We start from the raw sequence: 56,834 nt of genomic DNA, 5'->3' as shown, positions 1-56,834 counted from the left end.
TGCACTGGAGGGCCTGCGGAGGCGTGACCACGCAGGGGGACGGCTCGGTGCCGCCGTCGGACGACTCCGGCGTGACCGTCCACGTGTCCACGACGACGCCGGGCGGCTGCGTCCAGCTCACGACGACCGTGCCGGGCGTCGTGGTGACGCCCGCCTGCACGTCGGTGGGTGCGAGCGGTGCGCCGGGAACGATCGGGTCGGTCGCCGCCGAGGCGGTCTCGCCGGCCAGGTTCCCCGCCGCGACGGTGAACGCGTACTGCTTGTCCTCCTCGAGACCCGCCACGAGGCACTCGGTCTCGCCCGCGAGGGCGGTGCAGTCGCTCGGGGTGACGCCGCCGTCCGGCGAGGTCGCCGTCACGGTGTAGCCGTCGATCTCGGCGTCGCCGGTCGGCTCCACCCAGGTGACCAGCGCGTTCCCGGCGCCGGCGATGGCGTCCAGGTCCGCGGCGACCGAGGTGGGCTCGCCCGGGGCGTCCGCCACGATGGCGGCGGTGGGCGCCGCTGCCGTGTCGCCGACCGCGTTCGCGGCGGCCACCGTGAAGGTGTAGTGCTTGGCCGTGTCGAGGCCGGTGATCCGGCAGGTGAGGTCGTTCGCCGTGAGGTCCGGGCAGCCGAACGTCTCGGGTCCGGACTCGGTCGACGCGGAGGTGACCACGTAGCTCGTCGGCGCCCCGCCGGTGATGGGTGCCGACCAGGTCACGTCGACCGCCGCCGGGGTGTTCTCGACCAGGCCCGCCGCCACCGTCTGCGGCGCGCCCGGCTCGTCGGGCATCAGCGCCGCGGTCGCCACCGAGGCGCTGCCCGGGCCGAGCAGGTTCTCGGCCTCGACCGTGAACTGGTACTCGCCGGCCAGGTCCAGGTCCTCGAGGGTGCAGGCGAGCGTGACGGCGTCGCCGGCGACCTCGCACGGTGCGTTGCTCGGCGCCGTGGCGCCGTCGAGCGGGAGGGCCCGGACCGTGTAGGTGTCGACGGTGCCGCCGGAGGTGGGCGCGGCCCAGGTCACCCGGATCTGGCCGGGTGTGGCGGCGACCAGTTTCGCCGTCACGTCCGCCGGCACGCCGACCACGTCGGGCACGATGGCCGCGCTCGGGTCGGAGGTCACCGTGTCGAGGTCGCCCTCCGCGCTCACCGTGAAGGTGTACGAGACGGCGGGGTCCAGGTCGGTGATCAGGCAGGCCGGGTTGTCGAGGTCGGTGGCGCAGGACGCGTCCAGCACGCCCACGTCGGCGCCGGTCGCGGGGATGACGTTCACGGTGTAGCCGTTCACCGCGCCGCCGCTCACCGGAGCGTCCCAGGTCAGGTTGACCTTGCCCGGCGCGTCGCCGAGCGTCACCTCCGGGGTGGTGGGCTTGCCCGGCGCGCTCGGCACGAGCGGCTCGGCGGCCACACCGGCCGAGGTGCCGGCGGTGTTGGTCGCGGTGACCGTGAAGGTGTACGCGGTGGCCGGGTCCAGCCCGGTGACGGCACACTCGGTCACGCCGGCGTCAACGTCGGCGCATCCGAAGCTCTCGGCGCCCTGGTCCGACGCGGCCGTCACGTCGTAGGTGACGACCTCGCCGCCGGTGTTCGGGGCCAGCCAGGTCACCGTGGCGGTGCCCTCGGCGTCGCCGATCGCCGCGGCCACGGTGCGGGGCACGCCCGGCTCGTCCGGGATGATCGGGTCGCTCGGGTCGGAGGCGGTGGCGCCGAGGTCACCGGCCGCGGCCACCTGGAAGGTGTACGAGACGGTGGGGTCCAGGCCGGTGATCTCACAGGCCGGCGCGCTCAGGTTCGCGGCGCAGTCGCCGGACTTGACGCCCGCGACGAAGCCGGTGGCCGGGATGGCCGTCACGCCGTAGCTGGTGATCGTGCCGCCCGAGGCCGGCGGCTGCCAGGTGAGGCTCACCTCGCCCGGCGCGTCGCCCAGCGTCACGACCGGCGTGGAGGGCTTGCCCGGCAGCTCGGAGACGATCGGCGGGGAGCTCAGACCGGAGGTCTGCTCGCCGGCCGCGTTCTTCGCCGTGACGTCGAACTGGTAGGACTTCGCGTTCTCCAGCGTGCTGATCACGCACTCGGTGGTGGGCGCGCTGACCGTGCAGCCCTCGCCCCACGTCTGGTCGTCCGGCGAGTAGGACCGCACGATGTACTGCGTGACGGTGCCGCCGTCGGCCGGCGGCTCCCAGTAGACCAGCGCCTCGCCGGCCTGGTCGCCCAGCTCGACGGCGGGCGGCTCGGGCTTGCCGGGGAAGGCGGGGATGACCGCGTCCGAGGGGTCGCTCGGCCCGGAGGTGCCCCCGGCGTCGCCGGTGGCCGCCACCGTGAAGGTGTACGAGGTGGAGCCGGTGAGCCCGGTGACGTCACAGGTCGTCACGTCCGGGTCCACCGACGAGCAGCTGCCGGAGGGGCTGCCCACCACCGAGTAACCGGTGATCGGCTGGCCGCCGGCCGGCTTGTCCCACGAGACCGTCACCGAGGTGTCGTCGAGGTAGGCCGTGGTGGGCTTGGCCGGCTTGTGCGGCGGCCCGGCGACCTTCGCGGGCGAGGCGGCGCTGACCAGCGAGGTGCCGGTGCTGCCGGCCTCGTTCGTCACGCCGTTGGCCTGCACGCGGAACGTGTACGACGTGTCCGAGACCAGGTTCTCGAAGTCACAGGTGGTGGTCGGGTGGGTCACCAGGGTGGTGCAGGTCCCGGTGAGGCCGTCGGTCAGCGGGTACGGCGTGACCTTGTACGACGCGATGCCGGGGCCCGCGGTGCCCGGCGTCCACGACACCCGCATCTTGTTCGGGTTGTCCTGGTAGACGGCGCCGACCGAGGTCGGTGCGCCCGGCGGGCCGGGCACGGCCGAGTTCGACGTCGCCGGGGCCGAGCAGTCGCCGACGTTCGGCGGCGTGGTCGTGCAGGCGATGACGTTGACGGTGTACGAGGTGAGCGCCGTGAGGCCGCCGATGGTGCACGAGGTCTGCGACGGTGACGTCACGTCGCAGGTGAAGTTGCCCGGGCTGGTGGTCGCCCGGTAGCCGGCCACGGTGCCCGGGTTGGCCGGCATGACCCAGCTGACCAGGATGCTGCGGCGTCCCGCCACGGCCGTGGCCGAGTCCGGCGCGGACGGTGCCGCCGACGCCGGGGCGGGATTGGTCACGATCCCGGCCACCGACAGCAGCGCGGTCACGACCGCGAGCGCCCATCTGGAGTTTCGCCGCCGTCGCCGCGGCACCTCTGCTTGCACTGCTCTCACACCCCCGCGTTCGATTCCTTCTTCCACCACAAGGTAGCCATTTCAGGGGTAAATAAGGCTGAAACGGGTTTATGGGGTAGATGCATCGCCGCGCGGACTGGTATGGGCGGCTGGCAGACTCCTCCCATGCGCACTGAAGTGATCACGGTCCGGACCGGCGACCGCCCCGTCGTCCGGGACATCACGGCCGAGGCCGCCGAGTTCGTGCGATCCGAAGGGGACGGCCTGCTGCACGTCTTCGTCCCGCACGCCACCGCCGGCATCGCGATCATCGAGACCGGCGCCGGCTCGGACGACGACCTGCTCACCGCGATCGACGAGCTCCTGCCCGCCCAGGACAAGTGGCGGCACCGGCACGGCTCCAAGGGGCACGGCCGCGATCACGTCCTTCCGGCGTGGATCCCGCCGTACGCGTCATTGCCCGTGATCGATGGCCGGATCGCGCTCGGCACGTGGCAGTCCGTCTGCCTGGTGGACACCAACGGAGACAATCCCACGCGCCAGGTACGGTTCAGCTTCCTGCCCGGTTAGTGAAAGGTAGATGTTACTGATCAGTACGTGTGTCGCGTATCGCGTAGCCGGACGGTAGGCGTGACGCCGCACACTGCGAAGGGGCAGGATGGAGTTATTACCGCGCGACTCACACAATGGGCCGCTCGGTCCGACACCCGACCAAGAGGAATGCCTGTGGCCACGGAGCGCAAGCGCCCGGTGATCAGCGACGGCCTGCCGAGCCAGCTTCCGGACATCGACCCCGAGGAAACGAACGAGTGGGTCGAGTCGCTCGACGGAGTCATCGACGAACGGGGCGCCAAGAGAGCCCGTTACGTTATGTTGCGCCTGCTGGAGCGGGCCCGGGAGCGACAGGTGGGCATCCCGCCGCTGACCTCCACCGACTACGTCAACACGATCACTCCCGAGCGCGAGCCGTGGTTCCCCGGTGACGAGTTCGTCGAGCGGCGCATCCGGGCGTACATCCGGTGGAACGCGGCCATGCTGGTGCACCGCGCGCAGCGGCCCGAGATCGGCGTCGGCGGCCACATCTCGACGTACGCGTCGAGCGCCAGCCTCTACGAGGTCGGCATGAACCACTTCTTCCGCGGCAAGGACCACCCCGGCGGCGGCGACCACATCTTCTTCCAGGGCCACGCCTCCCCCGGCATGTACGCGCGGGCGTTCATGGAGGGCCGGCTCACCGAGAACGACCTGGACGGCTTCCGGCAGGAGCTGTCGCACCCGGGCGGCGGCCTCCCGTCGTACCCGCACCCGCGCCTGATGCCCAACTTCTGGGAGTTCCCGACGGTCAGCATGGGCCTCGGCCCGCTGAACGCGATCTACCAGGCGCGCTACAACCGCTACCTGCACAACCGCGGCATCAAGGACACCAGCCAGCAGCACGTCTGGGCGTTCCTCGGCGACGGCGAGATGGACGAGGTCGAGTCGCTCGGCGCGATCGGCCTGGCCGCCCGCGAGGAGCTCGACAACCTCACCTTCGTGATCAACTGCAACCTCCAGCGGCTCGACGGGCCGGTGCGCGGCAACGGCAAGGTGATCCAGGAGCTCGAGGCGTTCTTCCGTGGCGCCGGCTGGAACGTCATCAAGGTCATCTGGGGCCGGGAGTGGGACCCGCTGCTCGCCGCCGACAGCGACGGCGCGCTGGTCAACCTCATGAACGTGACGCCGGACGGCGACTACCAGACCTACAAGGGCGAGTCCGGGGCGTACGTTCGCGAGCACTTCTTCGGCCGCGACCCGCGCACCCGCAAGCTCGTCGAGGGCATGTCCGACGACGAGATCTGGAACCTCAAGCGCGGCGGCCACGACTACCGCAAGCTGTACGCGGCGTACAAGGCGGCCATGGAGCACACCGGCCAGCCGACCGTGATCCTCGCCAAGACGATCAAGGGCTGGACGCTCGGCTCGCACTTCGAGGCGCGCAACGCGACCCACCAGATGAAGAAGCTGACCCTGGACGACCTCAAGGGCTTCCGGGACACGCTTTACCTCGACATCAGCGACAAGCAGCTCGAGGAGAACCCGTACCTCCCGCCGTACTACCACCCCGGCGAGAAGTCCGACGAGATGCAGTACATGCTCGAGCGCCGGCGCGAGCTCGGCGGTTCCATCCCGAGCCGCCGCACCAAGGGCAAGATCCTCCAGATCCCCGACTCGAAGGCGTTCGGCGACGTCAAGCGGGGCAGCGGCAAGCAGAAGGTCGCCACCACGATGGCCTTCGTGCGCCTGCTCAAGGACCTCATGAAGGACAAGGAGTTCGGCGCCCGGTGGGTGCCGATCATCCCGGACGAGGCCCGCACGTTCGGCATGGACTCGCTCTTCCCGACCAAGAAGATCTACAACCCGCACGGCCAGACCTACACGTCGGTCGACCGGGAGCTCTTCCTGTCGTACAAGGAGGCGACCAACGGCCAGATCCTGCACGAGGGGATCAACGAGGCCGGGTCGACCGCGAGCTTCATCGCCGCCGGTACGTCGTACGCGACGCACGACGAGCCGATGATCCCGCTGTACATCTTCTACTCGATGTTCGGCTTCCAGCGCACGGCGGACGAGCTGTGGGCGGCCGCCGACCAGATGACCCGCGGCTTCCTGCTCGGCGCCACCGCGGGCCGCACCACGCTCAACGGTGAGGGCCTCCAGCACGAGGACGGTCACTCGCTGCTGATCGCGGCGACCAACCCGGCCGTCGTGGCCTACGACCCGGCGTTCGCGTTCGAGATCGCGCACATCGTCGAGGACGGCCTGCACCGCATGTACGGCGAGAAGCAGGAGAACGTCTTCTACTACCTCACCGTCTACAACGAGCCGGCGGTCCAGCCGGCCGAGCCCGCCGACGTCGACCGGGAGGGCCTGCTCAAGGGCATCTACCGGTATGCTGCGGCGCCGCAGGAGAACGGCCCGAAGGCGCAGCTGCTCGCCTCCGGCACCGGCATGGCGTGGGCGCTCAAGGCCCAGCAGCTGCTCGCCCAGGACTGGGGCGTGTCCGCCGACGTCTGGTCGGTCACCTCGTGGACCGAGCTGCGCCGCGACGCGGTCGAGGCCGAGGAGCACAACCTGCTCAACCCCGGTGACACCCAGCGCAAGCCGTACATCCAGCAGAAGCTGGAGGGCACCGAGGGCCCGGTCGTCGCGGTCAGCGACTTCATGCGCGCGGTCCCCGACCTGATCGCCCGCTGGGTGCCGAACGACTACACGTCGCTGGGCACCGACGGCTTCGGCATGAGCGACACCCGGCACGCGCTGCGCCGCCACTTCCACGTGGACGGCGAGTCGGTGGCCGTGGCCACGCTGCGCCAGCTGGCGCTGCGCGGCAAGGTGCCGGCGCACGTGCCGGCCGAGGCCGCCAAGAAGTACGCGATCGACGACGTCAACGCGGCCCCCGTCGGCGAGACCGGCGGCGACAGCTGATTCCTCTCGAGCCGGGCCGGTCCTCGCACGAGGGCCGGCCCGGCTCAGTCGTCTCCGAAGCGTGCCGATAGGTACGGAGTGGGACGCGGCATGCAGATCAGTCACAAGCTCCTCGCGCTGGGCCTGGGCGGGGTGATCGGCACCGCCGCCGTCCTGGTGCTGGTCGGCGCGTGGGAGAGCGCCGACTTCGCCGAGAGCACCGAGCGTGAGGTGGTCGCCCAGAACGAGGCGACTCTTCAGCAGATCACGAGCGACGTGACCACGCTGGTGTCGTCGGTCGGCGACGAGGTGCAGAACAGCGTCGACGTGTCGATGAACGCGGCCGACAAGCTGCTGGCGCTCAGCGGCGGCGTGTCGTTCTCGGACCGCACGGCGACGTGGACGGCCACCAATCAGGTGACGAACGCGAAGACGACGGTCACGCTGCCGCGCATGATGATCGGCGGCTCCTGGCTCGGCCAGAACAAGAACCTGAAGGTCACCACGCCCTTCGTGGACGACGCCGCGTCCGTCTCCGGCGCCGTGGTCACCGTCTTCCAGCGCATGAACACCGCCGGCGACCTGCTGCGGGTCGGCACGACCGTGGAGGCGGCGAACGGCAGCCGGGCGATCGGCACGTACATCCCGGCGACCTCGAACGGCACGGCCAACGCGGTGGCCGCCGCGATCAAGGCGGGCAAGTCCTACCGCGGCGTGGCCAAGGTGGTCGACACCTGGTACATCACGGCGTACGACCCGATCAAGGACGCCTCCGGCGCGGTGGTCGGCTCGCTCTTCGCCGGCATCCCCCAGTCGGACGCCCTGGAGAACCTGACCGCCGCGGTCACCGCCGGCGAGGTCGGCGAGAACGGCTGGGTCAGCGTCTTCAGCACGTCGTCGGCGGACGCCGGCCGGGTCGTCGCGTCGAGCGTGGACGGCGCCACGGACAGCGTGGACGCCGAGTCGACCGACGCGAACGGCACCAAGTACGTCGCCGAGATCGTGGCCAAGGCGCCGACCCTGGAGGACGACGCGACCTGGAGCACGACCTACCAGTTGCCCGGCGCGGCGGGCGCGGCGGCCGGGCCGACCACCACGACGGTCGCCTACTACGCGCCGTACTCGTGGGCCATCGCGATCGGCGGCTACGACGCCGACTTCGCCGGGCCGATCACCGCGGTCCGCGACGGCCGCAAGGCGATGCTGGTGGCCTTCGTGATCGCGGCGGTGGTGCTCGCGGTGGTCGGCGGCCTGGTGGCGGCGACGCTGGCGCGGCGCATCGCGCGCCGCCTGGCCGGGCTCACCGGCGGCCTGTCCCGGCTCGCCAAGCGGGACCTGACCGTGGTGGTGCCGGTCGACGGCAAGGACGAGATCGCGGTGGCCTCCGCCGAGCTCAACACCGCCGTGGGCGAGCTGCGCACGGTGATGGTCGAGGTCACCGACGCCGCGCACGAGGTGGCCGGCACGGCCCAGCAGGTGGCCGCGACCGGCGGCGAGCTGGCCGGCTCCGCCGACGAGGCGGCCACCCGGGCCGGTCACGTCAACGTGGCCGCCGAGGGCGTCTCGCACGTCGTGCAGACGGTGGCCGCGGGCGCCGAGGAGATGGGCGCGTCGATCTCGGAGATCTCGACCAACGCCCAGGACGCGGCCCAGGCCGGCCGGGACGGCGTCGGGCTGACCGCGGCCGCCGCCGGCGTGATCACCGAGCTGCGCGCCTCGACCACGGCGATCGCCGACGTGGTGCGGCTGATCGCGAGCATCGCCGAGCAGACCAACCTGCTGGCGCTGAACGCGACGATCGAGGCGGCCCGGGCCGGCGAGACCGGCAAGGGCTTCGCGGTGGTCGCCGGCGAGGTCAAGGAGCTCGCCCAGGAGACCGCGCGGGCCACCGAGGACGTGACCTCGCGGGTGCAGGCGATCGAGAGCGACACCAGCCGGGCGGTCGACGCGATCGAGGCCATCACGGCCCGGATCGCCCAGGTGAACGACTACCAGACGGCGATCGCGGCGGCGGTCGAGGAGCAGGCCGCCACGACCGCCGAGATGGCCCGCAACATCTCCGAGGTGGCCTCCGGCAGCCGCGAGATCGCCGAGGGCATCGGCGTGGTGAGCGGCGCGGTCGACGGCACCCGGGCGTCGGTGGCGGTGTCGCACCGCGCGGCGGGCGAGCTCGACGCGACGGCCCGCAAGCTCACCGGCCTGGTGGACCGCTTCACCGTCTGAGCCTCATTGGCCTCAATTGCCGATTGCAACCGCACGACCACCTTCCGTAAGCTCCCTTCCCGAGGGGATCGTCATCCTCTAACCTCCGAGGAACTTTCACCTTTCGAGGAGGCCGGATGGCCGTCGTGCAGGGATCAACGGCCCTCGCCGAGCCCACCGAGCCCGTCAACCGGTCGTGGATCGGCCTTCTCTTCGCCGCCAACCTGGGCCTCTGGATGGCGTGCTACACGCCCATCCAGATCCTGCTGCCCGAGCAGGTCGCCGAGCTCACCCAGGAGCACAAGGAGGCGTGGCTCGGCCTGGTCACCGGCATCGGCGCGTTCGTCGCCGTCGTGGTGGCCCCGCTCGCCGGCTCGCTCTCCGACCGCACCCGGCTCAGGCTCTTCGGCCGCCCGTACGGCCGGCGGCACGTCTGGACGCTGAGCGGCGCGGCCCTGACCGTGCTCGCGCTGAGCGTCCTCGCCGAGGCGCCCAACCTGCTCACCGTGACCCTGGCCTGGGCGGCCGCCCAGGTCGGCATCAACATCATGCTGGCCTCGCTCACCGCCGCCGTGCCCGACCGGGTGCCGGTCATCCAGCGCGGCCTGGTCTCCGGCTGGATCGGCATGCCGCAGGCGCTCGGCCTGGTGATGGGCGCCATCCTGGTGACCGCCATCGTCACCGACATCAGCCTCGGCTACATCGCGCTCGCCCTCGGCCTGGTCGTGCTCGCCGCCCCGTTCGCCCTGCTCACCCAGGACGAGCCGCTCCCGGCCGGCCACCGGGTGCGCACCACGTGGCGGCTCGACCTGCGCGGCAACCCCGACTTCGCCTGGGCCTTCGGCACCCGCTTCCTGGTGCAGCTCGGCAACGCGCTCGGCACGCTCTACCTGCTCTACTTCCTGACCGACGCGGTGAAGCTGGACGATCCGGACACCGGCCTGCTCATCATGATCCTGCTCTACACGGTCGGCATGATCGGCACGGCGATGACCGGCGGCCACCTCTCCGACAAGCTCGGCCGCCGCAAGATCTTCGTGATCTGGTCCGGTGTGCTGATCACGATCGCCGCGACGATGCTCGCCATCTGGCCCACCTGGCCGGTCTCCATGGCCGCCGCCCTGATCTTCGGCGCCGGCTACGGCGTCTACCTCGCCGTCGACACCGCGCTGATCACCCAGGTGCTGCCGGCCGCCACCGACCGCGCCAAGGACCTGGGCGTCATCAACATCGCCAGCGCGGCCCCGCAGGCCATCGGCCCGGCCATCTCGGCACCGATCGTCACCCACCTCGGCGGCTACCCCGCCCTGTTCGGCCTGACCGGCCTCGTCACCCTGCTCGGAGCGGTGGCGGTGGTGAAAATCCGTTCCGTGCGCTAGGTACCCTTGGCGGGTGACTGTACGAGTACGCTTCGCCCCCTCTCCGACCGGCATGTTCCACGTCGGCGGCGCGCGCTCCGCGCTGCAGAACTGGATCTACGCCAAGCAGCACGACGGTGTCTTCGTGCTGCGGATCGAGGACACCGACGCCGCCCGCAACCGTCCCGAGTGGACCGAGGGCATCATCTCGGCGCTCGACTGGATCGGCATCGAGCGCGGCACGTACGAAGGACCGTACTTCCAGTCCTCCTACGCCCAGGACCACACCGCCGCCGCCACCCGGCTCTACGGCGAGGGCCGGGCATACTACTGCGACTGCAAGCGCGAGGACGTCATCGCCCGCACGGGCAACCAGCACACCGGCTACGACGGCTTCTGCCGCGACCGGGGCCTCGGGCCGGGCGAGGGCCGCGCCCTGCGCTTCCGCACCCCCGACGAGGGCGAGACCGTCGTCGAGGACCTGGTGCGCGGCAAGCCCACCTTCGAGAACAAGCTGATGGAGGACTTCGTCATCGCGCGCAGCGACGGCTCGGCGGTCTTCCTGCTGGCCAACGTCGTCGACGACCTGACGATGGGCATCACCCACGTGATCCGGGCCGAGGAGCACCTGCCCAACACGCCCAAGCAGCAGCTGCTGTGGGAGGCGCTCGGGCACACCCCGCCGGTCTGGGCCCACGTGCCGGTCATCGTCAACGAGAAGCGGCAGAAGCTGTCGAAGCGCCGCGACAAGGTGGCCCTCGAGAGCTACCGCGACGAGGGCTACCTGGCCGCCGCGATGAAGAACTACCTGATGCTGCTCGGCTGGGCGCCGACCGGCGACCGTGAGATCGTGCCGTGGCAGGTCATCGAGGACGAGTACCGCCTCGAGGAGGTCAACCACGCCCCCGCGTTCTTCGACGTCAAAAAGCTGCGGGCGTTCAACGGCGACTACATCCGGGCGCTCGACGTGCAGGAGTTCATCCAGCTCTGCACGCCGTGGCTGAGCGGCACCGACACGATCCCGGCCCCGCCGTGGGAGCCGGCGAGCTTCGACGTCGACGTCTTCACCGCTGTCGCCCCGCTGGCGCAGACCCGCATCGCGGTCCTGTCCGAGATCGTGGAGTACGTCGACTTCTTCTTCCTCGACCAGCCGGCCTACGACGAGACCTCCTGGAACAAGGCCATGAAGGAGGGCGCGGCCGACATCCTCGACGCCACCGCGGCCGCCTTCGAGGCGCTGCCGGAGTGGTCGGCCGAGCCGCTCAAGGCCGCGCTCGAAGAGGTCGGCCTCGCCCGCGAGCTCAAGCTCGGCAAGACCCAGGCGCCGGTGCGGGTCGCGGTCACCGGCCGGTCGGTGGGCCTGCCGCTCTTCGAGTCGATCGAGGTGCTGGGCCGCGAGCGGACGCTCGCCCGGCTGCGCGCGGCGCGCGCCCGCTTGTAACACGTTTTCGTTTCGATGGAGGCTCGGTCGGGTGACCGGGCCTCCATCGTGTTGCGCGCGGTAGGTACTATTCGGCCGCTGATCAACGGCCGTCGTCGTCTCTCGGTCATCCCCAGATGGCTTCAAATTCGTCCGGCTCGAGATGCGCCCGGGCGCTGGCCCGGGAAGGCTTAGGGCCACGGCCGCGTCAGCGGGCGACAGTGCGCGAAGCCATGTCCAACCACGGGGCGGGGGAGGCCGGACGATGGTGCAGAAGGCGATCACACGGTTGCTCGCGATCACGGCGGCGCTCGCCGTCGGGCTCGCTCCCGGCGCGGCGGCGCAGGCCGCGCCCAAGGCCGCCGCCAAGCCGAACGTCGTCCAGATCACCGGCAAGGACGTCGACGGCAAGATCCTCGTCGATCAGAAGACGCAGAAGAGGCTCTTCGAGAGCCTCTACAGCGAGGTCAGCTGGATGGCGTCGGCCAAGTCCCAGACGACCGCGCTCCAGGCCGACAAGCTCGGCGCCAAATACACGGTGACCCTGCTCAACAACAAGCAGGCGCTCCAGGTCTTCGACCTGTTCCCGATGGCCGCCGGCGGTCCCCGTGCCCACCGCCTCGCCAAGCAGCCGACCGGCGCCAAGACCGAGGGCTGGTTCTACGGCCGGCTCACCATGCCCGAGGCGCTGCGCGTCGCCGGCGTGCCGCTCAAGGCCAAGCCCGACGTGGTCACCGGCGGCATCGGCGGCGGCATCGGCCAGGGCCTCGATGTCGACGACGCCGCCGACCAGCCGGCCGGCGTCCAGGAATACGTGGGCGAGGTGCGCCGCCTGTTCCTGCTCAACGGCGCGGTCCTGATCGCCATCCTGGTCGGCCTGGCCGGCATCGCGTTCCTGATCCGCCGCAAGGTCTAGTCCACCGGGGTCCGCAGCGCCGGGCAACCCTCCCCGCACTCCTCGTCACCGAAGGCGTCGAGGACCCGCTCGTCGGTGGCCACCTGCTCGACCTGCGCCCCGGTGAGCCCCGGCTTGCCGCGCTCGGCGCCCACGTCACGCTCCCCGGTGGCCATGACGGCGACGGTACGGCCGTCGCTCACCCGCCGCGCGATCGTCTCGCGCACCTGCCAGTCCTTGTCGCTGTCGTCGTCGTAGCGCACGAACTCGAGCCCGCCGGCCTTGTCCACCCGGGCGCAGGCCTTGTCGTCGGCCTTCACCGGGAAGCAGTAGTCGCCCGGCTTGTCGAAGGCGGCAACCTCGACCGTGCCGCGCGGCCCGTCCTCGTCGCGCACCTCGTAGCGCCGCCACCCCTCGCCGCGCTCCGGCGACCGCGGCGTGATCTCCAGCCCGCGCCCTTCGATCAACGGCTCGATCACCTGCCGTACGGGGTCAGCACTGGCCACCGGCGCCGGCTCCACCGTGGCCGGGGTGGACACCACGACCGGCACCGGCTCGGCAACCGGAGCGCCCGGCAGCAACGTCGTGGTGAGCAGATAACCCGCCGCCACGACCGCTCCCGCCGCAAGCACCCCGGACCCGAGCAGCAGCCGCGCGCGCCGGCGCCGCAACCGATCGGCCCGGCGAAAGACGGCGTCGACCTCACCGGCGATCGACGGCTCCCCCTCGACGACATGCTCCAGCAGCTCACGCAGCTGGCCGGTCGGCCCGGTCCCGCTCATCGAGCGATCCTGGCGTCGCCCACCATCAGGCCCCCGCCGGCCGCAGCGGCTCCACCGGCGGCCGCGGCTTCCCCGGCCATCGCTCCCCCAGCGACCATTGCACCACCGGCGGCCGCGGCACCTCCGGGCATCACTCCCCCAGCGGCCGCTCCTCCACCGGCGGCCGCGGCACTCCTCGCCATCGCTGCTCTCCCAGCGACTGCTGCTCCACGGGCCACCGCCGTTCCCCTGGTCACCGCCGCCCTCCGGCCGCTGCGGCTTCCCCGGCCATCGCGGCTTCCGACTCGGTCAGCAGCTTCTCCAGGGCGGCCAGGCCGGCGCGCTCGTAGGCGGCGACCCGTTCGTCCTCGAGGTCCAGCATGGCCCCCGTGGTGTCCACGTCGAAGCCGTCCCAGTAGCGCAGCACGAGGACGGCCCGGCATCGCGGCGCGAGCTTGTGCAGCGCGTCCAGCAGCAGGATCGACTCGGTCGCCACCCCCGCACCGCCGGCGGACGCCACGAAGACGTGCTCCCGCCGCCGGTTGCGCTTGCGGCAGGCTTCCATCAGATCCGCGTACGCGTACACCTCCGCGTCGGCCACCGCCCCCCGCCGCGTGTCCACGACGAGACGCGCCAGCGCGGCACGGGTCAATTCACCGGCGAGCTGCCAGTCACCACACATGAGAAAGGCCGAGCGACGCAGACGCGGCAGCCGAGCCGCCACGAACGCGCGCAGGCTGTCATCATCCTCACGCTCGTTTCCGGACATATGCCCTTTATAGGCGCGCAAGCCCGCCCCGGTGCCCCGAACGCCGATCACGCGACCTGAACGGCGACCTCCACAAGCCGCACCAGATCGTCCAGATCCTCCTCGAACTCCCCCTCCGGCGCCTGCGCCACCGGAAGCCCACCGGTGACCTCACCGGTCGCATAGCCAAGCAGAAACGCCAGAATCATGCGGGCAAGCCGCGGAACCCGCACCTCCGCCACCCCCGCGTCATGCAGCACGCCGCGCAGAGCCGCCGTCAGCCACGAGGTGGAGGCCCCCGCAGCCGGCCGGTTCAGCAGCAACGGAAAGGCCCCGGGATGCTTGCCAGCCAACGCTCGCACGGCCCGCCCCAGCGCCCGCAGACGCCGCCGCCAGTCCAGCTCCCCACGGTCGCCGCCGGCCGGGTCCCCATCGGCGCGATCCCCGGCCTGGCTGCTCGCGTGTCCGCCCGCCTGGTCCAGGTCGGCGCCGAGCTCCATGTTGAGCAGATCCACCAGACCGTCCAGCAGGGCGTCCTTGCCCCCCACATACGGGTAGAGCGCCATCGAGGTAAGACCGACCCGCTCGGCCACCGCCCGCATGGACATCGCGGCGAGGCCGCGCTCATCGACGAGAGCGAGGGCCTGGTCCAGAATCAGCCGTCTCTTGTCGTCCACCCGGTAACCGTGTCCGGAATTTCCCTCATGTCAACCATGGCACGCCGCACGGCTCACCCGGCTGAGTGAGCCTTCCGCCCGCAGGGCCGCATGAGGGCCTCCCCTGGCGTGATGCCCTCGGCGCTCATACCCGCACCTCACACCGCCCCCGACGCGATCCTGATCCGGTCGCCACCGCCATCACGATCTCGGCCGCAGCTTATGCCCGCGTCAGGCCTTATGCGTCGTCCTCAGCACCAGCGGCCGGGCGGACGGCCCCGTCCGGCGGCCCGGCGGCGAGGGCGCACCGCGCCGTGCAGGTGAGCTCCGGCCCAGCCGTGCAGCTCGGTACGGCAGCCGACCCGGCTCGGCCCCGGCACATACTCCGGGTCCGTCTCTTCCACGGCCGGCCCGGCCGCAGGCAGCGAGCCGTCCGGCGCGGGCTCACCCTCGCCGAGCGGCCAGTTCTCCCGTTCCGTCATCTCGCCTCCTCACCCTCTCGCGGTCTTTCATCGGCAGCTCGCAACCCGCGCTTTACGGCAGGCGGACGCGAATCCGGCGACGCTAGGACGACACCTTGCCAGGTCACCGACCGAAATCACGGGAGAGGCGCACCGCTACACCGGACAAAAGCCCCAAATAGCCTCTTTACGGCGACGCCAGCCATGCCACACCCAGTCCCGACCACCCAGACGGCGGCCCACAACGAGCGACAAACCGCCCAGCACCCAACCGCCCCCGCAGCAACAAACCGCCCACCTCAGGTCGGAACAACACCCAAAATGAACGTTCCCTCTTCCAATCCCCGAGCGCCATGTCGCGTACGTCTCAGAACGAACGTTCGCTCGCCACAACCGCAACCCACTCGCCAACATGGCAAACCCGCACGCCGCCTTGGTATGCGACCCGCGCCGGCCCGGACATCGAACGAACGTTCGCTCGCGCAGCCGACTGATACGAAACAGCCCCGGTCCCCAGAAGAACGAACGTTCGCTTGCGTTGCCGTGAGGAGCGCTCGGCGCCCAAGCAATGAAGAACGAACGTTCGCTCGTGCAGGCCAGCGACACGACACAGCCTGACCTCCCAGAAGAACGAACGTTCGCTTGCGCTTGCCATGAGGAGCACTCGGCGCGCAAGCGACAAAGAACGAACGTTCGCTCGCGCAGTCGACTGAAGCGACACAGCCCCGGGCCTTCTCGGTGGCCCGACCGGCTTCACCAGCCGCCCGGGCGGCTTCACCGGAAAGAACGAACGTTCGCTTGCGCTTGCCATGAGGGTCGTTCGGTGCGCAAGCGAAAAGAACGAACGTTCGCTCACGCAGCCGCCTGCAGTGATCATCGCAGCACCGCGGGGAAGAACGCCCGTGCCACGTGCCAGCGCTCGACGACAGCCGACAAGTAAAACGAACGCTCGCTCGCTGTCACTTGAAGCGACACAGCACAACACCAAAGCGAACGTTCGCTCGCTGTCGGCTGCCGCGCTACAGGGCATGGGGTGAGCGCGCGTGCCGGCCATAGGCGGCGGCGCGGCCGGGACACCGCGGCGTCGACCGGGCATGGCAGGCTTGGGGCGTGTCAGAGACCGCGCCGCCCCAGGGCTCGGCGAAACCGCCCCCGGCCGAGACTCTGCGGCGGATCGAGCGGCATGCCGGGGCGCTGGCCTCGTCCGCCGTGGCTCGTATGGATGAGACTCTGCCCTGGTTTCGGGCTCTTCCGGCCGATCAGCGGTCCTGGGTCATGCTGGTCGCCCAGGCCGGTGTGCGGTCGCTCGTGGAGTGGCTTCGGTCCGGTGGAGCCACCGAGGACAGCACTCAGGAGATCTCCGACGAGGTCTTCGCGGCGGCGCCTCGGGCGCTGGCTCGGTCGATCACGTTGACGCAGACCGTACAGCTGATCAAGGTCACTATCGATGTGGCCGAGGCCGAGGTTGCCGCGCTTGCCGCGCCGGGCGAGGAGGAGCCTCTTCTGCAGGCCATCCTCAAGTTCTCCCGCGAGATCGCCTTCTCCGCCGCCCGGGTCTACGCGCGCGCCGCCGAGTCGCGCGGTGCCTGGGATGCCCGGCTGCAGGCCCTGCTGGTCGACGCCCTGTTGCGCGGCGATTCGTCCGATGTGCTCGCCAGCCGGGCCGCCGCGCTCGGGTGGGCGGACGCTCCTCCGGTCGCCGTTGTGGTGGGCCGCTCCCCCGGCGGCGACATCACCGCCGTGCTGCACGCTGTCTACCGGGCCGCCCGGCGCGCTCGCATCGAGGTCATCGGCGGTGTGCACGGTGACCGGCTGGTCGTGGTGATGGGTGGCGCCGCCGATCCGGTCGCCACCGCTTCGGCGCTGGCGGCGAGCTTCGGGGAGGGGCCGATCGTGGTCGGGCCGGCCGTTCCGTCGCTCGACCAGGCCACCGAGTCGGCCCGGGCCGCCCTTGCCGGGTTCCGGGCGGCGCCCGCGTGGCCCGGTGCGCCGAACCCCGTGTCGGCCGACGATCTGCTGCCCGAGCGCACGCTCGCCGGCGACATGGAGGCCCGTCGCAAACTGCGGCACGACGCGTACGGTGCGCTGTCGCGCGCCGGTGGCGGGCTGCTCGACACCCTCGACGCCTTCTTCGCCGCGGGCGGGGTGCTCGAGAGTGCGGCCCGCGAGCTGTTCGTCCACCCGAACACCATCCGGTACAGGCTCAAAAGGGTCGCCGAGGTGACCGGGCTGTCGCCGCTGGACGGGCGAGACGCGTTCGCGCTGCGGATGGCACTGGCGGTCGGCCGCCTCGACCCTGCGACTTAGCTCACCGACTTGTAGAGTTCCTACAACAGCCGTCGTAGGGTTTCGTCGCCGTCAGCAACCCCGCAACGGCGACCTATCCGGAAGAGTCGAAGACGTGCTCGCCGTACTTTCCCCCGGCCAGGGTTCCCAGAAGCCCGGCTTCCTGACCCCGTGGCTCGACCTCCCCGGCGCCGAGAGCAAGCTGCGCTGGTGGTCGGTGCTCGCCGGCCTCGACCTGGTCCACCTCGGCACCGAGGCCGGGGAGGAGGAGATCAAGGACACCGCTCGTACGCAGCCGCTGCTGGTCGCCGCCGCCCTGCTCGCCGGCGAGCAGCTCGGGAGCTTCAGCGTCGTCGCCGGGCACAGCGTCGGTGAGCTCGGCGCGGCCGCCCTCGCCGGCGTGCTGCCCGCCGAGGCCGCCATCGCGCTCGCCGGGCTGCGCGGCCGTGAGATGGCCGCCGCGTGCGCCCTGGAAGAGACCGGCATGAGCGCCGTCCTCGGCGGCGACGCCGACGAGGTGCTCACGTCGATCGAGAAGCACGGCCTGCACCCGGCCAACCGCAACGCCACCGGCCAGGTGGTGGCCGCGGGGTCGCTCGAAGGGCTCGCCGCGCTGGCCGCCGAGCCGCCCGCCAAGGCGCGGATCATCGCGCTCAAGGTGGCCGGCGCGTTCCACACGCCGTACATGGCGCCCGCCGAGACCGCGCTCGCCACGGTCGCCGGCGGCATCAGTGCCGCCGACCCGGCGCGCACCCTGCTCTCCAACCTCGACGGCACCGCCGTGACCGACGGCTCCGAGATGGTGCAGCGGCTCGTCCGCCAGATCACCGCGCCCGTGCGCTGGGACCTGTGCATGCGCACGCTGGCCGACCTCGGCGTCACCGGCGTCATCGAGCTGCCGCCCGCCGGCACGCTGGCCGGCCTGGTCAAGCGCGAGCTCAAGGGCAACGGGGCCCCCGAGATCGTCACCCTCAACACCCCCGACGACCTGCCCGCCGCCCGCGACCTCATCGCCCGGCACGAAGGAGCATGACCATGACCGCGGGTTCCCGCATCGTCGCGATGGGGCACTACCAGCCCTCGCGCGTCGTCACCAACGACGACCTGGCCGCGACCATCGACACGAACGACGAGTGGATCAAGAGCCGTGTCGGCATCGCCGAGCGGCGCATCGCCGACAGCGAGACGGTGGCCGACATGGCCACGTTCGCCGCCGAGAAGGCGCTGGCCGGTTCCGGGCTCACCGCGGCCGACATCGACCTGGTCACGGTCGCCACCTGCTCCTCGATCGACCGCTGCCCCAACGTCGCCACGCGCGTCGCGGCCCGCCTCGGCATCACCGCTCCCGCGGCGTACGACCTCAACACCGCCTGCTCCGGCTTCAGCTACGCGATCGGCACGGCCGACCACGCGATCCGCGCCGGTGCGGCCCGCAACGCGCTGGTGATCGGCGCCGAGAAGCTCTCCGACGTCACCGACTGGACCGACCGCACCACGGCCGTCCTCTTCGGCGACGGCGCGGGCGCCGCCGTGGTCACCGCGGTGGCCGACAACGAGGAGCCGGGCATCGGGCCGGTCCTGTGGGGCTCGGCGCCCGAGAAGGGCGACGCGCTCAAGATCGAGGGCTGGCAGCCGTACATCCAGCAGGAAGGCCAGACCGTCTTCCGCTGGGCGACCACCGAGCTCGCCCCGTTCGCGCTCCAGGTCTGCGAGCGGGCCGGCGTCGCGCCGTCCGAGCTGGCCGCCTTCGTGCCGCACCAGGCCAACACCCGGATCATCGACGGCATCGTCAAGCGGCTCGGCCTCGGGCCGGACGTGGTCGTCGCCAAGGACCTGGTCCACTCGGGCAACACCTCCGCGGCGAGCGTGCCGCTGGCCCTGTCCAAGCTGGTCGAGCGCCGGGAGGTGCCCGCGGGCGCCCCGGTCCTGCTCTTCGGCTTCGGCGGCGGCCTCACCTACGCCGGCCAGGTCGTCCGCTGCCCCTGAGCAGCCGACCTGCCGGAGCTCTTCCCACCACTGAAAGGAAACAACTCACAATGGCAACTCGCGGAGAGATCACCTCTGGCCTCGCCGAGATCCTCGAGGAGGTCGCCGGGGTGAACCCGGACGACGTCGCCGAGGAGAAGTCCTTCACCGACGACCTGGACGTCGACTCGCTGTCCATGGTCGAGGTCGTGGTGGCCGCCGAGGAGAAGTTCGGCGTCAAGATCCCCGACAACGAGGTGCAGAACCTCAAGACCGTCGGTGACGCGGTGAGCTACATCGAGGCGAACCACTGACATGAGCAACGTCGACGTCGTCGTCACCGGGCTCGGCGCGACCACCCCGTTGGGCGGGGACGTCGCGTCCACCTGGGACGCCATGCTCGCCGGCCGCTCCGGGGTGAGCACCATCACCGCGGAGTGGGCCGAGCAACTCACCGTGAAGATCGCCGCGCAGCTCAAGGTCGACCCGTCCGAGGTCATCGAACGGGTCCGCATGCGCCGGCTCGACCGCTCCGAGGCGATCGCACTGATCGCCGCGAAGCAGGCCTGGGCCGACGCGGGCCTCGAGGGCTCGGAGATCGACAAGGAGCGCCTCGCCGTCAGCCTCGGCAGCGGCATCGGTGGCGCGCTCACCCTCCTCAACCAGGACGACATCCTCGAGCAGTCCGGGCAGCGCAAGGTCAGCCCGCACACGGTGCCGATGCTCATGCCCAACGGCCCGGCCGCCTGGGTCGGCATCGAGCTGGGCGCGCAGGCCGGCGTGCACGCGATGGCCAGCGCCTGCGCGACGGGCGCCGAGGCCATGGCGCTCGGTCTCGACATCATCCGCTCCGGCCGGGCCGACGTGGTCCTCGCCGGCGGCACCGAGGCGGTCATCCACCCGCTGCCGTTCGCCGGTTTCGCCAACATGCGCGCCATGTCGACGCGCAACGACGAGCCGGAAAAAGCTTCCCGCCCGTGGGACAAGGGCCGCGACGGCTTCGTCTTCGGCGAGGGTGCGGGCGCCGTGGTGCTGGAGCGTGCCGAGCACGCGAAGGCCCGGGGTGCGCGCGTCTACGCCCGCCTGGCCGGCGCCGGCATCACCTCGGACGGCTTCGACATCGTCCAGCCCGACCCGGAGTGCAAGGGCGGCGCCCGCGCGATGTCCCGGGCGATCCGCGACGCCGGCCTGACCGGCGCCGACATCGTCCACGTCAACGCGCACGCCACGTCGACCCCGGTCGGCGACATGGGCGAGATCGTCGGCATCAAGGCCGCGGTCGGCACCCACCCGGTGCTCACCTCGACCAAGTCGATGTCCGGTCACCTGCTGGGCGCGGCCGGCGCCCTGGAGTCGATCGCCACGATCCTGGCGATCCGCGACAGCGTGGTCCCGCCCACGATCAACCTGGACGACCCCGACGAGCGCCTCGACCTCGACGTGGCGGCCCACAAGGCCCGCCCGCTCGACATCCCCGCGGCGATGAACAACTCGTTCGGCTTCGGCGGCCACAACGTGGCGCTGGTCTTCACCCGCGCCTGACCCGCCGAGCACACCACCGGAAGCCGCGACCCGCCCGGGGTCGCGGCTTCCGTCTTCTCAGCAGGCCGAGCGGGGCAGGCCGGCCACGGCCACCGGGGACCTGCCCGGCGCCTTGGCCTTGCCCGCGATCACCTTCGCCGCCGCCGACAGTGACACCCTGCTGGACGAGTACGTCGCGACGAGCACCGGCGAGCTGGACGACGCCAGCAGGTGGGGGGTGTCCATCCCGATCGTCACAGCCGCCTTCTGATCGAGATCGGCCGGCTTGTCCCCGTACCCGACCAGCCGGATGAGCGACCCACCACTCGCCTGGACCTTGACGCCCGCCGCTTGCAGCTCCTTGATCAGGGTTTGCTTGGCCGTCTCGCGGACCGGGTCGGCCGAGACGGAGACCGGGCCGGGCACGAGCGGGCCGGAGCACGGGCCGCGCAGGACCGTGATCGAGGCGGCGGCCAGCGGGCTCACGGCGGCGGCGTGGGCGGCGGAGCCGACGGTCGTGAGGTCGGGGCGCGAGAGGGCCGCCGTGCGGAACTTGAGGGTGAGGATGCGGGTGACGGCCTCGACGAGGCGTTCCCGTTTGAGGCTGCCGTCCTTCAGCGCGGCGACGATGCCGTCGCGGGCCGCGGTGATGTCCGGGGGCATGAGGAGCATGTCGTTGCCGGCGTTCAGGGCGCGGACGGCGGCCTCGCCGGGCGGCCACTTCATGGCGGGCGGCATGTTCATCGCGTCGGTGACGGCCACGCCGGTGAACTTGAGCTTGCCGCGCAGCTCGTCGGTCATGACCTTGTGGGAGAACGTGGCGGGCACACCCTTGTCGAGCGCCTGCACGTCCAGGTGGCCGGACATGACGACCCCGGCGCCCGCGCCGACGCCCGCGCGGAACGGGGGCAGGTCCTGCGTGTCCCAGGTGGCGCGGCTCTGCGTGACCACGGGCAGGCCGTCGTGGCTGTCGCCGCTGGTGTGGCCGTGGCCGGGGAAGTGCTTGAGCCCGGCCGTGACACCGGCCTTCTCAAGACCGCGGACGGCGGCGGCCACCTGGGCCTCGTTCGCCTTGGCGTCGGCGCCGAACGACCGCGAGCCGATCACCGTGTTGGTGGGCGGTCCGAGGGTGTCGGCGACCGGCGCGAAGTCGACGGTGACGCCCATGGCCGCGAGCTCCTCGCCGGCCGTGCGCCAGGCGTTCTCGGTGAGCTGCGGCTGGGCGGCGGCGCCGGCGGCCATCGCGGACGGCAGCATGGTGACGCCGTCGGTGACCCGCGTGACGACGCCGTACTCCTGGTCGATGCCGATCATCAGCGGGGCGCCGCCGGGCGCCTGGCGGGCGGCGGCCTGGAGGCCCTCGGTGAGCTCGCGGACCTGCTTCGGGTTCTCGACGTTCGTGGTCGGGTTGGTGGTGCCGGTGGGGTCCTGCGCGGTGAAGCCGACCAAGATCAGGCCGCCGAGGTGGAACTTGGCGATCATCTCGGCGGGCGTGTTCACCCCGGCCAGCCCCTGGTTGCCGGCGGCGGAGGTCTTGTCGACGCTGGTCGCCGAGCTGCCGTAGGCGTACGGCATCAGCACCTGACCGGCGAGATCGGCGTCGGACATCTGCGCGAGGGCGGCCGCCACAGGGTCACTCGATGTGGCGGACGACGGCGGTGGAGCGGACACGCTCTGTTGCGGCGGCGGGGCGTCCGCCGGGGTGTCACTGCATGCCGCGAGGAGCAGGGGTACGAGCAGAGCGACGCGCGCAGACCTCATCACGCCAGCCATCGAAGCAGCCGCCGTCACCCCGGCGTCGCGGGGGCCCTCAGCCGACGCGTGTCAGCAGCGTGACCGGGGCGCCGTCACCCGCGTACCGGTAGGGCTCCAACTCGGCGTCCCAGGCCGTTCCGAGGGCCTTTTCGAGGGCATGCGAAAGGGCCTCCGGCGCCCGCGCGGAGGCCATGATCGCGCGCAGCCTGTCCTCGCCGATCTGGATGTCCCCGGAAGCGCCCATGATCCCGTGGAAGAGACCGCGGCCCGGGACGTGCATGAAGCGCTCGCCGTCGACGCCCGGACTCGGTTCCTCGGTCACCTCGAAACGGATCATGGGCCACTGCCTGAGGGCAGCAGCCAGCTCGGCGCCTGTACCGGCGCGCCCGGTCCAGCTGCACTCGGCCCGCCGCATGCCGGGATCGACCGGCTGCGCCGTCCAGTGCAGGGTGACCGGCGCGGTCAGTACGCGCGCGATCGCCCACTCGACGTGCTGGCACACGGCGAGTGGAGTCGAGTGGACGTATACGACGCCACACGTTGGCACGGTGACCTCCCGGAGACCGAGGTGCGTCTTCCCCTACGACCTCGACCGCGGTTGATCGTGTCCCATGATGCCGGTTGGTACGGATGGTGCGCCAGAGAATCGGCAACATCGACATCGGATCGGCCGTAGTGGCACACCCGTTACAACGCTTCAACCAGCTCGGACGGCACGGTCGGCCGAAATCGTGTAGAGTTGCTACGGCCTTTTTTCTGTTTTCCTCAAGGAGTCCCGCCGTGGCGAGCAACACCTCAAAGACCGCCCGCGCATCAGTCCGCGCCGGACAGGGTTCGGGCGGCGCCCTCAGCGTGCTGGGTGAGTACAAGTACCTCATCCCGCTGGCCAACGGCCGCTTCGCGTACGTGCGCAACCTGACCAACGGCAAGACCGCGCACCTCAAGACCGACTCCGAGGCCTTCGTCGAGGAGATCCGCCTCCTCGCCGCCGCGGGCCACGGCGCCAAGATCCGCGCCGAGCTGGAGGCCCTCGAGGCCGCTCACCCGCAGGACGGCTGGGCCGCCACCGAGAAGCGCCTCGCCGAGGCCGGCGTCTTCGAGGGCTGAGTCCCGACGCATCGGGGCGCCTCTCCGGCCGTCATGGCCGAGAGGCGCCTTTTTGCGCCCTACGAAGATCACCCCACCGAGATCAGCCGGGGATGTTCAGCGCTCCTTGGGACATTTCGGACACGCTCTCGTTGCCGCTACTCCGCACGTTGCGTGAGTGCTTTGGTGGCACGCTGCGTGACTTTTGGTCGCGCTCCCTCAGAGGTACGCCCGTAGGCCGCCCGCAGTAGTTCCTCCGAACCCGCGGCGCGGCGCGAGCCAGGCGTCACCCACGCGCGTGCAGCGCGTTTCGCGTGAGTGCCACGCCAGCAACCGCCCGCGGGCACCCCGCCGCGACGGAACCTTCGCACGGGCGGACAGGCACAGCCCAGCAACGCTCCGAGGATCAGGCAAGGCAGGCGGCCCCAGCAAGGCAGGCGGCCCCAGCAAGGCCGGGAAAGCGGGCCGGGAAAGCGGGTCAGGCAGGCCGGGCCGCGGAAGCCGGCCAGGGAGACCGGGGTAGCCAGGGTCGGGCAGATCCGGACCCGGCCAAATGCCTAAAACGCTAGGAACCCGCGCGAAAGCCGATACTCAGCCACGAAGAGCCGGACGCCGCCCGGAGTACCAGTGCCGCAGGAAGGCCGAGACCCCGGCCACGCGCAAGCCGAGACCGCGGCACAGGACGCCGCCCGGAGTACCAGTGCCGCAGGAAGGCCGAGACCCCGGCCACGCGCAAGCCGAGACCGCAGGACAGACCGCGGCTCGGGAAACCGGAAGACCGGCGACGGAGCCCGGCGATCGACAACGGATGGACCGCCCGCGAGCGACCCGTCTGCCAGCAAGGAAGCCAGTGCGCCGGCGAGGAAGCCGGGATCGCCGGCGAGAAAGCTGAGGTCGCCGGCGAGGAAGCCGAGGTCGCCGGCGAGGAAGCCGAGGTCGCCGGCGAGGAAGCCGAGGTCGCCGACGAGGAAGCCCGGGTCACCGGTGAGAAACGAGGCGGCGGCGAGGGGAAGGGCAGCAGCCGCCCCCACTCAGGGCAGGATCTCGACCGTGCCCGTGTCGAGGTCGTAGACGGCGCCCACCACGTCGACGCGCCCCGCGGTGATCGCGTCGGCCACCACGTCGATGGTCTGCATGCGGCGGACCGTGCGGCCCACGTGGGCGCGCATCGCCTTCTCGGGAGCGTCGGGGTCGTCGACGCCCACGGCACGTACCGCCGGGGTGATCTCGTCCACCAGGTAGCCGATGTCGCCGGCCGGGTGCTCGCCGGCGCGCAGCGCCTCGACGGTCGCGGCCACGGCGCCGCAGCGCTTGTGGCCCAGAACGACGACCAGCGGCACGCCCAGCGCCGACACCGCGAAGCCGACCGAGCCCAGCACGGCCCGGTCGACCACGTGGGCGCCGGAGCGGACCACGCAGATCGAGCCGAAGGTCTGGTCGAAGATCGCCTCGAGCGGAACCCGCGAGTCGATGCAGCCGATCACGACGGCGTGCGGCTGCTGCCCGCCGGACGCGGCGGCAGCGGCGGCCACGCGGTGACCGTGCTCGGGATGGCCGGAGACGAAGCGCTTGTTGCCGGCGAGCAGCTCGGCGAGGGCTTCGGCGGGCGTGGTGATCGGGGCGCTCGGGGCCGCTGACGGGTGCGTCGTCATACGACTGATTCTCTCGCTCGGAGCCGAAGTGAACAGCGAGTGCGAGGCAACTCACTTCATGCGGGCGAACGCGCAAGGGCCGAAAGTCCCGAGTACCCGCCATGAGGGCCGAGATCGGCGAACCGTCCGGAAGTGGCAATTCGGGCGATCACGAGTGATGATTATTACCCGTGGGTACTACGGGGCGGCACTAAAGATCCCCGGAGGTGCCCCAGATGGCCGAGCGATCCGAGCTCACCGTCGCCGACGGCGTGAAACTGCACGTCGAGACCCACGGCCCGGCGAACGCCCCGATCACCGTCGTGCTCGTGCACGGCTGGTGCCTCGACCGCCGCACCTGGCGCAAGCAGATCACCGCGCTGCGCCACCTGGGCGCCCGGCGTCCGCGAGTGATCGCCTACGACGCCCGCGGCCACGGCCGTTCCGGCCACACCCAGCTCGGTGCGGCGACCTTGAGCAGGCTCGGCGACGACCTTGCCGAGATCCTGCGGGTGTACGCCCCCAGCGGCCCCGTGGTGCTCGCCGGCCACTCCATGGGCGGCATGACGATCATGGAGTACGCCCACGCATACCCCGACGAGTTCGCCGACCGCGTCGCCGGCCTGCTGTTCGTCTCCACCACCGCCGAGGGCCACACCCACACCCGGTACGGCCTGCCACCCCGCCTGGCCATGCTGATGCGCGCCGGCGAGACCCTGGGCGCCGGCGTCCTGGCCCGCTCCGGCCCGTGGGCGCCGCACCGGATGTTCCTGCCGGCCCTGCGCCCCGCCGTACGCTGGCTCCTCTTCGGCGAGGACCTCGACGACGACGCCCTCCAGGTCACGATGCGCTGCGTGGGCCGCACGTCGCTCCGCTCCATCGGCGGCTTCCGCACCTCCATCGGCGCCCAGCAGCGCCTGGACACCCTGACCACCCTGGGCGACGTGCCCGCCGCGGTCCTGGTGGGCGAGCGCGACCGCCTCACCCCACCCGCCTGCGCCGAGTCGATCGCCAACGCCCTCCCCGGCGCTGCCCTCACCGTCCTCCCCCGCGCCGGCCACATGCTCACCCTGGAACGCCCCGACGACGTCTCCGAGGCCCTCACCGCCATCGTCCGCAGGGCTTCCCGCGCCCGCGCCCCGAAGCGCACCCGCAGCGCAAGCCCCCAGTACGACCAGGCCGCCTGACCGACACCTCAGCCGGCACCTGCAGCCGGGCACGCAGCAGCCAAGCCCGGGCCCGCCCACCATCCCAGCAAACAGACAAATCGCCTGCGAGCAGCGGAGCCCCGCTCACACCGCCACCCAGCCGGACCCTCCGCACTCGCCACCCTCCCGCGCGGGCTCCACCTTCACGACGCCACGTCCTCCACGCGGCGCCAAGCCGCCTACGAGTGCCAGGCCCGGCCAAGAGCGAATGCCAGGCCCGGCCAAGAGAGGGTCACCCAGCGCAAGAAGGCGAGCCCGGCCAAGAGAGCATCACTCAGCGCAAGAAGGGCGAACCCCGCCAAGAGAGCATCACCCAGTGCAAGAAGGGCGAACCCGGCCAAGAAAGCGTCACCCAACACAAGAAGGCGAGGCCCGACCAAGAAAGCGTCACCCAACACAAGAAGGCGAGGCCCGACCAAGAGAGCATCACCTAACACAAGAAGGCGAGGCCCGGCCAAGAAAGCGTCACCCAGCAAAGGAAGGCGAGCCCGGCCAAGGGGACCCGCACCCAGCGAGGTCCCGATCGAGGGGGCGCGGCCAGCGGCAGGAGGCCCAGCCCGCCGAGGGAGACAAGGCCCGCCAAGGGAGACGGCCGGCGAAGCGACCCGGCACTAAAAGGCGAAACAACGGGAAACCAGGGCGGAAGCGACTCGCCCAGGGCCGGAGCAGACGCCAGTGGCCTCGGGGGAGTAAGTTCGATTGCCCCCTCAACCGCGAGCGCGCTGCCGAGCGCGCCCCGGGGGCGCGGATAGGGAGACCCACGGAGTTGAGCGACGCCACCGTCCTGCAACAGGAGATCGCGGTCGAGCAGGAGCACGTGGACCGGGTCTACTCCCGGCTCGCCGAGCTGCGCCGGGATGCCTCGCGCGCCGAGAAGGAGGGCTATCAGCTCGCCGGCGTGGGCAACTTCGGCGCCCTCGTCGAGCGTGACGCGATGGTCTTCCACGCGGCCCGGCGGCGGCACGCGCTCGACACCGAGTACGAGGGGCTTGTCTTCGGGCGGCTCGACCTCAAGACCGGGGCCACCCACTACGTGGGGCGCATGGGCATCCGGGACGACAGCTCGCAGCCCCTGGTCGTCGACTGGCGTGCGCCCGCCGCCGCCGCTTTCTACCGGGCCACCGCCGCCGAGCCGCTCGGGGTGGTGCGGCGGCGGATGATCCAGTCGACCGGCGAGCGGGTCACCGGCATCGAGGACGACCTGCTCGACCCGGACGCGGCGCCCGCCGACATGCGGATCGTCGGGGACGGTGCCCTGCTCGCCAGCCTGTCCAAGGCCACCGGGCGCGGCATGCGTGACATCGTCGCCACGATCCAGCGGGAGCAGGACGAGGCGATCCGCTCCCCCGCCTCCGGCGTGACGATCGTGACGGGCGGCCCGGGCACCGGCAAGACCGCCGTCGCCCTGCACCGTGCCGCCTATCTGCTCTACTCCGACCGCAACCGGTTCGCCGGCGGCGGCATCCTCGTCGTCGGCCCGTCCGGTGTCTTCGTCGAGTACATCGCCACCGTGCTGCCCTCGCTCGGCGAGGACACCGCCACGCTGCGGTCGCTCGGGTCGCTGGTGCCGGGCTACGACGCGACGCGGGTCGACCCGAGCGACGTCGCCGCGATCAAGGGCTCGTTGCGGATGCGCCGGGTGCTCGAGCGCGCCTCGCACGACGCCGTGCCGGACGGGCCGACCGAGTTGCGGCTGCTCTACCGGGGCACGCTGCTGCGGCTCGAACGGGCCGAGCTCGACAGGATCCGGCGCTCGGCGCTTCCGCGGGGCGCGCGGCGCAACGAGGTCCGCGGCGTGGGCTTCGACCGGCTCTTCGACGCGCTGTGGGCGCAGGCCCGCCAGCTCAAGGTCACCGGCCTGCCGGAGAAGCGCGACTTCGAGGCCGAGCTCGCCGACCGGCCCGATTTCCGGGACTTCCTCAAGGCGTGGTGGCCGCGCTTCACCCCGCTGCGGGTGCTGCGCTGGCTGGCTGTCCCGGCGCGGCTGAAGGCGTACGCCAACGGTGTGCTCTCCCGCGAGGAGATCGCCCGCCTCCAGGGGTCGTTCGACGCGCTCGCCGAGCACGGGCCGACGATCGCCGACGTCGCGCTGCTCGACGAGCTCGACGACATCATGGGCCGGCCCCGGCAGGCGGCCAGGAAGACCAAGAACCCGTTCCACGTGCGGGACGGGATCCAGGAGGTCAGCACGTACGCGGACCGCCAGGCCGCCCAGCGCGCGCAGCAGGTGCAGCGCGACGAGGACTATCGCGAGTACGCGCACGTCGTGGTCGACGAGTCGCAGGACGTCTCGCCGATGCAGTGGCGCATGATCGGCCGCCGCGGGTCGTACGCGTCGTGGACGATCGTCGGCGACCCGGCGCAGACCGCGTGGGCCGGTGACCCCGCCGAGCTAGACCGGGCCCGCGACCGCGCGCTCGGCTCCCGCAAGCGCAACAGCTACGCGCTGACCACCAACTACCGCAACTCGTCGGAGATCTTCGCGGTGGCCGCCGAGGTCATCCGCGCCATCATGCCGGACCTGCCGCTGCCGAGGGCGGTGCGCAGCACCGGCGTGGACCCGGTCGACCTGGTCGCCGGCGCCGCGGCGCTGCCGGACCTCGTGCGCGAGGTCACCGAGAAGCAGTTGGCGGATGTCGACGGGACGATCGGCGTGATCACGCCGGTGCCGCGCCGCGACGAGATGGCCGGCTGGCTCACCGGCCTGCCGGAACGGATCCAGGTGGTCACGGCGCTGGAGGCCAAGGGCATGGAGTACGACGCGGTGGTGCTCGTCGAGCCGTCGTCCCTCACCGGGGACGCGGCCGGCATCCGCACGCTCTACGTCGCCCTGTCCCGGGCCACCCAGCGCCTGACCACGATCGGCACGGTCGCCGACTGGCTGCCCAGGGGCTGAGCTCCCTAGGGGATGGGCACCGCGACGGCGTTGTAGGGCGTCGTCGGCGTCGGCGGCGTGGTGAACCGCGCGTTGGGCAGGTAGAACCGCTTGCCGTACTCGGCGATGGTGGTCGGCACGTCGAAGTTGGGGTTGCCGGTCCGCGAGATCACCGTGCCGGCGGTGCCGGACCGGTTCAGCTCGATCTTCGTGATCACGTTGAGCCGGTTCTGCACCACGTAGAGCGTGCGGCCGCGCAGCCAGAGGCCGTCGCCGTTGACCAGGCTGGTGTCCGTGCCGGTCAGCTTGACCTCGGTGGCCTTGCCGTCGTAGGTGACCCGGAACAGCTTGCCGGCGTTGCCCTGCACCACGAGCAGCGCCTTGCCGTCCGGCGACGGCGCGATGCCGTTCGCGTTGTTGCCGGTCTGGTAGACGATGTCGCCGGTCAGCGGGATCGCGACCGCCGCGGACGGCAGCTTGCCGTGCCGGCCGAGCGGCAGCTTGAACAGCACCGGGTTGGTGGAGTCGGTGTACCAGGCGGCGCCGCCGGTCAGGGTGACGTCGTTGATGAAGGACGGCACGGTCTGCAGCGTGTACGACTTCAGCACCGCGCCGCTGCGGGTGTCGATCACGCGGGCGTTGCCGCCGCTGCCACCGGCCACGAAGAGCCGGCCGCGGTCATCGATCTTGAGGCCCAGTGAAGGGGTGCCGGGACCTTCGCTGAACACCGAGCCGCGGCCGGTGCGGAGGCTGACCCGGTAGATGTCGCCGTCGACGCGGGAGCCGAAGTAGGCGTAGGGCTTGTCCCCGATGGCGATGCCCTCGGGCTGGAACCCGTCGGGCAGGGCGAGCACGGAAGGCCCCCGGACGGGGGAATGCGCGGCCGCCGGCGCCGCGCCGCCGACCACAGCCAGGGCTGTGGCGATGACAATCGCGAGGGTACGTCTGGACACGGAGATGAGTTCCTTTCCAGGCGGTGCTTTTGACTTGTCCAGAACTTCATACCCCACGGGTCCGACAGAAGTTCACGTTGCCCCGTCCGACCACCCCACCCCCGCCCTTGACCAGACTGAAGACTTGTTCATATGGCAATGTCCGCATACATTGGCGACGGCGAAGCGCGCCGACGGAAGGTTGATGCATGGGAGCCGGGCACGACCACGGAGGTCAGGCAATGCGGGCGGGAGCGAAGCACCGCTCACGCCTGTGGTGGGCCGCCGGCCTGCTCGCGGGATTCATGGTCGTCGAGGCCCTGGCCGCGTGGGCGACCGGCTCGCTCGCGCTGCTCTCGGACGCCGGGCACATGTTCACCGACGTGCTCGGCATCGCCATGGCGCTCGCCGCGATCACCGCGGCCGGCCGCGCCGCCACCGACTCGCAGCGCACGTTCGGCCTCTACCGGCTCGAGGTGCTCGCCGCGCTGGCCAACGCCGTGCTGCTCACCGCCGTCGCCGGCTTCGTCGTGGTGCAGGCCGTGCGCCGCTTCACCGACCCGCCCGACGTGCCGGCCGGCGCGATGCTGCTGGTCGCGGCCGGCGGCCTGATCGTCAACGTGATCGCCTTCTGGCTGCTGCGCGAGGGCGCCCAGGAGAGCATCAACGTCCGCGGGGCCTACCTCGAGGTGCTGGGCGACCTGCTCGGCTCGGTCGGCGTCATCCTGGCCGCCGTGATCATCGGGCTGACCGGCTGGTCGTACGCGGACCCGATCGTCGCCGTGATCGTCGCGCTGCTGATCCTGCCGCGCACCTTCGCGCTCGGCCGCTCCGCGGTGCGCATCCTCGTGCAGGCCGCACCGCAACACCTCGACATCACCCGCGTCCGGGCCCGCCTGGCCGCCGTCCCCGGCGTCTGCGACGTCCACGATCTGCACGTCTGGACCCTCACCTCGGGCATGGACGTGGCCTCGGCCCACCTGAGCCTCCAGGCCGACGCCGAGCTGGGCACCGTGCTCTCCACGGCCCGCGACGCCCTGCACGACGACTTCCACATCGAGCACGCCACCCTCCAGGTGGAGCCGGTCGGCGCCGACGGGCGCTGCTCCCCCGCCGGTTGGTGATCGCAAAGGTATGGCGATCATCACATCCCAGGGTGCACCCTGATCACATCGGTCACCAGGTCGCGCCGACCCTCCGCCCGGAATCGGCCCCCTCACTACGCTAGGTGACCATGCGAACACGGGAGGACATCAGCATGCTCACGGTCATCCACCAGCCGAGGGTCGCGTGGGACGGCGCACGGGCCTTCGTGCGCGCCGCCGGCAGCCCGCACTCCGAGGCGTTCGCCGCCCGGGTGCTCCGCCGTCTCGGCAGCGAGACGTACGGGCACTTCGCCGACACGCGGCAGCGCCTGCTGACCGCGCTGGTCGAGACGGGCGGCGACCGGTACGCGGCCGACGTCGAGGCGGGCAAGTGGCGGGTGCGCCTGGAGGACCTGCTCCGCAACCGGCCGGACCTGACGGACGAGATCATCGGCCTGACGAACGAGGCTCTGGAGATCTGATCTGATCTCACCGCGATGGGTGTCGCCGCTACTTTTGCGGGAATCGGCACCCATCGCGCGGCTTGCGGCTTAAATGTCGTTTATGGGCGACGCTCGGGTCATGGTCTTCGCGCCGGCACCACAACTGACGGTGACGATCGAACAGCAGCACGACATCCCGGAACTGCATGTCCACCCGGGCGGCCAGGGCATCTGGCAGACGCGGATGATCACCTCGCTCGGCGCCGAGGTGACGCTCTGCGCGGCCGTGGGCGGCGAGGTGGGCCGGGTGCTCAAGCCCCTGCTCGACTTCAAGGGTGTTCTGCTGCGCACCGTCGCGCGCGAGAGCGGCAGCGGCTGGTACGTGCACGACCGCCGCGACGGCAAGCGCAAGGAGATCGCCGAGCAGCCCGGCGCCCCGTTCACCCGGCACGAGCTGGACGAGCTCTACAACCTCGCGCTCGCCGAGGGCCTGCGCGCCGGCAACGCGATCCTCAGCGGCCCCGCGCACCCGTCGGTGATCCGGGCCGACGTCTACGGCCGGCTCGCCAAGGACCTGCGGGCCAACGGCTGCCGGGTGATCGCCGACCTCTGCGGCAACCATCTGAAGGCCGTCCTCAAGGCGGGCCTCAACGTCGTCAAGATCAGCCACGAGGAGCTGATCAAGGACGGGCTGGCCAAGGACAACTCCGAGAAGCAACTCACCGAGGCGCTGCTCAAGCTGCACGACGAGGGCGCCGAGTCGGTGCTGGTGTCGCGGGCCGACGCGGGCGCGCTCGCGATGTTCAACGAAGAGATCTACCGGGTCGGCATCCCGAAGCTGTCGATCGCCGACCACCGCGGCGCGGGCGACTCGATGACCGCCGGCGTCGCCGCGGTGCTGGCGAAGGGCGGCACCATGCAGGACGCGGTCCGCACGGGCGCGGCCGCCGGAGCGCTCAACGTCACCCGGCACGGGCTCGGCACCGGGCATCTGGACGCGGTCCAGGTGCTCACCGAGCGGGTCAAGCTCACCCCGATCAAGAAGGCGTGATGACGAGAATCCTGGTCACCAACGACGACGGCATCGATTCGCCCGGCCTGCGCCATCTCGCGCGGGCGGCGGCGCGGGAGGGCCACGACGTCGTGGTCGCCGCGCCGGTCACCGAGGCGAGCGGGAGCAGCGCCGCGATGACCGCTGTCGAGGAGCACGGCAAGATCATCCTGCACAAGCGGGAGCTGCCGCACGCCAAGCACATCCCGGCGTACGCGGTGGCGGCCTCCCCCGCGTACATCGTGCTGCTCGCCCTGCGGGAGGCGTTCGGCGAGCCGCCGGAGATGATCTTCTCGGGCATCAACCGGGGCGCCAACGCGGGCTCGGCCGTGGTGCACTCCGGCACCGTGGGTGCCACGCTGACCGGCTCCTACGCCGGGCTGCACGGCATGGCTGTCTCGCTGGACGTGCTCTCGCCGCGGGCCTCCTCGGCGCGTAGCGGGGGCGCCGCGCTCGCCGCCATCGACCATGAGGAGGACGAGAAGCGCCACTGGGAGAGCGCGGCCGAGCTGGCCGTGCGGCTGGTGCCGACGCTGCTGCACACCCCGGTGGGCACCGTCTTCAACCTCAACGTGCCCGATCTGCACCTGGACGGCATCCGCGGCCTGCGCCGCACGTCGCTGGCCTCCTTCGGCCAGGTGCAGGTGAGCATCGCCGAGGCCGGCGAGGGCTTCGTCCGTACGGCCGTGCAGGCCGCCGACGAGCTGCTGGAGCCGGACACCGACCTCGCCGCGCTGGCCGACCACTTCGCCGTGGTCACGCCCATCCGGCCGCCCGTGGAGGCGGTGGATGTGCGGATCAACCTGGAGACGATCCAGGTGCACGCGCCGGCCCTGGCCTAGCCGGCCGGCGCGGGGCGATCAGCTCTGGGCCGCCGCGGGCTGGGCCGTGCCGTCGGCGAACGGCTCTGGGTTGCCGAACAGGCCCAGCAGGCCGGTGACCCAGAGCTGGCGGTGCGCGAAGCGGCTGGGCCGGGTGACGATCAGCTTGACGTCGCTCACGGCGGCGAGCTGGAAGGCGGCCACGAGGGCGCTGATGCCCACGGAGTCGATGAAGGTCACGTTCTCGAGGTTGAGCTCGATACGGCTGGGGTGCCCGGCGGCGAGCTGGGCGGCTACGGCCTCGCGGATCTCGTACGCGTTCTCGACGTCGATCTCGCCGCTGGGCGAGACCTCCACCACGTCGCCGGCAAGCGTCGACGTCATTATCGACAGCGTCACGCCAATTCCCTCCACCCGCCCGGAACCTCCGAGCGTCGTTCCTCCAGTGCACGGGCCACCGCACGGCGTGTCGACGCCGTCGTCGCCCGTGCCCGAGGGTTGTCCCAGCTCCTTGAGAGCGGGGCCGTCCCCCATAGGGTTCGGTGAGACTGACCAAAAGGTTAGGCACCAAACCTGTCAGACACCTGAGTGCCTCGTGTGAACCGCGTCAAGACTACCGGGGCCGGGCAAGTCGTTTCCGAAACGTGATGGCGTCCACACGCGACACGTTTCGCCCAGGACGCACATGGGCAGGGTAAACAGCGGAAGGCCAACGCAGGAGGGACACATGTTCACCAGCAAGAGCAAGGCGGAACGCACGGCCGGCCAGGCCTGGGACTACCTGTCGTCCGCCATGGCGGCGGCCGGTGACAGCGCCAAGGAGACCGCCGACCTGGCCGGCAAGGCAGGTCGCAAGGCCCGCAAGGCGAGCAAGCAGAGCTACAAGCTCGCCGGCAAGGCCAGCGACAAGGCCGATGTGGCATGGACCAGGGCAAACGCCGCCTATGCCGCGCTCGCGGGCCGTCGCCCGCCGCGGCCGTGGGGCCTGATCGCCGGCGTGGGCCTGCTGGGCATCGCGGTCGGCTGGGCGGTGGCGAGCTCCGCGCGGGCCGCGCTCGAGCGCCAGGCCGAGAACGAGGAGCTCGAGCTCGCCGAGACCGCGGTCGTCGTCACCCCCACGTACGACACGAAGTAACGCCCCCGCGACACCCCGGCCGCCGGACGGAGCCCTTTGCCGCCCGGCGGCCGGCGGCTGTCCACCCCTGCGGTGATCCACGAGGCTCGCTAGAGTCGAGCCTCGCTCGGCTTCACGTTTCTCACCGCTGTGGCTCCGCCACCTGATCAGATAAGGTCCCTTGGTGCTCACTGCGGGACATCTCCTGGGCAACCGTTACCGGTTGGACGAGCGCATCGCCACGGGCGGCATGGGTGACGTCTGGCGCGGCACCGACGTCGTGCTGGGCCGCACCATCGCTGTCAAGGTGCTGCGCTCCGCCATGCTCTCCGATCCTGAGTTCGCCGCACGTTTCTACGGCGAGGCCAGGATGATGGCGGCGTTCCGTCACCCGGGCGTGGTCGAGGTCTACGACTACGCGGGCGCCGACGAGACCGGCGGTGAGGACCAGGTCGCCTACCTGGTCATGGCGTACGTGGAGGGCGAGCCGCTCTCCACCCGGGTCAAGCAGGGCCCGATGCCGGTCGCCGAGACCATGTCGATCGTGGCGCAGGCCGCCGAGGCGCTGCACGCCGCCCACGAGAACGGCACGATCCACCGCGACGTCAAGCCCGGAAACCTGATCGTCAAGCCCAACGGCGCCGTCGTGCTGGTCGACTTCGGCGTGGCCCGCTCCAACGCGGTGACGAGCGTCACGGCGGTGAACGCGATCGTCGGCACGGCCCTCTACATGGCGCCCGAGCAGGTCGCCAAGGGCAACGTCTCGCCCGCCACCGACATCTACGCGCTCGGCGCGGTCGCCTACCACTGCATCTCGGGTCACCCCCCGTTCGACGGGGACAACGCCCTCCAGGTGGCGCTGCGCCACCTGGAGGACGAGCCGGAGCCGCTGCCCGCCCACGTGCCCGACGACGTCGTCGCGCTGATCTCCAGGGCGATGGCCAAGCAGCCGGCCGACCGGTTCGCCACCGCTGCCGAGTTCGCCGAGGCGGCGTTCGCGGCGGCCGGCCCGCTCGACTGGAAGCGGCTGACCGGCACGATGAAGGTGGCCCCGCTGAGCCCGGCGGCGCCCACCCGGGCCGTCCCGCTCCCCCGCGACCTGCCGCTCGGCCCCACGCCCGCGCCGGCCGCCGCCCGGCGCCCGCCGCGCAGCCAGACCGCGCTGCTGATCGCCGTGGTGACGCTGCTCGTGCTGGCCGGCGGCCTCGCCGCCGCGATCGCGCTGACCGGCGACGGCAACGACGACGCGAAGAACGGCACCCCCAACGACCCCGTCCCGTCGCTCACCACCGAGGCCACCACGGACGCGCCGACGGCCGAGCCCAGCCTGGAGGAGACGGCTCCGCAGAGCACGCGCGGCGGCAGCGAGCAGTCCAGCACGCCGAGCGCCACCCCGTCGCGCACGGCCACCTCCCGGCCGACCACCGCGCCCACGACCGCGCCCACCACCACCCCGGCGACGACCCAGCCGACGACCACGCCGCCCACCACCCCGCCGACGACGACGCCCACCACCCCGCCGACGACGACGCCCACCACTCCACCGACCACGGCGCCCACCCCGGAGCAGACCGGTGGCGGCGGGGCCGGAGTCACCAACCCTTGACCCTCACACGGTGTCAGGGCCCAGGCTGAGCGGACCATGTTTTCCATCGGGGAGTTCGCCGGCCTGGGCCGGGTGTCCGTGCGCATGCTGCGCCACTACGACGCCATCGGCCTGATTCGTCCCGCCCACGTCGACCCGCACAGCGGCTACCGCTTCTACACCGCCGAGCAGCTGCGCCTGCTCAACCGGGTGACCGCCCTCAAGGACCTCGGCTTCAGCCTCCAGCAGGTGCAGACGCTGATCGACGAAAAGGTCGGCACGGCCGAGCTGCGGGGCATGCTGCGCCTGCGGCGGGCCGAGCTGGCCACGCGGATGCGGCAGGACACCGCACGCCTGGCCCTGGTCGACGCGCGCCTCCGCATGATCGAGAGCGAGGGGCACATGGACACGGGAGACGTCGTCCTCAAGAACATCCCGGCGCTGCGGGTGGCGCAGCTGTCCGGCACGGCCGCCGGGTACGACCACCCGACGTCGATCACCGAGAACCTCACCCCGCTCTATCCGCGCCTGATGGAGCTGATGGAGCAGCACGGGGTGGCGATGACCGGCTCGCCGATCGCCTGGTACGAGCCGGCGCCGGCCGGGCCGGGCGACGAGACGATCCGGGTGCACGCGGCCTTCCCGATCGGCGGCGCCGAAGTGGGCCCGGAGGCCGGCTTCGAGGTGGCGGTGCTGCCGCCGATCGAGCAGGCGGCCACCGCGCTGCACCACGGCCCGATGTCGGAGGCCTTCCGCACCGGGCAGAAGATCGCCAACTGGATCGACGACAACGGGCACCGCACGATCGATCCCGGCTTCGCCCGCGAGATCTACCTCGACTGCCCGCCGGGCGACTTCGACAAGTGGGTCACCGAGATGCAGGTGCCGGTGAGAACTGCACCCGAAAACTAACCTCAAGTTCCTCAAGCCGCTGCCGATGGGCGGCTCATGACCTATCCGACAGCACCGCCCTGGGCCGTCCCGCCGGCGACACCGGCGCCGGAGGAACCGCAACCGTGGACGCCGCCGGGGCGGCTGCTCGTCGCGTACCCCGAGGAGATGGACCCGACCTCCCGCCCGGAGGCGCCCTCCTGGCTGCCGGTGGTCTTCTGGACGCTGGCCGGCGCGCTGCCCGGCGTGATCTCGGCGGCGCGCCGGTCCCGGGAGGCCCGGCGCGGCCGCCACGCGGCACATCCCTACTGGATCGCGTGGAGCGCGACCCTCCTCACGATGGCCGCGCTCGCGCTCGCGTTGATCTAGAAGACCGGCACGCCCTCGCGGACGAGCTGCCAGTTCTTGACGAAGAAGTCGGCCGGGTTGATCGAGCCCTTGGCCTGCGCCCAGTCGATCAGGAGCTGGCGGATCTCCTGCTGCGCGTTGTAGACCTGCGTCTTGACGATGCCGGGGAAGTTGCCGCCGCCGGAGCGCCGGTAGTTGTTCACCGCCACCACGAACCGCGCGGCCGGGTCGACGTCGGCGCCGGCGATCTGGAGGCGGGTGATGCGCGAGCCCACCGGCTTGCTGATGTCGATGTCGTAGTCGACGCCGGAGAACACGTCGTAGTTGTAGTCCGGCACCGACGAGTCGCTGATCGTGGCCGGGTCGGCCGAAGCTCCCGGCGCCAGCGTGACGAAGTACTTCGCCGAGTACTCCAGGTACGCCTTCACCTCGGCGCCGGTCAGCACGACCGCCTCGAGCGTGTTGTCGTAGATGTAGAGCCCGGCGACGTCCTTGATCTTGACTTCGCCCTTCGGGAACACCGCGGTGCGGCTGAACGGCGCGGCGATCGACAGCACCGGCAGGCTCGCGTACTCGGTGCCCGCGAGCGCGGCGGTCACGGTGTCGGTCTGCACCTTGTTGATGTAGTCCAGGATCGGGGTGTCCTGGTACCGCGACGTGGCGGCCGAGAGCTCCTCGGTCGAGGTGGCCACGACCTGGTTGACGTACGCGACGGTCTTGGCGTGCTGCGCCTTGACCGCGGCCAGCACCTTGGGGTCGGCGTCGACCGTGTTGGTGTTCAGCGTGGTCGCCGCCTTGGCCGTGATCCGCCAGCGGCCCTTCTCCCGTACGAGATCGAAGTCCATCTTGGTGAGGCGCTGGCCCCACTTGGACGGCTCGGACATGAGCACCTGCTGCCCGGTCTTCGTGTTGGTCACGAAGCGCTGCGGGATCTCCAGGTGGGCGTGGCCGAAGAGGATCGCGTCGATGCCCGGCACGTTCTGGGCGATCAGCGCGGCCGGGTTCTCGTTCGGCAGCTCGGGGCCGTAGCTGGAGGTGCCGCTGTCGCCGCCGTGCGCCGAGACCAGCACGATGTCGGCGCCGTGTGCCCGCATGACCGGCACCCACTTCGCCGCGGTCGTCACCATGTCGAGGAACTCGAGCTTGCCCTCGACGTTGCCCTTGTCCCAGATCGCCACGCCCGGGTTGGTGAGGCCGAGGATGCCCACCCGCAGGGTCGGCGCGTGCTTGCCCAGGGAGACCTTCTTGATCACGTACGGGGTGAAGGCCGGCCGGCCCGTCGTGGCGCTCACGGCGTTCGCGGCGAGGGCCGGGAACCCGAGCTGCCGGATCCACAGGTTCAGCAGCGGCAGACCGTAATTGAACTCGTGGTTGCCCAGCGTGATGGCGTCGTAGTGGAGCACGTTCATGGCGCGGGCCATCGGGTGCTTCTCACCGGTCGTGGTGATCGGCTCCTGCTTGGCGTAGTACGTGGCCAGCGGCGTGCCCTGGATGGTGTCGCCCGCGTCGAGCACCAGCGTGGCGCCCGTCGCCTCCCGGCGCAGCTTGTTCACCAGGGCGGCGAGCTTGGCGACGCCGACGTCGTTGTGCGCACTGTCGTCGTACTCGGCGTCCTTGTAGTAGTCCCAGTTGTAGACGTTGCCGTGAGTGTCCGATGTGCCCAGCACCGTGAGGTGGTAGGTCTCCGGGGCGTGTCCGCCCTTGGGGTGCGCCTGCGCCGCCTCGGAGAGGACGAGCGGTGCCGCCGCCGTCGCGGCCGAGGCGGCCAGCACGGTACGCCGCGAGATGGTCATGTCGGGCCTTTCGAGTTTCGGACCTCTTCCGGTGGCACCCTAGTCTTCGACATAACCCCAGGTCGATGCCCACATGATCACATCACGGCCGGTAGCGGGATGCCCAGCAGACCGAGACCGAGGGTCAGCGTCTCGCCGGTCCGCGCGGTCAGCGTGAGCCGGCTCGCCCGGGTCGCGCCGCCGGACTTCAGGATGGGGCACTTCTCGTAGAAGGTCGTGAAGGCCACCGCGAGGTCGTGCAGGTAGCCCGCCAGCCGGTGCGGCTCCCGCGCCTCGGTGGCGGCGGCGATCGCCGGTTCGAGGCCGGCCAGCGCCAGCGCGAGCCGCCGCTCCGCCGGGTCGCCGAGCACCACGGCGCCGGGAGCGTCCGCCGCCTTGGCCAGGATCGACCGGATCCGGGTGACCGCGTATTGCAGGTACGGGCCGGTGTTGCCGCTGGCGGCGAGCATCCGGTCCCAGTCGAAGACGTAGTCGGAGCGCCGGTCGCTCGCCAGGTCGGCGTACTTGATCGCGCCGATGCCGATGGCCGGGTCGGTGGCCCGCGCCACCGCCTCGTCCAGCAGGCCGGCCAGTTTGATCGTGTCGCCGGACCGGGTCTTGAACATCTTGCCGTCGGCGCCGAGGATCGAGCCGAAGCCGATGTGCTCCGCGGTGGCGCCGCCGAGCCAGCCGGCCTGCCGGGCGACCGCGAAGACCATCTGGAAGTGGGTTCGCTGCGGGGCGCCGACGACGTAGAGCAGCCGGGTGGCGTGCAGCTCCCGCGTCCGGTGCCGCACCGCGGCGAGATCCGTGGCGGCGTAGCCGAAACCGCCGTCGCTCTTGCGCACGATCAGCGGGAGCGGCTCGCCGTCCCGCCCGGCGAACCCCTCGGGAAAGGCGCAGAGGGCGCCCTCGCTCTCGACGAGCAGGCCCTTGGCGGTCAGCTCCGCCACCACGTCGGCGAGCATCGGCTGGTAGAAGCTCTCCCCGACGAAGTCGCCCGGCGCCAGCCCGATGCCCAACCGGTGGTAGATGTCCAGGAAGGACGCCTCGGACTGCGCGACCAGCCGCCGCCACAGCGACCGGGACGCCGGGTCGCCGCCCTGCAGCGCCACCACCCGCAGCCGCGCCCGGGTCCGGAAGTCGTCGTCGCCGTCGAACCTGGCCCGCGCCAGCCGGTAGAGCTCGGTGAGGTCGCCCAGGCTCGCGCCCTCGTGGTCGTCGTCGGCCAGCTGCTCGATCAGCATGCCGAACTGGGTGCCCCAGTCACCCAGGTGGTTGACCCGCACCACGTCGTGCCCGGCGCTCTCCAGCAGCCGCGCCAGCGCGTCCCCGATGATCGTCGACCGCAGGTGGCCGACGTGCATCTCCTTGGCCACGTTCGGGCTCGAATAGTCGACGACGACTCTCTGTCCCTCGGCCGCCCGCGGCGCCGCGGGCGGCGTGCGCAGCGCGCCCACCAGCACCTCGTTGTCGACGGTCAGGTTGAGGAATCCCGGCCCCGACAGCGTCACGCCGGACAGGCCCGACTTCCCGGCCACCTCGGCGGCGATCTCCCGCGGCGGCCGGCCGAGCTCCTTGGCCAGCGCCAGCGCCGCCCCCGACTGGAAATCGGCGTGCTGCGACGGCCGCACCGCCGGATCGACCGGCCGCCCGGCGACCGCCTCGAACGCCGGCGCCAGCCGCCCGGCGAGAAATGCTTCCACATCCATGATCAACCCCATCGGCGTGCGCGGATGACGGGTCGACCGGTGCCGTGCCGGCGGGTGCGACCCGCCGGCGGAATGCAGAGATCAGCGGCGGTCGTGAGAACGCCGGCGTCGCTCGCTGAAGGTCTGCATGGCCGACACTGTAGCCGAGATCGCGCCCGGCCCCGAGCGAGAAACTGCGCGCGGGCGGCGGGGGTAGCAAGATGTGAGGCGTGAAGAAGCTCATCAACGACCCCGCGGACGTGGTCGCCGAAGCCCTCGACGGACTCACCCGCACGGCGGCGCCGGTGGCGCGGCTCGACGGGTCGGTGACCGCCATCCGCGCCGACGTGGGCGAGCTGCGCGCCGCGGGGCGGGTGGCGCTGGTCTCCGGTGGCGGGGCGGGGCACGAGCCCGCGCACGCCGGATATGTCGGCGCGGGGATGCTGACCGCGGCGGTCTCGGGTGAGGTCTTCACGTCGCCGTCGGTCGACGCGGTGCTGGACGCGATCCGGGCGGCCGCGACGCCGGGCGGGGTGCTGCTGATCGTCAAGAACTACACCGGTGACCGGCTCAACTTCGGGCTCGCCGCCGAGCTGGCCCGCGCCGAGGGCATCGAGACGGCGACCGTGGTGGTCGGCGACGACGTGGCGGTGGCGGCGTCGAACGGCGCGGGCCGCCGGGGGCTCGCCGGCACGGTGCTCGTGCACAAGGCGGCGGGCGCGGCGGCCGCGGCGGGCCGGCCGCTCGCCGACGTGGCGGCCGTGGCGCAGCGGGTGGCGGACGCGGTGGGCACCATGGGGGTGGCGTTGAGCGCCTGCACGGTCCCGGCCGCCGGTCAGCCGGGCTTCCTGCTCGACGGCGACGAGGTCGAGTGGGGCCTCGGCATCCACGGCGAGCCGGGGATCGAGCGAGGAGCCATCCTCCCGGTACGGGAGACCGTGGCGCGACTGGCGCAGGCGATCCTCACCGATCGCGGGGCCGGTGCGGGCGCGCGCGTGGTCGCGATGGTCAACGGCCTGGGCGCGACGCCGCCGATGGAGCTGTCCATCATGGCCGGTGCGGTCGCCCGTGACCTGGCCGAGCGCGGCATCACGGTGGAGCGCCTCTGGGCGGGCAACTTCCTGACCGCGCTCGACATGGCCGGCGCCTCGCTGACCCTCCTGCCGGTCGACGACGAGCTTCTCGCCCTGCTGGACGCGCCGGCCGCCGCTCCCGCGTGGCCCGCCGTGGCGTCCCGTCCGGGCCCGGTGACCATTCCCGCCCCGGACGCCGAGCGGGCCCCGACCGGCGAGCTCGCCGTCACCGATCCGCTGCGCCGGGCGCTGGAGGCGGTCGCCGAGACGCTGATCTCGGCCCGGGACGAGCTGACCGAGCTCGACCGCGAGGTGGGCGACGGCGACCTCGGCATCAGCCTGGCCCGCGGCGCCGCGGCGATCCTGGCCGAGGGCCCCGCCTACCCGGGCGCCGACGGCCCGGGCGCCGTGCTGCGCGCCGCGTCGGCCACCGTCCGGCGCTCGGTCGGCGGCACGTCCGGCCCGCTCTACGCGGTCCTGCTGCTCCGCGCGGCCGCCTGCCTGCCCGGTCCCACCGGTGCGCCCGCCGACTGGGCCGCGGCGTTCCGCGCCGGCGTCGCCGGGGTGCGCGAGATCGGCGACGCGGCCGTGGGCGACCGCACGATGGTCGACGCCCTTCAGCCCGCCGCCGACGCCTTCGCCGGCAGCCTCGCCGCCGGCCACGACTGGCGGTTCGCGCTCGACGCCGCGGTGGAGGCCGCCAGGGTGGGCGCCGACGCCACGGCCCAGGTCCGCGCCCGGCTGGGCCGCTCCAGCTACCTGGGCGATCGGGTGCTCGGCCGCCCCGACCCGGGCGCGGTGGCGGTCGCCCGCTGGCTCGGCGCGGTGGCCTCTACGCTGCGCTCGTGACTGCGCAACTCTGGCAACCCGGCGAGGCGGGCGTGCTGCGGCTCCCGTCGGGCCGGCTGCTGCGCGGCCGGGGGCTGCGCGAGCCCATGCCGTCCGGTCATCCGCCCACGTTCGGCGTCTACCTGCTGGGCACCGCCCCGCCCGAGTTCGGGTGGGAGAGCCGGTGGATCCGGTGGCCCGACTTCCGGCTGCCGGCCGACCCCTCGTACGGCAGGAAGGTCTTGATCGAAGCCTGGGAACGCAGCGAGAGCGACCGGGTCGAGATCGCCTGCGGGGGTGGGCGCGGGCGGACCGGGACCGCGCTGGCCTGCGTCGCCGTGCTCGACGGGGTGCCGGCGGCCGAGGCGGTCGCGTTCGTGCGCGAGCACTACCATCCGCGCGCGGTGGAGACGCCGTGGCAGAAGAGGTTCGTGCGCGCCTTCCGGCCGTGACGCACAGCCGAGGCACGGAGCAAACCCAGGGCGATGATCAGAAGCGGCCATTACGCTGGAGCAGCACGCCGAGGCCCTGGGGGTTTGATGATCGTCGTGGAGCGCACTCTCGCCGTGACCGCTGCGTCGGGTCCGGTGCTCGGATACCTCACCGATTTCGGCAACACCGCTGCGTGGGACCCGGCCGTGCAGCGGTCCACCCGCCAGGACAGCGGGCCGATCCGGCCGGGCGCCAGCTGGCTGCAGGTCTGCAAGATCCTCGGGATCACCACCGAAATGGTCTACACGCTGGTCTCGGCCGAGGCCGGACGCCTGCTCTTCCACGGCCGCAACGAGGGCGCCACCTGCACCGACTCGGTCGCCGTGCGCCCGCTGGCGGCCGGCGCCGAGGTGACCTACCGGGTGGAGCTCGAGATGCACGGCCTGGCCAAGCTGGCCACGCCGCTCATGCGGGTCGAGTTCGAGAAGTTCGGCACGGCCAGCGCGGTGGCCCTGACCAGCGCCCTCAACGGGCTGGCCGCGATGCGGACGACGGAGGTGCAGTTCCCGCCGCCCGCCACGCTTCCCTCCACTGTGCTGGGTGAGCTGCCCGGTTAGGCCCGGGTCGCGACGATCCGCAGGTAGGTCGACGGGACCTTGCACGTGCCGTCGGTGGCCGTGTTGAAGCGGGCGATCAGCGCCACCAGGTCGTCGTAGAGCGGCTTGCCGCCGTCCGGGCCGAGCGCCTCGAACGCCTTCAGTGTGGGCCCGTAGTGCTGCCGGAAGTAGTCGGCGAACGCCTCCGGCGACGCGAAGCGGAAGACGAACGCCCGCTCGGCGACGTCCAGCGCGGCGACCCGGTCGCCGAAGAGCTCGCGCACCCGCGGCTCGCTGCCCCACTCCACCGGCCCGCGAATGCCGGGCGGCGGCGGAACCCGCCGGCCCACGGTCCGGAACATCTCGCCGATGAAGCCCTCCGGCGTCCAGTTCGCCATCGCGACGGTGCCGCCGGGCCGGCACACCCGGGTGATCTCCGCCGCGGTCCGCTCCTGGTCGGGCGCGAACATGGCGCCGACCACGGAGATCACCGCGTCGAAGCTCCCGTCCGCGCACGGCAGGCTCTCCGCGTCGGCCACCTCGGTGGTGATCGGCAGGTGCTCGGCCGCGGCCCGCTCCCGCGCCCGGTCGAGCAGCGCCGCCACGTAGTCGGTCGCCACCACGTCCGCGCCGCACCGTGCCGCCGCGATCGACGCGTTGCCCGTTCCGGCCGCCACGTCGAGCACCCGCGCGCCCGCCGACAGGTCGGCGGCCTGCACCGTCTCCTCCGCCATCGGATGGATCAACGCGGCCACCGCGCCGTAGTCGCCGCTGGCCCACGTCTTCTGCTGCTTCGCCTTCACGCCTTCGAGTACGAGTTCAGTCATGCCTTCGACGCTAGGAATCGCCGCGGCTCCCCACATGGGGAAGGCTCCCTATCTTGCCGGTCAGAGGAGGCCGCGTTCCCGGGCCGCGGCGGCCGCCCTGCCCCGGGAGCTCACCCCGAGCTTGCCGAGCACCGCGGAGACGTGGTGATCGACGGTCTTGGCCGAGACGGTCAGCCGGGCGGCGATGTCGGCGTTGCTCAGGCCCTCGGCGAGCAGGGCCAGCACCTCGCGCTGCCGGGCGGTCAGGCCGGCCTCACCCGGCCGGCCGGGCGAGCCGCCGGCGGGGCGGCGCGGGCCGCGCGGCACCGGAAGGCCGCGCTCGCGCAGGCCGGCGCGGAGCAGCCGGGCGCGGGCGGTGGCGCCCAGGCGGTCGAAGACGCGCAGGGCCTCGGCGACCGCGGGGCCGTCACCGTGTGCGAGGGCCTCGGCCCGGGCGTACGGGCAGTCGCGCTCCTGCCAGAACGCGGCAGCGCCGCGCCAGTCGCCCGCGATGAGCAGGCGGAACGGGGTGGCCGCGCCCGGCGGGGCGGCGGACAGGCCGCCGCAGCGCCACAGCCAGAAAGCCAGCTCGCCGGTGAACCACGCGTGGCCGAAGCGCTCGGCGACGGCGAGGCCCCTCTTCGCCTCGATCGCCGCCCGCTCGGGGTCGCCGGCCAGCCAATACGCCTCGGCGAGGGCGACCGCGGCGGGACACACGAACTGGGCCTCGCCGGTCGGGTAGCCGTGCTCGGCGGCGACGAGCGCGTCCTCCAGCCCGCCGGGCACGTCGCACCGGGCCTCGAGCACGGCCTTGACCGCCATCGCCGACACCCGGGCGCCGCCGGAGTGCGGCGGCGCGGTCAGGGCCTCGGCCGCGTCGTCGCGGGCCGCCTGCCAGTCGCCGCGCGCGAGGTGCAGGCGCGCGCGGTGGCCGAGCAGGTGGCGCACGTACCCGTCGAGGTCCCGAGCGACGAGGAACGGGATGATGCGGTCGAACGTCTCCTCGGCGATCGTCATCTCGTAGGCGTCGACGGCGAAGCTCGCCAGGTTGACCAGCGCCCGGCCCGCGTGATCGTCGAAGCCGGCCGCGGCCGCCATCTCGTGGGCGCGGCGCAGCTCGCCGATGCCCTCGGTCTCGCCGGCCAGCGTCCGCGCCGAGCCGATGTTGACCAGCGCGTGCAGCTCGGTGTCCAGGTCGCCGAGGCGCCGGGCCAGCTCGGTGGCGCGCACACCCCAGCCGATGGCCCGCTCCCCCTCGTGGCCGAGCATGAAAAGCTGCGAGAGATTGCTGTACGCCGCCGCGAGCGCCGGACCGGGCGGCAGCCCCTCGAGGACCTCGACCGCCCGGAAGCCGGCGTCGCGCGCCTCGGCGGGCCGGCCGAGCCACCAGCTCAACCGCGAGATCCAGCGCAGGTTCTCGCCGATGCGCAGCTCGTCGCCGAGCGCGGTGCGCAGGGCCAGCGCCTGCCGCCGGGCGTCGATCGCCTCGGGGGCGAGCCCGCCGTGGTAGGCGGCCAGCGCGTACTCCTCCAGCAGCGCCGCACGCTCACCGGCCGGATGATCGGCGAGCAGCGGCAGCGCCCGCTGATAGTGGGCCGCCGCCTGCCGGTACGCACCCAGCGAGGCGGCCCGGCGGGCGGCGATCGGCGCCCATCGCAGCACCGCGGCCGTGTCCCCGGCGTGGTGGGCGTGGTGGACCATCCAGGCCGGCTCGACGCCGGCCCGCCCGGCGTGGCCGGCCAGGATCTCGGCGTGCAGCGCGGCCCGGCGCGCCGGGGAGAGCGACTCCTCGACGGCCCGCCGCAGCAGCTCGTGGCGGAAGGCGACGCCGGGGCCGCGGGCGGTGAGAACGCCGCGGTCGAGGCACTCCTCCACGGCGTCGAGCCGGTCCACGGCGAAGCCGTTCTGGGTGGGCACGACCGACACCAGGTGGGCGACCTCGCGCGCCTGCGGGGAGAGCTCGGCGATGCGCGAGAGGACCAGGTCCCGCACGGTCGGCGGCACGCCCTCGGCGGGCGCGGCCAGCACCTCGGCCACGAGCAGCGGGTTGCCGCCCGTCACCTCGTACACCTCGGAGGCCGGACGCCCCGCACGCCGCGCGAGCTCGCCCACCGCCGCCGGCGTCAGCGGCGGCAGGCTCACCCGCCGGACCAGGCCCCGCGGCAAACCGGCCAGGACAGTGCGCAGGCGGTGATCGGGGCCGACCTCCTCCTCGCGGTACGTGATCAGCAGCAGCGCGCGGCAGAGCGCGAGCCGGCGGCCCAGGAACGCGACCATGTCGAGGGTCGCCTCGTCGGCCCAGTGCAGATCCTCCAGGACGACGACCGGCCGGGCGGCCTGCGGCGGGCGGTCGAGCGCCTCCAGCAGCAGGTCGAAGACCTCGGCACGGGCGCCGTGGCCGATCCGCTCGCGCAGCGGCCCGCCGAGGCGGCGGGCGATGTCGTGCAGCGGGCCGAGCGCCCGCGGGGTGAGCAGCGGATCGCAGGCGCCCCACAGGGTCTGCGCGCGTGGGCCGGCGGCCTCGGTGAACGCGGTCGCCAGGGTGGACTTGCCGGCCCCGGCCTCGCCGCTGACCACGGCGACGCGCCCGCCGGCGGCGGAGTCCGCGAGCAGGCGGTCCAGCGCGGCGAGCTCGCCCGCGCGCTCGAGCAGGTCCGTCACGGCCTCAGGCTAGGCGCGACCTGGGCCGGGGCCTAGCGACTATCGGACAGGCGCGGGGTGACGATCGACGGTGTTGAGCCCGAAGACGTCCTCGACCAGATCGAGCGCCTTGATCCACGGGAAGGGCGCGCCGTTGCCGGGCACCCAGCCGTCGACCGGGCCGAACAACACCCGCACGCCCTCGGCACGCAGCTCGTCGAGGGAACGGCGGAACGGGCGGCGGGCGGCGAGCGCCTCGTTGACCGCGGGCACCACGACGGTCGGCACGCCCCGGCCGATCACGTCGGCGACGGAGCTCAACGCGTACGTGTCGGCGATGCCCTGCGCCAGCTTGTTTATGGTGTTGAAGGTCGCCGGCGCGACGATGAGCGCGTCGGCGGGCGGCGAGATCCTGGTGCCGTCCGGCGCGAACTTGTACGTGGTGCGCACCGGCTTGCCGCTGGCCCGGGCGACCTCGGCCGGGTCGATGAACTCGAGCGCGTTCTGTGTCGCCGTGACGTCGACGGACCAGCCGCGCCCCATCGCCGTCTCGATCAGCCCGAGCACCCCCGCGGCCGCCGATCCTCCGCAAACCACCACACGTAAGTCACCCATACCTTACGATTCTGTCGGATGATCGGGATCTTCGGGCTTCGTCCGGGCATCTGAGGTCTGGGCTTTCGAGTTGTAGGACCGGTAGGCGAGGTAGAGCGCGCCCACCGCCGCCACGGCCGCGGCCACACTGGACAGTTGATCGGCCATGCTGGGCCCGAGCGCGACCACGAAGACCACCAGGCTCAGCACCAGCAACAACCCGAGCAGCACGGTGCGCCACCAGCGCGGCAGCTGCGGGCCGGGCATCTTCTTGCGCACCAGGTAGACGCCGCTCTCGATCAGCACGATGGCGGCGGTCACCACGATGCAGATCTGCCACGCCTCGATGCTCATCGCAGGTGCCCCTGGATGTCCTGGATGAACTGCTGGGTGAGCTGCTCGCCGTCGTAGAGGAACCGGTGCGTGTGCCCGGCGAAGCTCTCGGCGAACGCCGCGTAGTCGCGGTGCATGGGCCGCGGGCGGGACGACTCCACCCCGTTCCGGATCACCTTGAGATGCGGCAGCGTCTCGGTCACCACCGGATCGATGTACGCGTCCAGGCCGGTCGGCGCGAAGCCGTGCTTGGCGAGCAGCAGCTGAGCGTGCGCGTCGGTGAGGAAGTGGATCGCCTCGACCGCCTCGTCCTGGTGATCGCTCTCGGCCGAGACCGCGAGGCTCTGCCCGCCGATGATGCCGATCGGCACCCGGCCGAGCCGGATCTCGTCGGTGGCCGGCTTGGTGCGCTCGGCCCGGTCGATCGCCGGGAAGTAGACCGGCCAGTTGCGCATGTAACGCAGGCTGTTGCGCTGGAACGTGCGGTTGGTGTCGTCCTCGCCGGCCTCCGCGCCGACACGCCGCCCCCGGATCGCAGCCGCGAGCGGCTCCAGCGCCGAACGCCACTGGCCGAGGCTGAACGAGAGCTGCCCGCTCTCGTCGAGGATCGCCTCGTCCTGCGCCAGCGCCTGCTCCAGGACGTTGACCACGAACGCCTCGTCGGTCTGCGAGCCGACCGTGTCGAGCTGGCCGACGAAGCTGCGCGAGCTGGTCGTCATGACCTGCGCGAGCGTGGGATCGGGGCCGGCCTCGGCCTTGTCGGTGACGCGGCGGTAGAGCACGCCGACGTCGGTGTTGAAGGGCACCGCCCAGAAGTCGTCGGAGCCCTCGCGCACGTTGAGCCGCCGCACCGGGGCGAGCAGCGAGATGTCGTTGCGCGGGGTGATCGGCACGATCCGCTTCTCGGCCGCGAACTTGGGGATGTGGATGACGTCGAGGTTGAAGGTGTCGGCGTGGCTGGAGATGAACTTCTCGTACTGGTCCCGCGTCGAGCTGTTGACCTCGATCGGCTCGATCTTGACGTACGGGTTGAGGTCGTTCCACATCTGCACCAGCAGCCGCCGCCCACCGGTCCGGTCCCCGCCGGTCACCAGCGTGAGGGTGACCTCCTCGCGGCGGGTGAGCAGATAGCTCGCCGAGGCGGAGAGCATGCCGGCCGTGAGGACACCCGCGAGGAACGACCGTCGTGAGTAGAGCTCCGTCATGGGCGCCTCCGTCCGCGCCCCCCGACAGTACAGATCGACGTCAATCTTCGCTGTTGTTCACAACAACCTCGTCAGCCCCGCTAAGCGGACCACCGCCCCCGGCGCCCGTTTCCCGCCTAGGCTGGCAACCGTGCACACGGTCGTCGAGGTGGGCAGCCGGCTCGATCCGGAGATCAGCTGGCCGGAGGGCGCCGCCCTGAGCATGTTCGCCGGTGAGCCCGTACAGCTGATGATCTTCCTGAGCCGCCCCCACGAGCTGGAGATCCAGGCGGTCAGCTCGCCACCCACCCAGTTCGCGTGGGTCGACAGCGAGCAGGCGGGCGTGCTCGTCTACCGCCTCGGCCCCCTGCTGACCTGGTCACAGACCCCGTACAACCCGCACCTGTTCCCACCCGAGGACGGCCTGCCCGGCGTCGACGCCGACCCGGTCGTGCAGATCGTCCTCATCGACCGCGACACCAACATCGTCAAGGCCCTCAACGCGGTGCGCTGGCCCGAGGAGTTCGCCGCCGCCGTCCGCGCCTCCGTCGTCCGCATGCGCGAGACCCCGTTCAACCGCATCGCCTACGACCACACGCTGGCCGCCCTGCACCGCCACTACCCCACCGCCGAGGACCTGATCGTCGACCGCGCCGAGGCCCACTGCACGGCCACTCCCCTCACCACCGAGGAGTGACCGCGGCCCATCCCCGCTGTTAGCGCCGCGGTCGTGGGTGGGGCTGTGCGGCCGGCGACGTTTCGGATCGGCGGGGATCTGGAGGTGGGGCGGCTCGGGTTCGGGGCCATGCCCAGCCAGGTCGCGCTGGCCTGGCTGCTCGCCCGGTCGCCGGTCGTCGTCCCGATCCCGGGCACGAGCCGCATCGAGCATCTCGAGGAGAACCTCGCCGCCCGGGAGTTGCGGCTGGGTGAGTGGGCGGGCCGGTAGCCCGCCCACTCCCCTGCCCGTCAGGCGGCTCGCTTGCCGACCACGCCGTGCGGGTCGATCACGTACTTGCGGGCCGCGCCCTGATCGAACTCCTGGTAGCCCCGCGGGGCCTGGTCGAGCGAGATCGGGGTGGCGTTGACGTTCTTCGCGATCTGCACCCTGTCGTGCAGGATCGCCATCATCAGGTTGCGGTTGTACTTCATGACCGGGCACTGGCCGGTCACGAACGAGTGCGACTTCGCCCAACCGAGGCCGAGCCGCAGCGACAGCGAGCCCTCCTTGGCCGCCTCGTCGACACCGCCCGGGTCACCGGTCACGTAGAGGCCGGGGATGCCGATCGCGCCGCCCGCGCGGGTCATCGTCATCAGCGAGTTGAGCACCGTCGCCGGCATCTCGGTCTGCGCGTTCTGCCCGTGGCCGCGGGCCTCGAAGCCGACCGCGTCGACCGCCGCGTCGACCAGCGGCTCGCCGATCGCCGGCGCGTCGTGGCCGAGGATCTGCCGCACCTGCTCGACCGGGTCGCCCTGCGCCACGTTCACCGTCTCGCAGCCGAAGCTGCGGGCCTGCGCCAGCCGCTCCTCGTTCAGGTCACCCACGATCACCACAGCCGCGCCGAGGAGGTACGCCGAGGTGGCCGCCGCCAGGCCGACCGGGCCGGCGCCCGCCACGTACACCGTCGATCCGGTGGTGACTCCGGCGCTGACGCAGCCGTGGTAGCCGGTCGGGAAGATGTCGCTGAGCATGGTCAGGTCGAGGATCTTCTCCAGTGCCTGGTCGCGGTCGGGGAACCGGAGCAGATTCCAGTCCGCGTACGGGACGAGCACGTACTCGGCCTGCCCGCCGACCCAGCCGCCCATGTCGACGTAGCCGTACGCCGATCCCGGCCGGTCCGGGTTGACGTTGAGGCAGATCCCGGTCTTGCCCTCCTTGCAGTTGCGGCACCGCCCGCAGGCGATGTTGAACGGCACCGAGCACACGTCGCCGACCTTGACGTATTCGACGTCCGGCCCGACGTCGACGACCTCGCCGGTGATCTCGTGCCCGAGCACCAGCCCCTCGGGCGCGGTGGTCCGCCCGCGCACCATGTGCTGGTCGCTGCCGCAGATGTTGGTGGTGACCGTCTTGAGGATCGCCCCGTGCCGGACCTTGCGCCCGATGTTGGCCTTGTTGACGCCCGGCCCGTCCTTCAGGTCGTACGTCGGATAGTCGATGTCGTGGACCTCGACGCGTCCCGGCCCCTCGTACACCACTGCTCGGTTTCCTGGCATCGTTGCCTCCCGTCCAGACGTGGGGAACTGCCGGCGCACGCGCCCCCAGCCGGTCGGGGCCACGGCGCCCGCAAGAGCCAGTCTTCTCCTGATCCGTCCGGGAAAAACGGGACGTTATGGCAGCTCACGCCGATCCCGGCATTGCTCACATATCCAGAGACGCAGATGTCCGTCCGGACGTTTCTGCGCACCGAGCGGACGAGGGCGCCCAGGTGAGACGAGTGCGGCGCGGCGACACGCAGTTGATCCATTTTGGGACCTTTCGCCGTCGCGGTAGTCTGCTGTCCGCCATTGGATACTTGCGTTTTGCAGATAGCTTGCCGCAGGTGGATTAGCATCGGGCCATATGGAGGGCATGACGATGACGAAGATGTTCGACGTCCGGAGGTCGGAGGCGTTCCGGCAGCTTCGCGACGTGGAGAAGGTCGCCACGAGCATCTTCCTCAACAGTCCGCTCTGGGTGCCGGGCATCTTCCAGGTGCCGGCGTACGCGCGCGAGATGATCTCGCGCATCTCCGGGCTGCCCGCCGACGACGCCGAGGTCCTCGAGCGCGCCGAGGTGCGCGAGGAGCGGCACGCCGCGTTCCTGCGGCGACTGCGGGGCGACGAGGCCCCCGAGGTGCGCGTCGTGCTCGACGAGTCCGTGCTCCGCCGCGCTCCCGCGGGGTCCGGCGCGATGCGGGAACAGCTCGATCATCTCGTCGAGCTCTCCGAGATCCCTTCCGTCCACATCGGCGTCATTCCGCTCGACCAGGGCCCGCACCAGGGCCTGGCCGGCCCCTTCGAGGTGCACGACGCCGCGACCGGCGCTCTGGTCTTCTTCGAGAGCGCCGAGGGCGACCGCATCGTCGACGCGCCGCAGAGAGTCGCCCTCTACCGAGATCTGGTGGGCACGCTGATGAGCACCGCGGTGACGGGCGAGGAATTGCGCACACTGCTGAGCAAGCTCACCGCCCGCTGACCCGGATTGCCGTCACTCCGGGAAGGCGCCGCCGGCCTTCAGGTCGGCGATGAAGGCCCGGAAGGTGTCGTGGTCGAATCGAAGGACGGGACCGCCGCGATCCTTGGAGTCACGCACGAGCACTTCGTCCTCGGTGGCTTTGACCTCGACACAGGCACCGCCCGAGCTTCTCGAGCTCGTGCGCCATTCAGGGCTGTTTCGGTCTAGCATTGCGCCTCCCGCAAGCCGACAATTGCCCAGCACCCGGCACTCCGGCGGAGCCGGCTGATCACCCAGCGTACCCGACATCCAGAAATCTGGATTGTTCGAAAGGTGCCAGAAGGGCGGCGTCCCGCGCGCTCTGACGCTTCCCCGACGGTGTTGTACGATTCCTGCGGGTAGGCACGCGCTATCTGCGTTTTGCAGCCTGCCGACGGCTACAGGGCGGGCGGTGACGAGGCATGACCGACGTTTCCGGTCAGTCCTTCGTGCCGTCCGCCGCCGTCGGGCCCAAGGTGGCCAAGGCCAGCGTCGCGCACCGCCTCAGAGTCCTGCGCGAGCAGGCCGGCATGAGCGCCGCAACGGTCGCCGCCACCATGGATTGGTCGGTCTCCAAACTGACTCGCATCGAAAAGGGCGAGGTGACCGTCCAGCCTTTGGAGGTCCGCGCGCTGCTTGCCCATTACGGTGTCACCGACGAGGATCTGCTCGCCGATTTCTCGCGACTCGCTCGGACGTCGCGCACCCGGCAGTGGTACAGCCGCCACAGGCTGAACGGCGCATTCGCCGACTTCGTCGCCTACGAGCACGAGGCCGTCGCCATTCGCATTTGGCAGGTGCTTTTCGTGCCGGGCCTGTTGCAGACCAGGGAATACGCGCGAGCCATCACCGCTCTCACGTTGCGCACCGATCCCAACGACGAACAGGTGAAGGCGCGGGTGGATTTGCGGATCGACCGCCAGCAGGCCTTCTTCGAGCGTCTGGGCGGGCCGGACTCCCCGCGTCTCATGTCGGTGATCGACGAAGGGGTGCTGCGCCGCCCCGTGGGCGGGCGTGACGTCATGCTCCAGCAACTGGACCATCTCCTGTCGCTCGCCGAGAGCACCGGCGCCGTCGAGCTCGGCGTGGCTCCCCTGGACCTGGAGCGTCATTCCGGCCTGGGCGGCTCGTTCGAGCTCCTGCAGTTCTCCGCCGAGAGCCACGGCGACGTCCTGTTCGTCGAGGCCGCGGCGGGACACGACTTCATCCGGACCGACCAGGAGTCCACCGCGCGGCACGGCGCCCTCTTCCAGGACCTGCTCGACTACGGCCGCACGGGCGACCGTGCCCTTCAGCTCATCCGCTCCATCCGCGACGAGATGCGCGGCTCCTGAGCCGCGCCGGCTCAGAACGGATGGTTGGCCTCCTTGGCCCGCACGACCGCGCGCCGCACCTGTTCGAAGACGCGCCGGTCGGCCGAGGCGAAGAGCACCACGCGGCGCCCCTTGTACCAGGCCGCCAGCTCCATCCGCCGCGGGTTGCGGCGCCCGTCGGCCCAGACCGCGCCGCCCAGGCCGGCCGCGGTGAGCGCGCCCGCGACGCAGAACAGCAGCATCACCGAGCCGGCGAGCGCCGCGACGCCGAGCGCCAGCAGCAGCTCCACCGCCCCGCAGTAGAGGGCCACCATCCGCGCGGGATAGGCGTAGAAGTAGCTCGGGTCCTCGATGATCAGATCGCGGACCTGGTAGCGGGCCTCCCAGGTCTTGATGTAGACGCTGGTGACGATGATGTCCGGGCCGGGATAGAAGCAGATCCCGTGGCCTGCCGACATTTCCGAGTTCGCTGCCATGACGACCTCCTGACTTCCATCGTCAGGTCGGTGTCGGCTAGTAGCAATCCTCACTCGTGACTAGGCCGTCAGCCGTCCGCCATCTGCGTCTTGCAGATAAGCCACTTCGACCTATAAGTCGCTTTTATTCCTCGCGATTTGCGCCCTTTGCGGCACATCGCCACTTGCCACGATAACCGAACGTGAAAAGGGACGGCCCGAAGGCCGCCCCTTTCGGTCTCCGCTGGGATCAACGCGCGAGCGCGAGGCCCTGCTTGTCCGAGAACTTGCCGACCGCGATCATGATGAAGTCGATCAGCGTCCAGATGCCGAAACCGCCGACGGTGATCAGCATGAGGATGCCCGTGCCGACCTTCCCAACGTAGAAGCGGTGCACACCCAGCGTGCCCAGGAAGAAGCAGAGCAGCAGCGTGGCGATCCAGGACTTCGAGCCCGTGGCGGCGGTCTGCGTAGCGGTCATTATCGCTATATCTCCTTTGTGGAGTGATTGCGGCAAAATCGATGCACCTTAGCGGGCCTAACCCTCCGTGTGCAAGACCCGCCTCTATCGTCGTCGGCATGAGAGACTTCGCTGCTCAGCCCGTGATCGTCGACTGCGACCCCGGTCACGACGACGCGCTGGCCCTGATGCTGGCCGCGGGCGACCCCCGGCTGCGCCTCCTCGGCGTCACCACGGTCGCCGGCAACCAGACGCTCGACAAGACGACGCGCAACGCGCTGCGGATCCTCGCCCTGGCCGGCGTCTCCGGCGTGCCGGTCGCCGCCGGGTGCGATCGGCCGCTCGTCGGCGACCTCACCGTCGCCGAGGACATCCACGGCACGTCCGGGCTCGACGGCCCCGAGCTCGACGTCCCGGTCGCCGAGGCCGAGCGGGTGCACGCGGTCGAGCTCATGCGCCGCCTGATCACCGGCGCCGCCGAGCCGGTCACCCTGATCGCCACCGGCCCGCTCACCAACGTCGCGCTGCTGCTGCGCACTCACCCCGAGGTCATGTCGTACGTGCGCCGCGTCGTCCTGATGGGCGGCTCCACCGAGCGGGGCAACACGACGCCGTACGGCGAGTTCAACATCGTCACCGACCCCGAGGCGGCCGACATCGTGCTGCGCTCGGGGCTGCCGGCCACGATGATCGGCCTGAACGTGACGCACCGGGCACTGGCGACCGCCGAGATCATCGCCGAGTTCCGGGCGCTCGGCACCCGCCTGGGCACCGTCTGCGCCGAGCTGATGACGTTCTTCGCGAGCACCTACCACCGGGTGTTCGGCTTCGCCCACCCGCCCGTCCACGACCCGATCGCCGTGGCCGCCGTCATCGACCCGTCGATCGTCCACACCGTCGCGGCCCCGGTCGCGGTCGAGCTGACCGGCGCGCACACCCGCGGCGCGACAGTCGTCGACCTGCACCGCCGTACGGCGAACTCCCCCAACGCCGACGTCGCGGTGGACCTCGACGTGGACGCGTTCTGGCGGCTGCTCGTCTCCACGGTCGCCACCCTCGGACCCCGAACGCCTTCCGGCACGCATGGATAGCCGCTCGCCCACGAGACATTTCCACGTTTCATTAGGCCGTTCGGCTGGCCGCCACCGGCCGGACGGCCCGAAGGAATGAACCGAAGTCTCGGCCGCCACACACATTGAACACCGTCTTAACGGGAGTTAAAGTGGTCGTCTCTTGCGCGAAGACAACCCGCTCCCGGCCGGGACGTCCGGACATTTACCCTGTACCGACGCCCACGCCGCGCAGGCGAAGGGACTACCGCAATGCTCGGGCGCCGTGGCCTTACCATTCCTGCCTTTTTCGCTGCCTTAATACTCGTTCTCGCCTCCGGCGTGGCCGGCAGTCCCGGCCACGCGGCGGAAACCGCGCATCAGCACGGCCCGGGCGACGAGCGCGAGCACATGGAGCAGGACCTCGCGGGTGTGCCGATGAGCGTCGTCGAGGAGCAGACCGCGGCGAACGCGGCGCGCATCCAGCGCTCCACCGGCGTCCGGCCCGGAACGGCCCGCACGAGGGCGAACGTCGCCGCCGACCCAGGGCAGTCGGGGGCGTGGAGCACGGTGCACGAGACGCCGGTCGTCCCGGTGTTCACGGCCGTGCTGCCGAACGGCAAGGCGCTCATCTGGGACTCGGTCGGCGACAAACCGACCGAGTCGTACCCCGACCACAGCTTCACCCGCGCGATGGT

Annotated in this window: 51 protein-coding genes and 1 pseudogene (2 of these 52 only partly in view); 31 read left to right on the top strand and 21 right to left on the bottom strand. The window is 71.6% G+C overall.

What is annotated here, in order from left to right; genetic code table 11:
* A protein-coding gene (locus Ade02nite_RS21760; RefSeq protein WP_203766509.1) for a fibronectin type III domain-containing protein crosses the window boundary here: on the bottom strand, positions 1-3,148 show its 5' portion. 2,147 nt of this gene lie to the left of the window's left edge; 3,148 of the gene's 5,295 nt are visible here — the first part of the coding sequence; its start codon is at positions 3,146-3,148; the stop codon falls past the left edge of the window.
* Positions 3,149-3,340: 192 nt separating this feature from the next.
* Here Ade02nite_RS21760 and Ade02nite_RS21755 point away from each other — a divergent pair, with 192 nt between their 5' ends.
* From Ade02nite_RS21755 to Ade02nite_RS21730, 6 genes are all read left to right on the top strand, one after another.
* Entirely contained in the window at positions 3,341-3,745 is a 405-nt protein-coding gene (locus Ade02nite_RS21755) for a YjbQ family protein (RefSeq protein ID WP_203766502.1), read from the top strand.
* Positions 3,746-3,901: 156 nt separating this feature from the next.
* On the top strand, positions 3,902-6,640 hold the full coding sequence (gene aceE, locus Ade02nite_RS21750) for a pyruvate dehydrogenase (acetyl-transferring), homodimeric type (RefSeq protein WP_203766500.1): 2,739 nt from the start codon (positions 3,902-3,904) through the stop codon (positions 6,638-6,640).
* 90 nt (positions 6,641-6,730) lie between these two features.
* Positions 6,731-8,842: a methyl-accepting chemotaxis protein gene (locus Ade02nite_RS21745; RefSeq protein WP_203766498.1), complete on the top strand. Its 2,112-nt coding sequence runs from the start codon at positions 6,731-6,733 to the stop codon at positions 8,840-8,842.
* A gap of 116 nt (positions 8,843-8,958) precedes the next feature.
* Positions 8,959-10,200 (top strand): MFS transporter, encoded by a 1,242-nt coding sequence (locus tag Ade02nite_RS21740; protein WP_203766497.1) that lies wholly within the window; start codon positions 8,959-8,961, stop codon positions 10,198-10,200.
* 13 nt (positions 10,201-10,213) lie between these two features.
* Positions 10,214-11,620 (top strand): glutamate--tRNA ligase, encoded by a 1,407-nt coding sequence (gene gltX, locus Ade02nite_RS21735; protein WP_203766495.1) that lies wholly within the window; start codon positions 10,214-10,216, stop codon positions 11,618-11,620.
* Positions 11,621-11,864: 244 nt separating this feature from the next.
* Positions 11,865-12,515 (top strand): hypothetical protein, encoded by a 651-nt coding sequence (locus Ade02nite_RS21730; protein WP_203766493.1) that lies wholly within the window; start codon positions 11,865-11,867, stop codon positions 12,513-12,515.
* Here the strand turns inward: Ade02nite_RS21730 and Ade02nite_RS21725 are convergent.
* From Ade02nite_RS21725 to Ade02nite_RS21710, 4 genes are all read right to left on the bottom strand, one after another.
* Complete coding sequence (locus tag Ade02nite_RS21725; RefSeq protein WP_203766491.1) at positions 12,512-13,276, bottom strand: hypothetical protein; 765 nt, start codon at positions 13,274-13,276, stop codon at positions 12,512-12,514. The two genes, Ade02nite_RS21730 and Ade02nite_RS21725, sit on opposite strands and share 4 nt — an antisense overlap.
* Before the next feature lie 232 nt (positions 13,277-13,508).
* On the bottom strand, positions 13,509-14,024 hold the full coding sequence (locus Ade02nite_RS21720; RefSeq protein ID WP_203766489.1) for a sigma factor-like helix-turn-helix DNA-binding protein: 516 nt from the start codon (positions 14,022-14,024) through the stop codon (positions 13,509-13,511).
* Between the two features lie 47 nt (positions 14,025-14,071).
* Entirely contained in the window at positions 14,072-14,680 is a 609-nt protein-coding gene (locus Ade02nite_RS21715; protein ID WP_203766487.1) for a TetR/AcrR family transcriptional regulator, read from the bottom strand.
* A 230-nt stretch (positions 14,681-14,910) separates the two neighbouring features.
* Positions 14,911-15,141 carry a hypothetical protein gene (locus Ade02nite_RS21710; RefSeq protein WP_203766568.1) on the bottom strand — a complete coding sequence of 77 codons (231 nt, stop codon included), beginning with the start codon at positions 15,139-15,141 and terminating at the stop codon, positions 14,911-14,913.
* Between the two features lie 1,089 nt (positions 15,142-16,230).
* Here Ade02nite_RS21710 and Ade02nite_RS21705 point away from each other — a divergent pair.
* From Ade02nite_RS21705 to fabF, 5 genes are all read left to right on the top strand, one after another.
* Positions 16,231-17,427: a PucR family transcriptional regulator gene (locus Ade02nite_RS21705; protein ID WP_203766485.1), complete on the top strand. Its 1,197-nt coding sequence runs from the start codon at positions 16,231-16,233 to the stop codon at positions 17,425-17,427.
* Between the two features lie 94 nt (positions 17,428-17,521).
* The gene (locus Ade02nite_RS21700; protein ID WP_203766483.1) at positions 17,522-18,439 is read left to right on the top strand and encodes an ACP S-malonyltransferase; all 918 of its coding nucleotides are present in this window, start codon (positions 17,522-17,524) and stop codon (positions 18,437-18,439) included.
* A gap of 2 nt (positions 18,440-18,441) precedes the next feature.
* The gene (locus tag Ade02nite_RS21695) at positions 18,442-19,392 is read left to right on the top strand and encodes a beta-ketoacyl-ACP synthase III (protein WP_203766481.1); all 951 of its coding nucleotides are present in this window, start codon (positions 18,442-18,444) and stop codon (positions 19,390-19,392) included.
* Positions 19,393-19,442: 50 nt separating this feature from the next.
* Positions 19,443-19,685, top strand: a complete 243-nt coding sequence (locus Ade02nite_RS21690) for an acyl carrier protein (protein WP_203766479.1) — start codon at positions 19,443-19,445, stop codon at positions 19,683-19,685.
* Position 19,686: 1 nt separating this feature from the next.
* Positions 19,687-20,913, top strand: coding sequence for a beta-ketoacyl-ACP synthase II (gene fabF, locus Ade02nite_RS21685; protein WP_203766477.1), 1,227 nt, complete (start codon positions 19,687-19,689; stop codon positions 20,911-20,913).
* A gap of 57 nt (positions 20,914-20,970) precedes the next feature.
* Here fabF and Ade02nite_RS21680 read toward each other — a convergent pair whose 3' ends face one another.
* Together Ade02nite_RS21680 and Ade02nite_RS21675 are read right to left on the bottom strand one after the other, a co-directional pair.
* Complete coding sequence (locus Ade02nite_RS21680) at positions 20,971-22,665, bottom strand: glycoside hydrolase family 3 protein (protein ID WP_379037416.1); 1,695 nt, start codon at positions 22,663-22,665, stop codon at positions 20,971-20,973.
* 37 nt (positions 22,666-22,702) lie between these two features.
* Positions 22,703-23,194 (bottom strand): DUF3145 domain-containing protein, encoded by a 492-nt coding sequence (locus Ade02nite_RS21675; protein ID WP_203766468.1) that lies wholly within the window; start codon positions 23,192-23,194, stop codon positions 22,703-22,705.
* A 233-nt stretch (positions 23,195-23,427) separates the two neighbouring features.
* On the opposite strand from Ade02nite_RS21675, the gene Ade02nite_RS21670 reads away from it, so the two are divergent.
* Positions 23,428-23,754 carry a hypothetical protein gene (locus Ade02nite_RS21670; RefSeq protein ID WP_203766466.1) on the top strand — a complete coding sequence of 109 codons (327 nt, stop codon included), beginning with the start codon at positions 23,428-23,430 and terminating at the stop codon, positions 23,752-23,754.
* Positions 23,755-24,764: 1,010 nt separating this feature from the next.
* On the opposite strand, the gene Ade02nite_RS21665 is transcribed toward Ade02nite_RS21670, so the two are convergent.
* Entirely contained in the window at positions 24,765-25,385 is a 621-nt protein-coding gene (locus Ade02nite_RS21665) for a carbonic anhydrase (protein ID WP_203766464.1), read from the bottom strand.
* A gap of 215 nt (positions 25,386-25,600) precedes the next feature.
* Here Ade02nite_RS21665 and Ade02nite_RS21660 point away from each other — a divergent pair, with 215 nt between their 5' ends.
* Entirely contained in the window at positions 25,601-26,551 is a 951-nt protein-coding gene (locus Ade02nite_RS21660; RefSeq protein ID WP_203766462.1) for an alpha/beta fold hydrolase, read from the top strand.
* A 787-nt stretch (positions 26,552-27,338) separates the two neighbouring features.
* Entirely contained in the window at positions 27,339-29,468 is a 2,130-nt protein-coding gene (locus Ade02nite_RS21655; protein ID WP_203766460.1) for a HelD family protein, read from the top strand.
* Between the two features lie 5 nt (positions 29,469-29,473).
* Here Ade02nite_RS21655 and Ade02nite_RS21650 read toward each other — a convergent pair whose 3' ends face one another.
* Positions 29,474-30,400: an SMP-30/gluconolactonase/LRE family protein gene (locus Ade02nite_RS21650; protein WP_203766458.1), complete on the bottom strand. Its 927-nt coding sequence runs from the start codon at positions 30,398-30,400 to the stop codon at positions 29,474-29,476.
* A gap of 188 nt (positions 30,401-30,588) precedes the next feature.
* On the opposite strand from Ade02nite_RS21650, the gene Ade02nite_RS21645 reads away from it, so the two are divergent.
* From Ade02nite_RS21645 to surE, 4 genes are all read left to right on the top strand, one after another.
* Complete coding sequence (locus tag Ade02nite_RS21645; protein ID WP_203766456.1) at positions 30,589-31,503, top strand: cation diffusion facilitator family transporter; 915 nt, start codon at positions 30,589-30,591, stop codon at positions 31,501-31,503.
* Positions 31,504-31,613: 110 nt separating this feature from the next.
* Positions 31,614-31,946, top strand: a complete 333-nt coding sequence (locus Ade02nite_RS21640; protein WP_239168945.1) for a hypothetical protein — start codon at positions 31,614-31,616, stop codon at positions 31,944-31,946.
* A gap of 82 nt (positions 31,947-32,028) precedes the next feature.
* Entirely contained in the window at positions 32,029-32,958 is a 930-nt protein-coding gene (locus Ade02nite_RS21635; protein WP_239168944.1) for a 1-phosphofructokinase family hexose kinase, read from the top strand.
* Positions 32,958-33,800, top strand: a complete 843-nt coding sequence (gene surE, locus Ade02nite_RS21630) for a 5'/3'-nucleotidase SurE (protein WP_203766454.1) — start codon at positions 32,958-32,960, stop codon at positions 33,798-33,800. Before Ade02nite_RS21635 ends, surE begins: the two co-directional genes overlap by 1 nt.
* 18 nt (positions 33,801-33,818) lie before the next feature.
* Here surE and Ade02nite_RS21625 read toward each other — a convergent pair whose 3' ends face one another.
* Positions 33,819-34,178 (bottom strand): STAS domain-containing protein, encoded by a 360-nt coding sequence (locus Ade02nite_RS21625; protein ID WP_203766452.1) that lies wholly within the window; start codon positions 34,176-34,178, stop codon positions 33,819-33,821.
* 328 nt (positions 34,179-34,506) lie between these two features.
* On the opposite strand from Ade02nite_RS21625, the gene Ade02nite_RS21620 reads away from it, so the two are divergent.
* The 4 genes from Ade02nite_RS21620 (at position 34,507) to Ade02nite_RS21605 (ending at position 37,738) form a co-directional block, all read left to right on the top strand.
* On the top strand, positions 34,507-34,914 hold the full coding sequence (locus Ade02nite_RS21620) for a hypothetical protein (RefSeq protein WP_203766450.1): 408 nt from the start codon (positions 34,507-34,509) through the stop codon (positions 34,912-34,914).
* 163 nt (positions 34,915-35,077) lie between these two features.
* Positions 35,078-36,499 (top strand): serine/threonine-protein kinase, encoded by a 1,422-nt coding sequence (locus Ade02nite_RS21615; RefSeq protein WP_203766448.1) that lies wholly within the window; start codon positions 35,078-35,080, stop codon positions 36,497-36,499.
* 36 nt (positions 36,500-36,535) lie between these two features.
* A complete protein-coding gene (locus tag Ade02nite_RS21610) occupies positions 36,536-37,390 on the top strand; it encodes a MerR family transcriptional regulator (protein ID WP_203766446.1) in 855 nt (284 codons plus the stop codon).
* A gap of 36 nt (positions 37,391-37,426) precedes the next feature.
* The gene (locus Ade02nite_RS21605; protein WP_203766444.1) at positions 37,427-37,738 is read left to right on the top strand and encodes a hypothetical protein; all 312 of its coding nucleotides are present in this window, start codon (positions 37,427-37,429) and stop codon (positions 37,736-37,738) included.
* Here the strand turns inward: Ade02nite_RS21605 and Ade02nite_RS21600 are convergent.
* Complete coding sequence (locus Ade02nite_RS21600) at positions 37,735-39,510, bottom strand: bifunctional metallophosphatase/5'-nucleotidase (RefSeq protein ID WP_203766442.1); 1,776 nt, start codon at positions 39,508-39,510, stop codon at positions 37,735-37,737. The two genes, Ade02nite_RS21605 and Ade02nite_RS21600, sit on opposite strands and share 4 nt — an antisense overlap.
* A gap of 77 nt (positions 39,511-39,587) precedes the next feature.
* Positions 39,588-41,201 (bottom strand): arginine--tRNA ligase, encoded by a 1,614-nt coding sequence (gene argS / locus Ade02nite_RS21595; protein WP_203766440.1) that lies wholly within the window; start codon positions 41,199-41,201, stop codon positions 39,588-39,590.
* Between the two features lie 209 nt (positions 41,202-41,410).
* Between argS and Ade02nite_RS21590 the strand changes: the two genes are divergently transcribed.
* The 3 genes from Ade02nite_RS21590 (at position 41,411) to Ade02nite_RS21580 (ending at position 44,130) form a co-directional block, all read left to right on the top strand.
* Positions 41,411-43,102 (top strand): dihydroxyacetone kinase family protein, encoded by a 1,692-nt coding sequence (locus Ade02nite_RS21590; RefSeq protein ID WP_203766438.1) that lies wholly within the window; start codon positions 41,411-41,413, stop codon positions 43,100-43,102.
* Positions 43,099-43,533, top strand: a complete 435-nt coding sequence (locus tag Ade02nite_RS21585; protein WP_239168943.1) for a protein-tyrosine phosphatase family protein — start codon at positions 43,099-43,101, stop codon at positions 43,531-43,533. Before Ade02nite_RS21590 ends, Ade02nite_RS21585 begins: the two co-directional genes overlap by 4 nt.
* A 96-nt stretch (positions 43,534-43,629) precedes the next feature.
* Positions 43,630-44,130, top strand: a complete 501-nt coding sequence (locus Ade02nite_RS21580; RefSeq protein ID WP_203766430.1) for an SRPBCC family protein — start codon at positions 43,630-43,632, stop codon at positions 44,128-44,130.
* On the opposite strand, the gene Ade02nite_RS21575 is transcribed toward Ade02nite_RS21580, so the two are convergent.
* From Ade02nite_RS21575 to Ade02nite_RS21555, 5 genes are read right to left on the bottom strand one after another with little or no spacing between them, the layout of a single operon-like run.
* A complete protein-coding gene (locus tag Ade02nite_RS21575; protein ID WP_203766428.1) occupies positions 44,127-44,936 on the bottom strand; it encodes a class I SAM-dependent methyltransferase in 810 nt (269 codons plus the stop codon). The genes Ade02nite_RS21580 and Ade02nite_RS21575 overlap by 4 nt on opposite strands.
* A 60-nt stretch (positions 44,937-44,996) precedes the next feature.
* Positions 44,997-47,576, bottom strand: a complete 2,580-nt coding sequence (locus tag Ade02nite_RS21570) for an ATP-binding protein (protein WP_203766426.1) — start codon at positions 47,574-47,576, stop codon at positions 44,997-44,999.
* Positions 47,577-47,615: 39 nt separating this feature from the next.
* Positions 47,616-48,170, bottom strand: coding sequence for a flavoprotein (locus Ade02nite_RS21565; protein ID WP_203766419.1), 555 nt, complete (start codon positions 48,168-48,170; stop codon positions 47,616-47,618).
* Positions 48,171-48,173: 3 nt separating this feature from the next.
* The gene (locus tag Ade02nite_RS21560) at positions 48,174-48,503 is read right to left on the bottom strand and encodes a hypothetical protein (protein ID WP_203766417.1); all 330 of its coding nucleotides are present in this window, start codon (positions 48,501-48,503) and stop codon (positions 48,174-48,176) included.
* Positions 48,500-49,687, bottom strand: coding sequence for a type 2 periplasmic-binding domain-containing protein (locus Ade02nite_RS21555; RefSeq protein WP_203766415.1), 1,188 nt, complete (start codon positions 49,685-49,687; stop codon positions 48,500-48,502). The genes Ade02nite_RS21560 and Ade02nite_RS21555 overlap by 4 nt, the downstream gene beginning before the upstream one ends.
* Before the next feature lie 130 nt (positions 49,688-49,817).
* Between Ade02nite_RS21555 and Ade02nite_RS21550 the strand changes: the two genes are divergently transcribed.
* A complete protein-coding gene (locus tag Ade02nite_RS21550; protein ID WP_239168942.1) occupies positions 49,818-50,363 on the top strand; it encodes a hypothetical protein in 546 nt (181 codons plus the stop codon).
* 63 nt (positions 50,364-50,426) lie between these two features.
* Positions 50,427-50,612: pseudogene (locus Ade02nite_RS21545) on the top strand (aldo/keto reductase); the annotation flags it as partial.
* 20 nt (positions 50,613-50,632) lie between these two features.
* Here Ade02nite_RS21545 and fdhA read toward each other — a convergent pair.
* The gene (fdhA, locus tag Ade02nite_RS21540; RefSeq protein WP_203766404.1) at positions 50,633-51,880 is read right to left on the bottom strand and encodes a formaldehyde dehydrogenase, glutathione-independent; all 1,248 of its coding nucleotides are present in this window, start codon (positions 51,878-51,880) and stop codon (positions 50,633-50,635) included.
* Positions 51,881-52,226: 346 nt separating this feature from the next.
* Here fdhA and Ade02nite_RS21535 point away from each other — a divergent pair, with 346 nt between their 5' ends.
* Positions 52,227-52,841, top strand: coding sequence for a DUF5753 domain-containing protein (locus tag Ade02nite_RS21535; RefSeq protein WP_203766402.1), 615 nt, complete (start codon positions 52,227-52,229; stop codon positions 52,839-52,841).
* A gap of 12 nt (positions 52,842-52,853) precedes the next feature.
* Here the strand turns inward: Ade02nite_RS21535 and Ade02nite_RS21530 are convergent, their stop codons facing one another.
* Positions 52,854-53,051 (bottom strand): DUF397 domain-containing protein, encoded by a 198-nt coding sequence (locus tag Ade02nite_RS21530; RefSeq protein ID WP_203766556.1) that lies wholly within the window; start codon positions 53,049-53,051, stop codon positions 52,854-52,856.
* Positions 53,052-53,281: 230 nt separating this feature from the next.
* Between Ade02nite_RS21530 and Ade02nite_RS21525 the strand changes: the two genes are divergently transcribed.
* Positions 53,282-54,193: a helix-turn-helix domain-containing protein gene (locus Ade02nite_RS21525; protein ID WP_203766400.1), complete on the top strand. Its 912-nt coding sequence runs from the start codon at positions 53,282-53,284 to the stop codon at positions 54,191-54,193.
* Positions 54,194-54,204: 11 nt separating this feature from the next.
* On the opposite strand, the gene Ade02nite_RS21520 is transcribed toward Ade02nite_RS21525, so the two are convergent.
* Together Ade02nite_RS21520 and Ade02nite_RS21515 are read right to left on the bottom strand one after the other, a co-directional pair.
* Positions 54,205-54,648, bottom strand: a complete 444-nt coding sequence (locus tag Ade02nite_RS21520; protein ID WP_203766398.1) for a DUF6232 family protein — start codon at positions 54,646-54,648, stop codon at positions 54,205-54,207.
* A 229-nt stretch (positions 54,649-54,877) separates the two neighbouring features.
* Positions 54,878-55,108: a TM2 domain-containing protein gene (locus Ade02nite_RS21515; RefSeq protein WP_203766397.1), complete on the bottom strand. Its 231-nt coding sequence runs from the start codon at positions 55,106-55,108 to the stop codon at positions 54,878-54,880.
* A 98-nt stretch (positions 55,109-55,206) separates the two neighbouring features.
* On the opposite strand from Ade02nite_RS21515, the gene Ade02nite_RS21510 reads away from it, so the two are divergent.
* The gene (locus Ade02nite_RS21510; RefSeq protein ID WP_239168941.1) at positions 55,207-56,178 is read left to right on the top strand and encodes a nucleoside hydrolase; all 972 of its coding nucleotides are present in this window, start codon (positions 55,207-55,209) and stop codon (positions 56,176-56,178) included.
* 300 nt (positions 56,179-56,478) lie between these two features.
* Positions 56,479-56,834, top strand: partial view of a galactose oxidase-like domain-containing protein gene (locus tag Ade02nite_RS21505; protein WP_239168940.1) — the start only. The gene runs 1,654 nt beyond the window's last position; 356 of the gene's 2,010 nt are visible here — the first part of the coding sequence; the start codon lies at positions 56,479-56,481; the stop codon falls past the right edge of the window.

It is taken from the genome of Paractinoplanes deccanensis, from assembly GCF_016862115.1.
GTDB lineage: Bacteria > Actinomycetota > Actinomycetes > Mycobacteriales > Micromonosporaceae > Actinoplanes > Actinoplanes deccanensis.
The sequence above is the reverse complement of the archived record's forward strand: the minus strand, read 5'-3'. Positions and strand labels throughout refer to the sequence as shown.

Coding starts and splice junctions, on each gene's coding strand:
- Ade02nite_RS21755 (WP_203766502.1), top strand. CDS start 3,341: ATGCGCACTGAAGTGATCACGGTCCGGACCGGCGACCGCCCCGTCGTC.
- Ade02nite_RS21745 (WP_203766498.1), top strand. CDS start 6,731: ATGCAGATCAGTCACAAGCTCCTCGCGCTGGGCCTGGGCGGGGTGATC.
- Ade02nite_RS21740 (WP_203766497.1), top strand. CDS start 8,959: ATGGCCGTCGTGCAGGGATCAACGGCCCTCGCCGAGCCCACCGAGCCC.
- Ade02nite_RS21730 (WP_203766493.1), top strand. CDS start 11,865: ATGGTGCAGAAGGCGATCACACGGTTGCTCGCGATCACGGCGGCGCTC.
- Ade02nite_RS21725 (WP_203766491.1), bottom strand. CDS start 13,276: ATGAGCGGGACCGGGCCGACCGGCCAGCTGCGTGAGCTGCTGGAGCAT.
- Ade02nite_RS21720 (WP_203766489.1), bottom strand. CDS start 14,024: ATGTCCGGAAACGAGCGTGAGGATGATGACAGCCTGCGCGCGTTCGTG.
- Ade02nite_RS21710 (WP_203766568.1), bottom strand. CDS start 15,141: ATGACGGAACGGGAGAACTGGCCGCTCGGCGAGGGTGAGCCCGCGCCG.
- Ade02nite_RS21695 (WP_203766481.1), top strand. CDS start 18,442: ATGACCGCGGGTTCCCGCATCGTCGCGATGGGGCACTACCAGCCCTCG.
- Ade02nite_RS21690 (WP_203766479.1), top strand. CDS start 19,443: ATGGCAACTCGCGGAGAGATCACCTCTGGCCTCGCCGAGATCCTCGAG.
- fabF (WP_203766477.1), top strand. CDS start 19,687: ATGAGCAACGTCGACGTCGTCGTCACCGGGCTCGGCGCGACCACCCCG.
- Ade02nite_RS21680 (WP_379037416.1), bottom strand. CDS start 22,665: ATGGCTGGCGTGATGAGGTCTGCGCGCGTCGCTCTGCTCGTACCCCTG.
- Ade02nite_RS21665 (WP_203766464.1), bottom strand. CDS start 25,385: ATGACGACGCACCCGTCAGCGGCCCCGAGCGCCCCGATCACCACGCCC.
- Ade02nite_RS21660 (WP_203766462.1), top strand. CDS start 25,601: ATGGCCGAGCGATCCGAGCTCACCGTCGCCGACGGCGTGAAACTGCAC.
- Ade02nite_RS21645 (WP_203766456.1), top strand. CDS start 30,589: ATGGGAGCCGGGCACGACCACGGAGGTCAGGCAATGCGGGCGGGAGCG.
- Ade02nite_RS21640 (WP_239168945.1), top strand. CDS start 31,614: ATGCGAACACGGGAGGACATCAGCATGCTCACGGTCATCCACCAGCCG.
- Ade02nite_RS21635 (WP_239168944.1), top strand. CDS start 32,029: ATGGGCGACGCTCGGGTCATGGTCTTCGCGCCGGCACCACAACTGACG.
- surE (WP_203766454.1), top strand. CDS start 32,958: ATGACGAGAATCCTGGTCACCAACGACGACGGCATCGATTCGCCCGGC.
- Ade02nite_RS21620 (WP_203766450.1), top strand. CDS start 34,507: ATGTTCACCAGCAAGAGCAAGGCGGAACGCACGGCCGGCCAGGCCTGG.
- Ade02nite_RS21610 (WP_203766446.1), top strand. CDS start 36,536: ATGTTTTCCATCGGGGAGTTCGCCGGCCTGGGCCGGGTGTCCGTGCGC.
- Ade02nite_RS21605 (WP_203766444.1), top strand. CDS start 37,427: ATGACCTATCCGACAGCACCGCCCTGGGCCGTCCCGCCGGCGACACCG.
- Ade02nite_RS21600 (WP_203766442.1), bottom strand. CDS start 39,510: ATGACCATCTCGCGGCGTACCGTGCTGGCCGCCTCGGCCGCGACGGCG.
- argS (WP_203766440.1), bottom strand. CDS start 41,201: ATGGATGTGGAAGCATTTCTCGCCGGGCGGCTGGCGCCGGCGTTCGAG.
- Ade02nite_RS21575 (WP_203766428.1), bottom strand. CDS start 44,936: ATGACTGAACTCGTACTCGAAGGCGTGAAGGCGAAGCAGCAGAAGACG.
- Ade02nite_RS21565 (WP_203766419.1), bottom strand. CDS start 48,170: ATGGGTGACTTACGTGTGGTGGTTTGCGGAGGATCGGCGGCCGCGGGG.
- Ade02nite_RS21560 (WP_203766417.1), bottom strand. CDS start 48,503: ATGAGCATCGAGGCGTGGCAGATCTGCATCGTGGTGACCGCCGCCATC.
- Ade02nite_RS21555 (WP_203766415.1), bottom strand. CDS start 49,687: ATGACGGAGCTCTACTCACGACGGTCGTTCCTCGCGGGTGTCCTCACG.
- fdhA (WP_203766404.1), bottom strand. CDS start 51,880: ATGCCAGGAAACCGAGCAGTGGTGTACGAGGGGCCGGGACGCGTCGAG.
- Ade02nite_RS21535 (WP_203766402.1), top strand. CDS start 52,227: ATGGAGGGCATGACGATGACGAAGATGTTCGACGTCCGGAGGTCGGAG.
- Ade02nite_RS21530 (WP_203766556.1), bottom strand. CDS start 53,051: ATGCTAGACCGAAACAGCCCTGAATGGCGCACGAGCTCGAGAAGCTCG.
- Ade02nite_RS21525 (WP_203766400.1), top strand. CDS start 53,282: ATGACCGACGTTTCCGGTCAGTCCTTCGTGCCGTCCGCCGCCGTCGGG.
- Ade02nite_RS21520 (WP_203766398.1), bottom strand. CDS start 54,648: ATGGCAGCGAACTCGGAAATGTCGGCAGGCCACGGGATCTGCTTCTAT.
- Ade02nite_RS21515 (WP_203766397.1), bottom strand. CDS start 55,108: ATGACCGCTACGCAGACCGCCGCCACGGGCTCGAAGTCCTGGATCGCC.
- Ade02nite_RS21510 (WP_239168941.1), top strand. CDS start 55,207: ATGAGAGACTTCGCTGCTCAGCCCGTGATCGTCGACTGCGACCCCGGT.